The sequence below is a fragment of the Niveispirillum sp. FG156 genome (assembly GCF_057809555.1).
The window spans coordinates 1-56,289 of the sequence record NZ_JBMDKE010000039.1; the positions used below are offsets into that span (position 1 = coordinate 1).

Consider the following 56,289-nt stretch of genomic DNA (forward strand, 5'->3'; position numbering starts at 1 on the left):
AACCCATTGAAACTCATAGATTGCCTCCCCGGCGAAGGCCGGGGCCCAGGGGCCAAGCGCCCGACCTATCAGCAGCGTCGATCAACGCAGCTTCGAGGTTTGAGCCTGTGACCCCTAGGCCCCGGCCTTCGCCGGGGAGGCAGATTTTCTTAATCTCAACAGTCCATAGGCAAAAGAAAAAGGGCGCTCCCACCTGGGGAACGCCCTTTCTCCGTACTGAGCCCGGCGAACCGGGGCCAAGCGTGATTAGCGCTTGGAGAACTGGAAGCTGCGGCGGGCCTTGGCCTTACCGTACTTCTTACGCTCGACCACGCGGCTGTCGCGGGTCAGCAGGCCAGCGGCCTTCAGCGGCGGACGCAGGCCCGGCTCGAAGTAGGTCAGGGCCTTGGAGATGCCGTGACGCAGCGCACCGGCCTGGCCCGACAGACCACCACCGGAAACGGTGGCGACGATGTCGAACTGCTCAATGCGGCTGGTGATCTGGAACGGCTGGTTGATCATCATGCGCAGCACGGGGCGGGCGAAATAAACCGCCAGCTCACGGCCATTCACGGTGATCTTGCCGGTGCCGGGCTTCACCCAGACGCGGGCGACGGCGTTCTTGCGCTTGCCGGTGGCATAGGCGCGGCCGAAAGCGTCGAGCTTGGGCTCAACCGGACCGGCCGGGTCAGCGGCAACGGAGGCGGCGGCAGCGCCGGCCTTCAGGTCAGCGAGGCTGTTGATCGTGGCCATTTATCAGGCGCTCCGCTTGTTCTTGGCGTTCTTGGCGGCGAGGTCCAGCACCACCGGCGACTGCGCGGCGTGCGGATGCTCGGCACCAGCGTAAACGCGCAGGTTGCCCATCTGGCGGCGGCCCAGCGGGCTGCGCTTGATCATGCGTTCAACGGCCTTGATGACGACGCGCTCGGGGAAGCGGCCATCCAGGATCTGACCGGCGGAACGGCCCTTGATGCCGCCCGGGAAGCCGGTGTGCCAGTAGAACATGGCATCGTTCCGCTTGTTGCCGGTCAGGGCAACCTTGTCGGCATTGATGACGATGACATTGTCACCGCAATCCAGGAACGGGGTATAGGTGGGCTTGGTCTTGCCGCGCAGGATCAGGGCGATCTGGCTGGCGAGACGACCCAGGACAACGCCTTCCGCATCGATCAGAATCCAGTTCTTCTCGATCTCGGACGGCTTCAGGTTAAAGGTCTTCATCAGAGCACTCGGGCTTATACGGATGAAGGCGCCAACCACCGGGCTGGCACCGAAGCGAATGGTGATGTACCGCCCATCCCCCGCCGTCGCAAGCAAAAAATGCAGCAGATGCAAGGGTCTGTAAAACGGTATTATAATACCGTATCCACAAACACTTTGATTTTATTGAGAAAATTCCCACCGTTCGAAGGTGCCTTGTGCCCGGAAGTCGTTGCCATGACGCGGTGACATGGGGTGGATGCGTAGGAACAAGCGGGCGGGCGATGATGTTCATCCTTCATCCGCCACTTACGATGGAGAAGATTATGTCGATCGCCTATGCCAAGGCCGGAATTGCCGCCCTGACCCTGACCTTCACCCTGGCCGCGTGCGGCAGCAACATGCAGGAACGCGCCGCCAGTGGCGCCCTGATCGGTGCTGGTGCCGGTGCCGTGCTGGGAGGCAGCCTTGGCAGCGCCGCCTTGGGCGGGCTGGCCGGTGCGGGGGCCGGTGCCGTGGTGAACGAGGTGCAGAAGGACAAGCAGAAGAAGCGCAAGCCGTGACGTTGGTTGGCGGGCGCTTCTAATGCTCAAAGGCCGCCGGGATCGCTCCCGGCGGCCTTTTTACACAGGACGAAGCCCCCAGGCCCTTACTTCAGGCCCAGTTCCTTCACGATATGCTGTGCGCCATAAACATTGCGCAGCGCCTCGGACATGCCGCGCACATCGACCATGACGGTGCGGTTGCGCTTGGGCTCATAGCCGTAATCGCCCGACAGGCTGTGGATATTGCCGTCGAAGACCAGGCCGATCACCTCGCCCTTGGAATTGATGGCGGCGGAGCCGGAATTGCCGCCGATAATGTCGTTGGTGGAGACGGCATTATAGGGCGTCGCCATGTTGACCTTGCCCTTCGCCTCGTCCCAGCTCTTGGCCATGTCGAACGGGAAGGCGCCGGTGTTGCGCTCATACAGGCCACCGATGGTGGTGTAGGGCTTGACCTCGGTGCCATCCAGCTCCGTCCAGCCCTGCATCTTGCCATAGGACAGGCGCAGCGACAGGGTGGCGTCGGGATAGACGCTGTCGCCATACAGGGCGAAGCGGGCCTTGGCGATGCGGGCCTGGGCCTGTTCGACCACGGCGTCCACTTCCTCTTCCACCGACTTGCGGGCCGCGCGGGCGGCGGCGTCCACCACCTTCATCAGCTTGATCATCGGATCGTCAGAGGCATCGACGGCAGCCTTGCCACCCTCGAACAGGCGTAGGCGCTCCGCCGGATCACCCAGCTTGCTGCCCTTCACGGCGGCGGCTGCCACCTGATCGGGCGACTGCTTGCCCAGCACAGCCTTGACCAGCGCGTCATCGGGGCCGAACTGCTCGCGGAACTTGGTCAGCGAGAAGGTCAGCAGGGCAATCTCCAGGTCCGTATGGACCGGGGCCGGGTTGGACAGGCGCTGCTTCAGGCCCGGCAGGCGGCTGTCGCCATATTCGCGCAGACGCTGGCCCGACGGCAGCAGGCGTTCATCCCCGGCGCGCAGCACCAGACGGGCATTCATGGCCAGCACGCTGTCGAAGGCGCGCATGCGCTCCAGATGGATCAGGCGCTGATACAGTTGGACGTAGCGACCTTGCGCCTTTTCGACCTGTTCGAACGCGTCGCCGACCTGGGCGGCCAGCTTCGGGTCGGCGGATATCTTGGCGCGCAGCTCCTGCTCCGCCTTCACCTTGGCGCCGAAGAACTCCTTGTCGGCCAGCGCCATCTGGCGGCCCTTCCAGACCTTGATGGAATTCTCGATGCTGTTCAGGTCGTCAAAGGCCTCGCGGTTGCGGTCGGCATTCTCGCGACCGAACTCGATCAGGCGGCCACGGCGTTCCTGTGCCCAGAACAGGAAGGAGGGGGCGACATTGTCACGCACGAATTCCAGCTCGGCGATGGTGCGCAGACGGCTGGTGGAACCGGGATTGCCGATGACGAAGCTGGCATCGCCTTCCTTGCTGCCCTCGGTCGACCATTTGAAATGGTTGGGGCTCTTGATCGGCTTGCCATCCTCGTAAACGCGCAGCAGCGACATGTCGAGGGCATAGCGCGGGAAGTTGAAATTGTCGGGATCGCCGCCGAAGGAGGCCGCTGCGGCCTCCGGCGCGAAGGCCAGACGCACATCCTGATAGCGCTTGTACTTGTAAAGGTTATAGCGACCGCCCTGATACAAGGTCACGGCATCGCAGCGCAGCTTGGCATCGCCATTGGCGCAGTTCTTTTCGATATCGGCCAGAACGGTGCGGCGGGCATTGGCGAAGTCCTGGCCGGTCTTGCCGGCGGTGGCGGCTTCGACCTGGGCGGTGACGTCGGTGATCTCAACCAGCTGGTTGATCTCGATCCCGGCGCAGCTCTTTTCTTCGGGGCGGGTCTTGGCCAGGAAGCCGTCAGCCTGATAATCCTTGTCGGCGGAAGACAGTTCGGCGATGCAGTCGGCGACGCAATGATGATTGGTCATCACCATGCCTTCGCCCGACACGAAGCTGCCGGAGCAGCCGCCGGCCAGACGCACATAGGACAGCTGCGCCTTCTTCAGCCATTTCGCGTCCGGCGTGAAGCCGGTTGCCTTGGCGATGGCCGCCGTCGGCACATTGTCGATGGTCCACATGCCTTCATCGGCGTGGGCCGCACCCACCAGCAGGGCGATGGCCGCAGCGGTCGATACCGCCAGCTTCACCGTCTTCACCATGTTCGTTCCCGTCCTTCGTTCCGCTTAAGCGCGTTTGTGTCCTGGATGCTGTAACCCACGGGCGCAGGCGCGCGCGCAGGTCAGGGGCGGCACCATGCGCCCAAGCCAAGGGGCCGGTCAACGACCGGATGGGGCCAGTTTACAGCGGTGGCATGGTACCGCAGCCCAGCCTGCTTTATCCGCGCTGTGGTGACATAGGGCGCGGACGCGCGCATGGGGGCGATGGCTGGGGCATTGTCACGGCGAAACCGATTCTGATGGAGAATGCCTGTGACCGCCGATGCTGTTGACCGTCGCCAACTGCTGGCTGGGATGGCCGTCGCAGGATTGTCTGTCGCGGGGCAGGGCGCTTTGGCGCAGGAGATGGGGGCGGTCCCCGCAGCAACGGTCGCCGGGGTGCAGCAGGACATGGCCCCCTGCCGTTTCGGCGTGATCCATTACCATTTCGTCAAACCGGCAAAGCCGACGGGCAAACTGCCGGTTCTGTGCTTTCACGCCTCGCCCGGATCGGGCCTGGGTTTCACCCGTTTCCTGCCGTTTCTGGGCACTGACCGGATGGTGATTGCCGCTGATAATCCGGGTTTCGGCCTGTCGGACCGTCCGCCACAGCCATCCACCATCGCCGATTTCGCTGGCGCGATGGGCGATCTGATGGATGCGCTGAACCTGAAGCAGGTGGATCTGGTCGGCAGCCATACCGGCTCCGCCACGGCGGTGGAACTGACGCGGCAGCGGTCGGGCGCGGTTCGGCGGCTGGTCCTGCATTCGGCTCCGCTGTTCACGCCGCAGGAAATTGCCGATTACAAGGTCCGCCTGGCCAGCAGCCATCCGGAAAGCCTGGATCAGGCCGCCACCCAGCTGCCCGACCTCTGGTCGAAATTCGCTCGCATGCGCAATGAGTTGGGCGACGATCTGGCCTGGAAGGTGTTCTGGGAAATGAACCGCGACCCGCTGCATCGCGGGTGGGGGCATGATGCGGCCTTTGCCTATGATTATGCCGGCGGGCTGAAACAGGTGCGGCAGCCCACCTTGATCCTGAACCCGCAGGAAAGCATGTCACCGGTCACGGCGCGGGCGCGTGGTATGGCTCCCAATATCCAGGTCATGGACCTGCCCTGGACCGGTGGCCTGTTCAGCCTCCATGCCCAGGATGTGGCCCCCCTGGTCCGCGCCCATCTGGACGCCTGACCAGGGCCGGGATCAGGCATTGGCGGCGCGGCGGCGCATGAAATCATCCAGGGCGCCGTTCATTTCCTTCAGCAAGGCCGCCACCATCGGGTCATTCTGGGCGTGGCGCCAGACCGCACCCATGCGCGGATGGTCGGCAAACATGTCGATTCCGCCAAAGGCCGGCAGGAACTTTTCCAGGAAGAAGCAGGCCGGCACCATGGCGCAGTCGGCCAGGGTGAAACGGTCGCCCATGCACCAGGGGCCGTCGATGAAGGTTTCCAGCCCGTCACGCCCGCGCTTCAGTTCGGCCAGCTTTTCCCCCACCAGACGCGCATCGCGGGTGGCGGGGTTCATCTGACCCAGCAGGCCCAGAAGGGCAGGCAGGATATAAAGATCGGCGGCCCGGCTGATGATGCGGGCGCGGGCGCGTTCCAGATCACTACCGGGCAGGATGGGCTTGTCGGGGAAGCGTTCGTCCAGGAATTCGCAGATCACCTCGGACTCGATAATGGTGGTCCCGCCCGCATCCAGGGCCGGCATCTTGCCATAGGGGTTGATGGCCAGATATTCGGGCGACTTCAGCCCGCCGCCCGGCGGCGGCACCACCGGGATGTCCAGCCCCTTGTACCGGATCGCCAGCAGGACCCGGGTGACATAGGGGCTGAGCACGACACCATAAAGCTTCATCTTCTCAATCTCCGGTCGCTCGCCCGTTCGGCCATCCGCCCCCTACATAGCGCGATGCGGCACGGGGGGGTAGGGGGCAATGGCCCACGCATGGCCATCACCCGCCACCTAGATCGGGTTCCAGCCCCCGATATGGCCATAGATGGCATCGCGCAATTCCTTGACCTGGGTGTTCAGTGTCCCTAGGGCCGTGGCGGGCTGGCCTGACGCGGTCAGCAGGGCGGTGCCCAGGCAGCCGGCCCTGGCGCGCAGGGTCCATCCCTGTTCGGTCAGGGCCACGATCACCTGCCGCTCATTCTCCGGATTGCGGGTCCGCACTACCAGACCCGCCACTTCCAGCCGTTTCAGCAGCGGCGTCAGCGTGCTGCTTTCCAGCGCCAGCCGGTCGGCGATGCCGCCAACGGTCTGGGCATCACCCTGCCACAGAACATTGAGAACCAGATACTGCGGATAGGTCAGGCCCAGCCCGTCCAGCAGGGGCTTGTAGGCGCGCTGGATAGCGATGCCTGCTGAATAGATCGCGTAGCAGAGCTGGTCATCCAGTGGCACCGGGCCTTTGGAATCTGTTGTCATCGTCCCCTCGCAGATCGTCCGGAAAGCGGACTTTCTGCTAAAATATATATCGCGATAAATTTCTCTGGACAAGGGGCTGGGTCATTGCTAGATAACAGTTATTGCGATAACAAATATCGCGGTTAGTTAAATCCAACCCCACAAACCCAACCCACGAACAAGGAGCAGACCGATGACCTTCAATATCCGCCGCCTCGCCGCCGCCCTCGCCATGGTCGCAAGCTTTACGGCTGCCGGGCACGCCACGGCGGCAGAGCCCGTCCGCAATGTCGTGCTGGTACATGGCGCCTTTGCCGATGGCTCTGGCTGGCGTGGCGTTTACGACCTGCTGACCGCCCGTGGTTACAAGGTCAGCGTCGTGCAGAACCCGTTGACGTCCTTTTCCGATGATGTCGCGGCGACGCGCCGTGTCCTGGCACGGCAGGATGGTCCCACGATCCTGGTCGGTCATTCCTATGGCGGTGCCGTCATCACCGAAGCGGGGGAGGACCCGAAGGTGGCGGGTCTGGTCTATGTCGCGGCGGTAGCGCCGGATGTAGGGCAGTCCACCGTCGATCAGCTGTCGCAAACGGCCCCCATGCCGGAATTCATTATTGAACCGCAGGCCGACGGCTTTGCCTTCGTCAATGGGCCGAAGTTCAAGGCCGGCTTCTCCGGTGATGTCAGCGATGCCGATGCCGCCTTCCTGCGCGATAGTCAGGTGCCGATTGCCATGGCCGCACTGAATGCCAAGGTGACCCAGGCTGCCTGGAAGAACCGGCCGAGCTGGGCCGTCATCCCCAACCAGGACGGCGCCATCAATCCGACCCTGCTGCGCTCCATTGCCAGGCGTATCGGTGCCACCGCACGGGAACTGGACGGTAGCCATGTGGTCTTCATTACGCAGCCGAAGGCGGTGGCCGACGTGATCGACAGCGCCGCCCAGTCCATCAAGCGCTGAACGGCAAGGAGGGGCGGGGCTCGCACGGCTCTGCCCCTTCCGTATGCTTGACCCCGGCCATGGCTTGCGGCCATCAAGGGATGGACCGTAACGCCGGGACATGATGCATGCGCGCCGCCACCGCCTTTTTCCTTGCCATCTTATCGGTGCTGTTGCCCGGTCTGGCCCAGGCCGCGTCGGTTCCGCCGGGCCTTTCCGCCGGTATTGCGGGTCCGGTCCTCACCTATGTGCATCTGTTCGGCCTGCTGGGTTTGGGCCTGTGGCTGGATATGCAGGGACGGGGAACGCCGGGGGCGGGGGCGGGATTGGCGCTGGCCGCCGGGATCATTGCGGGTCTGTTGACGCGGGCAGGCTTGCACCTGCCCTTCGCCGGGCTGGCGCTGGAGGCCTCGCTGATCGTGCTGGGCGGGTTGCTGGCGGCGACCTTTACCTTGCCGGCGGTGGTCGGTCTGGTGATGGCGGCGGCGGTGGGGGCCCTGCATGGGATCAGCCTGTCGCAATGGGGCGGGCCCGTTACGGGGAGCACCCTGTTCTGGCCCGGCATGTTGATGGGCTGTGTTCTGGTCCTGTCGTCGGGCGTGGGCCTGTCGGCCACCTTGTACCAGATCGGTGGGGGCAAGGCGTCGCGTGTGGCGGGTGGCGGCATCGCCCTGCTGGGCCTTTTGATGCTGTTGAATGTTTTGTGACAAAAACCGTTGGATATCGGCCACAGGACCCCGACTTTTGTCCTGGCCTATACCATTTCGTCCCCGTTCCGGTTGCGAACATTGTTCGGCAGGCGCACCATGGTATGGTCTTAAGCCACAAGGGAAAGGGCGCTTAGGCCATGCCCAATCCAGCCGAACCCCCGCAAGCCGTCCCGCCCGAAGCTGATACCAATCCTGGTTTCCTGCGACGACGCGACCTGTTGGCCGGTGGCTTGGCCCTGGCGGCGGTATCCGCCCTGCCGGGTCTGGCCCGCGCCGCATCCGAACAGGTGCGGTTTTTCCAGATCGGCACCGGCACCACCGGCGGCACCTATTTCCTGATCGGCGGCCTGCTGGCGAATGCCGTATCAAATCCGCCCGGTTCACGTCCCTGTGACCGGGGTGGTGCCTGTGGTGTGCCGGGACTGATCGTGGTGGCACAGGCGACATCGGGTGCGGTGGACAATATCGGCCTGATGCGTTCGCGCCGGCTGGAATCGGCACTGGTCCAGGCCGATATCGCGCATCTGGCCATGACCGGACAGGATCCGTTCCAGAAAACGGCCTATCCCGACCTGCGCGCCATCGCCAATCTTTACACCGAAACCATCCATCTGGTGACGCGTGCCGGCAGTGGGATCAAAAGCCCGGCCGACCTGAAGGGCAAGCGGGTGGCATTGGGAGAACAAGGGTCGGGCACGCTGGTGACGGCGCGCGCCCTGCTGGCCACCTATGGTCTGTCGGAAAAGACGGTGAAACCCTTCTATCTCAGCCCCGCCGCCGGCGGTGACCGGCTGGAGGCGGGGGAACTGGACGCCTTCCTGATCGTCGGCGGCTATCCGTTGCCGGCGGTTGCCGATCTGGCGCGGCGCCTGCCCATCGCCCTGGTGCCTTTCGATGATGCCCGCGCGGCGCAGTTGATGAAGCGCATGCCGCATTTCACGGAAACCCGCATCGATGCCGATACCTATGACGGCGTGCCTGCGACGCGCACGCTGGGCGTCGGGGGTGTCTGGGTGGTGCGCGGCGATCTGAAGCCGGAACTGGTGCATGATATCACGGCGGCACTCTGGAACGAACAGACGCGGTCGATGCTGGATAATGGGCACCCGCGCGGGAAGTCCATCCAACTGGCCACGGCCCTGTCGGCACTGCCCATTCCGCTGCATCCCGGTGCTGAACGGTTTTATCGGGCCAAGGGCATGATCAAGGGTGATGAACCTGCGCCTAAGATGCCGGCCACGCATTGAGGGCACGCGCGTCGTAAATTGTCCCGTCTGTCCATAGTTCGCTTTCCTGGGTTGACCGGAGGAAACATACAAAGATAACCTTCGTCCTGTTGGGTGCGGCGGGACAGGTGGCACATGGGACGGGTGATGGCAGGATGGCGGTGGCCGGCAGCCTTGTCCGGTACCTTGCTGGGCCGTTTTGTCGTGCGGCTTGCCGGATGGTCCATGCTGATCGTGCTGGCCCTGACGGCAATCGGCTATTCAACCATTTACGACCGGGAAGAACGGGAGGCGCTGGACAGCCTGAAGGCGCATCTGCTGGAACGTGGGCGCACGGAAAGCGCCATTTTTCAGCTTGCCGCCTCCAATATGGAGCTGTTTCGCGACCGTTTCCTGGCGCTCTATGCCGATCCTGCGATTCTGGCCGACCCGGACTTTGATACCTTCTTTGAACGCGGGGCCGATGGCGCCACGCGTCTGCGTCAGCAATATTTCGACGGTATGGTGGGGCCTGATGGTATCCGCCGGGCCGGCATGTCAGGTTTCATTGGTGCCAACCAGAAGGTTATTTCCGACGAACTGAAGCGTCGTCTTGTCCTGTCCTATCATCTTTCGGCGGATTATGGGGCGGCGTGGCAGAATCGCTTTATCAACACGACGATCAGTATGCCGGAAAACGCCATGATCATGTTCTGGCCTGCCTTCGCCTGGGGACGGGAGGTGGAGGCTGATCTGGATATGACGGCCTTCTCCGTCGTGCGGTCCACCATGTTCGCGGAGAACCCCGACCGTCATCCCGTCTGGACGCCGCTATATCATGACCATACCGCCAAGGCCTGGATGGTCAGCTATCAGTTGCCCATCGACTATCAGGGGAGGCATCTGATCAATGCCGGCCATGATGTGCTGGTCAATGATCTGATGGACCGGCTGATCACAGACCATCTGCCCGGATCGTACAATTTCGTCATGGCGGCGGACGGCCATCTGGTGGCGCATCCGCTGTGGATGGATCGGCTGCGCAAGGAATTGGCCACCATCAATCTGCAAAAGCTGGGGGATGAGGGCCTGCTGCGCACCCATGCCCTGATCCGCGACAGTGTGGAGCGGCGTAAAAGCGATCCTGGCCCCGATGAGAATGTCTGGATCGTCGATGATGTGGCCGACGATGCCTATCTGGCCGTCACGCGCCTGGATGGTCCCGACTGGTGGTTCGTGGCCCGTTATCCCAAGGCGCTGGTGGCGGCCAAGGCGCATCAGGCGGCCAGTGCCATCATGGCCATGGGCACCGCCTATTTCCTGGCCATGCTGGTTCTGGTCTTCGTCCTGCTGCGCCGGCAGGTGGCCGACCCGATCCTGCAATTGAAGAACGCGTCGGAGAAAGTGGCGGCGGGCGATTATGCCGCCGTCGCCGATGGCGAAACCCCGTTGCCGACGGCGACGCAGGACGAGATCGGCCTGCTGGCCCGCTCATTCCAGGACATGGCGGTGCGCGTGCGGGAGGCCAGCGACAGCCTGGCCGAACAGGTGGCGCTGCGTACCGAGGCGCTGGACGCCGCCAACAAGCAGCTGGAGGAATGGAGCCTGCACGACGCGTTGACAGGCGCCCATAACCGCCGCGCCTTCGATGCCGACCTGCGCAGCGTGTTCGATCTGGCGCAGCGTCAGGGTAAGGCCAGTTTCGCGTTGCTTATGGCCGATATTGACCATTTCCAGGCCTATAACAGCGCCTATGGCGAGGCGGCGGGCGACCAGATCCTGCGCACCCTGTTCCGGGTGCTGGCCCGGCAGGTGGGGCAGGGGGACCGGGTCTATCGCCATGGCGGCGCACGGGTGGCCATCATCCTGACCGAAACCGATCCGGTGGCGCTGGAGGCGCGGGTACGGGCCTTGCTGGACGATGTAGCTTCGCTGGCCTTGCCGCACCAGAAAAGTCCACACGGCATCGTGACCTTGTCGGCGGGATTGGCCCGTTTCAAGCCGGACATGGCAGGTCCCGCCGACATGGCGCGCCTGGCCGATGACCGGCTGGCGGCGGCGCGGGCCGGGGGCCATAACCGGCTAGTGGCGTAGGATCAGGCCTCCTGCGCCGCCGTCTTCTCCACCGCCGCCTCTTCGCTGCGGCGGCGGGTCAGTCGGGATAGAGACAGGCTGAAGATCGTCATCAGGATGGCGCAGAAGATGGCGGACCAGATGACCTTTGCCAGCGATGGGTTGTTGAGGTTGAAATAGGCCAGCTGCCCGATATTCAGCAGAACAACGCCACGCAGCATCCATTCGACATTGATTCTGGACAGGATATAGGCTCCGAACGGCGCCATGAACAACACCACCGGATAGGCGCAAAGCCAGGTACGTACCTGATATTCCGTCAGGCCGGCATCATGGAAATGTCGGTAGGCATAACCAAGGATGGATATTGCGGCCATCAGGATGATGGACATATGCGTAGCCACCTTTTCCTTCATGCGGAACCGGGTGACCAGCAGGGTATAGATCACGATATCGGCGCCGGTGCCGAACAGGCTGGCGCATAGGCCACCCACGATCAGCACCAGACCCAGCAGCGCATGATCCCGCCAGCCCGCCGTTTCCAGGCGGGGCCGGTCACCGCGATGGTCGCTCCAGACATAGGCGATGGCGAAGGTGGTGATCAGGCTGAGGAACAGGGCCTGGATGATATAGACGGGCAGCGACTGCAACAGCAGCATGCCGGCCATAAAACCCACAAAACAGACCGGGATGAAGGCCAGCAGGGGCTTGTAGTCCCTGATAACGTTGTCTTTATGGGACAGGATGAAGATGCTGGCGCTGGTCATGCCGATGCTCTGGATCATCAGGCTGAAATCGCGCGCCATGGTGCGGTCGACGGACAGGAAGATGTTCAGAACGGGAAAGGCCACGGCTCCGCCGCCTTCTGGCGTCAGCCCAGCCACAAAGGCACCCAGCACCATGATGGCCGGGTAGTACCAGTGTCCGGCAAGGAAACCCAGGTCATTGAAGGTGGTAAACAGGATCAGCCACAGGCCGAGCATGCCGACGAACCAGCCGGTGAAGATACGGCTTTGAAACAAGGGTCCCTCCCAGGGCGCATTCTTGATATTTATCAAGAATGGACACGGATCGCGGCGCGGGTCAACGGCAGCCCGCTTCCTTTCCGGGCGCAGGCTTCGTATTCTTGAGGCCTGTGGTTGAAAGGATGATTGAATGAGCGCGCAGATCCCCCTGGTCCTGGACGGCGATCCCGGCACCGATGATCTTCTGGCCTGGATGTGGGTGCTGGCTCTGCCGCAGCGGGCGCGGGTACTGGGGGTCAGTGCCGTGAACGGCAATGTCACGCTGGACCGGACGACGGCCAATGCGCTGGCCTTCCTGGACCATGTCGGCGCGCCCGATATCCCCGTGCATGCCGGTGCCAAGGCGCCGTTGGGCAAGGATGAGCCGCCGCCGGGCGATGGGGCCTTTGCCGAATCCGGCCTGGGTGATCTGGTGCTGGCCCCGTCCGCACGACAGGCCGCGTCGCATGATGCGGTCGGCTGGATGGCGCAGACCCTGCGCTCCATGCCGGTGCGGACCGTGACGATCCTGGCGACCGGGCCGCTGACCAATCTGGCGCTGCTGCGCACGACGGCACCCGATGCCTATGCCCGTATCGGGCGGATCGTCGCCATGGGCGGATCATTCGGGCCGTTGCCGCCCAATTTCGTCCGCCGTGGCAATGTCACCCCCTTTGCCGAGTTCAATTTCTGGATGGATGCGGTGGCGGCGCAATCGGTGCTGAATGGCGGGGTGCCGGTGCTGCTGGCCCCGGCGGATGTCACGCATCAGCTGATCTCCACGCCTGCCCGGCTGGCCGCCGCCCGCGCCCTGCCCAAGTTTGGGGAGGAGGTGGCGCGCATGCTGCACGCGCCCTATCACCTGGATAAGCCAAAATTCCATACCGAGGGGGCGTTCCTGCATGATCCCACGGCGGTGGCCGGCCTATTCCATCCCGACCTGTTCGAAACGGTCCGCGCCCAGACGCATATCGTGACGGAAGGGACCGGGATCGGCGCCGGCCTTCTGCTGCCCGACGGGGCCGGGAATGTGGAGGTGATGGTGCGGGTGAAGGACACCGACGCCTATTACACGCGCCTGTTCACCGAACTGGCCGCGCATTACCGGTAGGCGTCAGGCCAGCCGCAGCGTCGCGATCCCCGCCAGAACCAGAAGGGCGGCCCCTGTGCGCCAGCGGCCCACCGGTTCCTTCAGCCACAGCCGCGCGATCAACAGCGCGAAGATAACGCTGGTTTCGCGCAGGGCGGCGACCAGGGCGATGGGGGCATGGGTCATGGCCCAGATGGCGATGCCATAGCCGGACATGGCCATGATCCCGCCCACCAGATCGCGCCGCCAGCCGGCCTTCGTCGCCTGCCAAAGCCCCGCACCGCCCCGCCTTGCCCAGGCCAGGGCCACCATGGGTGGGGCATTCAGGATGAACAGCCAGACCGTATAGGCCACGGCATGGCCGCCGGCACGCGCGCCCAGACCATCCACGGTCGTATAGCCGGCGATGAAACAGGCCGTCGCCAGAGCCATCAGCACCGGTCGCGGATCGGCACGCAGGGCTGTGCCACCGCGCAGGGCCAGGGTGGCGATGCCGCCCGCGATCAGGGCGATGGCCAGCCCCTCCACTGGCTTCAGCAGATCGGTGCCCAGCATCAACCCGGCCAGCGCCACCAGGGGCGGGGCCGCCCCACGCGCCACGGGATAGACCTGTGACAGGTCACCCAGCCGATAGGTGCGGACCAGGAACAGCTGATATCCCGTATGAAAGGCCAGCGACGCCGCCAGATAGGGCCAGGCCGCCGCCGGCAGGGCCGGCACGAAGGGCAGCAGGGCGATGCCCGCCACGGCGCACCAGACATTCAGCATGGTGATCCCCACCAGCCGGTCGCCCCCGCCCTTCAGCAGACTGTTCCATCCCGCATGCATCAGGGCCGCGCACAGGACCAGCGGCACCACCCATTCCGTCATCATTCCCCCAGCAACCGGCCTCAGAGCGCATTTCCGATGACCGGAAACACGCTCTGAGGTTTGCTTATCCCTCAATCACCGGCGCTGCGTCCGCAGCTCGGGCACGCCGCACGAGCGGCGCGGCGGCAGTCGCCGCCGAAGCTGTTTACGGTTAACCGTAAACAGCTTCAATGTCGGCATCCCCAACCGGTTCGCCCCCGGAACGATACAAGCATTGGTGCCATGCGGCGCTTGACGAACATAATCGGCTGATCAGGCGAATTTCGCTGTTGCCAACCTCAAATCCCTTGGCTATAACCCCGCCCACTTCACCGCGACGGCGCCCCGATAGCTCAGCGGTAGAGCAACCGCTTCGTAAGCGGTAGGCCGTTGGTTCAAATCCGACTCGGGGCACCATCTCCTCCCAATCTTGATTGGGTGTGACAGACCGGAAGCTGGTGACAACTTTCAAATCTTCTTGTGAAGAACTTGCTGGGCTTTCCAGCAAGGTGAAGGTTGTCCTGGGCTGTCCGGCTTTTTTCGTTTTCGCCACCAAATCATCAACATCGTTCGTAGCGCGGATTAGCGAAGCATAATCCGCGGGGCGATGCTCGGAGGTTCCCGCGGATTACGCTTCGCTAATCCGCGCTACGACGACATATTCTATCGACCTTGCCAAATCGCTATGGTTAGCGGTAACAATACCGCCGATTGGCCCCGGTTGACCGGGGACCCCGGAGGAAACACCGACAAAGCGGGAGTGTTTGATGTCTTTGCATGGCAATTTGCTGATCGGTCGCAGCCGTATCGCCACCGAGGCTGGGTTCAAGGCCGTTGATCCGGCAGCGGATGCGCAGATCGAACCGGCCTTCGCACAGGCCACGCCCGCCCATGTCGATCAGGCCTGCGCGCTGGCCTGGGCCGCCTTTGACGGGTTCCGGGAGGCGGCACCAGAGGATCGCGCACGCCTGCTGGAAAAGATCGCTGAGAATATTATCGCCATTGGCGACGAATTGCTGGACCGCGCCGGGGCCGAAACCGGCCTGCCGCGCGCCCGGCTGGAGGGGGAGCGGGGTCGTACGGTCGGCCAGCTACGCCTGTTCGCGTCGGTACTGCGCAATGGCGACTGGCTGGGTGCCCGCATCGATCCCGCCCTGCCGGAACGCAAGCCTATGGCCCGCGCCGACCTGCGCCTGCGCAACATTCCCGTCGGCCCCGTCGCGGTGTTCGGTGCCTCCAACTTCCCGCTGGCCTTCTCCGTCGCCGGCGGCGACACGGCCTCGGCCCTGGCTGCCGGCTGCCCCGTGGTGGTGAAGGTGCATTCGGCCCATCCCGGCACGTCCGAACTGGTGGGGGAGGCGATTGCCGCCGCCGTGGCTGAACTGGGCTTCCATGAGGGTGTCTTCTCCATGCTGTCGGGCACGCAGCGGGAGTTCGGTCAGGCGCTGGTCGCCGACTGGCGCATCAAGGCCGTGGGCTTCACCGGGTCGCGTGGCGGTGGTCAGGCCCTGATCCGCATCGCGCAGTCGCGCCCCGAACCCATCCCCGTCTATGCGGAGATGAGCAGCATCAACCCCGTGGTCCTGCTGCCTGCCGCCCTGTCGGCGCGCGCCGAGGCGCTGGGCACGGCGTTTGTCGGGTCGCTGACCATGGGGGCGGGGCAGTTCTGCACCAATCCCGGTCTGATCCTGGCCGTTGATGGCCCGGACCTGGAGCGGTTCATTGCCGCCGCCTCTGCGACCCTGGCGAATGTCGCCCCCATCACCATGCTGACGCCCGGCATCTGTCAGGCCTACCGCACCGGCGTAGCCGCTCTGGCGGGAAATGAAAAGGTGACGACGGTGGCGCGCGTGGCTGAGGTCGGGGGCAACAAGGGGGCGGGCGCCCTGTTCGCCGTCACCGCCGCCGACTTCCTGTCCGATCATGCGCTGGGGGCGGAAGTGTTCGGCTCCTCCTCCGTCATCATCCACTGCCCGGACCTGGGCGTGCTGAAGGATGTGCTGGAGCATCTGGAGGGTCAGTTGACGGCCACGGTGCATCTGGACGAAGGCGACCATGGCGCCGCCGCCACCCTGCTGCCGACCTTGGAGCGTCGGGCGGGCCGTATCCTGGCCAATGGCTGGCCCACGGGTGTGGAGGTCTGTCACGCCATGGTGCATGGCGGCCCGTTCCCGGCCACCAGCGATCCGCGCAGCACGTCGGTCGGATCGCTGGCTATCGACCGCTTCCTGCGCCCCGTCTGCTATCAGGACATCCCCGATGCCCTGTTGCCGGCGGCGCTGAAGCGTGACAATCCGCTGGGCCTGAACCGCCGGGTGGATGGTGTCGTGCAGAAGGCCTGACGGTTACCGCCTGCGGTGGAGCCGCACGGGGATCGGCACCAGCCGACCCCCGTGTCCGCCGCCGGGACCATCCCGATCATCACCGGTCCCTTGCAGCATGACGGCAAAGCCGATTTGCAGGGAACCAATGGTCAGTCCCGTCAGAAAGCAGAAGACGCCCAGACCCAGCCAGCCCATCTGGGTGGCCATGGCAAGGCTGCGTAGATGCAGCGCATCGGTGGCGACAATGATGGCGGCAACCATCAGCCCCAGAACAAAGCCAAGGGCAGCGTGGCGCAGCATGAAACGGACCAGGGGCGGCATGATCGGCCCTCCGTTTGGGGTTGATGACACAAACATGTCACCAACACCGCAGAACGCCAATCGGACGCATGGCCGCAGAGGGATAGGGTGGAAAGCGGGGCGAAGCTTGTCGCCCTCACCCTCCCAAACGCTGGCGCGTTCGGGCCCCTCCCTCTCCCGCCACAAGCGGGCGAGGGGCGGAACTTGCTGCTGTGCCTCATTTTCCCCTCGCCCACGAACGTGGGAGAGGGAGGGGCCCAAGCCCGTCAGGGCTTGGGAGGGTGAGGGTCAAACAGTCCCGTAAAACTTCAGGCGTGCTTTTCCAGCGCCGCGACGCCCGGCAGTTCCTTGCCTTCCAGCCATTCCAGGAAGGCACCGCCCGCCGTGGAGACATAGGAGAAGCCGGACGCCACGCCGGCATGTTCCAATGCGGCGACGGTATCACCACCACCGGCCACCGACAGCAGCTTACCCTGTGCCGTCAGGTTGGCGGCGATGGCGGCGACGGCGTTGGTGGCGCTGTCGAACGGCACCAGCTCAAACGCGCCGAACGGGCCGTTCCAGACCAGGGTCTTTGCGCCTTCCAGCTTGCGGCCCACCAGTTCAACCGTGGCAGGACCCGCATCCAGCATCATCTCGCCATCGCGGATATCGGTCACGGCGGTGACGCGGTGATCGGCATTGGCCTTGAACTCCCGCGACATCAGACCATCCACGGGCAGCACGATCTCGCAGCCACCAGCGGCGGCCTTTTCCATGATGGCGCGGGCCTGGTCGGCCATGTCACGCTCACACAGCGAAGACCCGACCGACACGCCCTGCGCGAACAGGAAGGTGTTGGCCATGCCACCGCCCAGGATCAGGATGTCGACCTTCGACACCATGTTCAGCAGCAGGTCCAGCTTGGTCGAAATCTTGGCCCCACCGACCACGGCGGCCACGGGACGTTCCGGGGCGGCCAGCGCCTTGCCCAGGGCTTCCAGTTCCGCCTGCATCAGACGGCCCGCCGCGCTGGGCAGCAGGTGGGCGATGCCTTCGGTGGAGGCATGCGCGCGGTGGGCCGACGAGAAGGCGTCGTTCACATAGACATCGCCCAGTGCCGCCAGACCCTTGGCCAGATCGGCATCGTTCTTTTCCTCGCCGGCATGGAAGCGGGTGTTTTCCAGGATCAGCACGCCGCCGGCGGGCAGGGCGGCGATGGCGGATGCGGCCTTCTCACCCACGCAATCCTCGGCAAAGGCGACCGGGGCGCCCAGCGCCTTTTCCACGGCGGGCACCACCTGACGCAGGCTGTTCTTCGTGTCGGGGCCGTTCTTGGGACGACCGAAATGCGACATGACGACGACCTTGGCGCCCTTGGCCGCGATCTCCTTCAGCGTGGGGACCAGACGGTCGATGCGGGTCGTGTCGGTCACCTGCCCATCGGCGACAGGCACGTTCAGGTCGGCGCGGACAAGCACCGTCTTACCGGTGACATCGATGGTATCGAGGGTCTGGAAGCGCATGGAAGAAGTCCCCGTCAGGATGCGTTGGGTATGAAATACCGGGCGGCAGGAAACACCATTGCGCGCGGCCTTTCAACACACAGGCAAGGCGGGGACATGTGCAAAAAAATCGGCTGCTGCGATAGACAGCGTTTCACGGAATTGTCATCGTCGGCATGAAACGACCGGAATCCGGGGCGAATCAGCCCGCCGGCCGTGTTTTGCCATGTGTGCGGTGTATGATGTTCGGGTTGGAGATTGAACTGAAACTGGCGGTGGCGCCGTCCGACATGGACCGGCTGCGGGGGCTTGGCTGCCTCTCCGACACCATTGCCAAGCCGAAGGTCAAGTCGCTCGACAGCATTTACTTCGATACCGAGGACCGGCGGTTTCTGGCCAACGGCCTGTCGCTGCGGGTCCGGCGTGTGGGCCGCAAGCTGATCCAGACCCTGAAATCCGCCCCACAGACGGGTGCCGGCGCCCTGGTGCGGGGCGAGTGGGAGGTGGAGGTGGCGCATCCGCGCCCCGACCTGTCGCTGCTGCCCGATGCCAGCGTGCTGGATGGTCTGGACGGGGTTGGCAATGACGATCTGGTGCCGGTGTTCGAGACCCGCATCCGACGGCAGATCCGGCACCTGTCGCCCCGCCCCGGCATCACCATTGAGGTGGCGTTGGACCAGGGGGAGATCGTGGCTCCGGGCGGCCTGACCCTGCCGGTGCATGAGCTGGAACTGGAACTGTCGGAAGGCACTGACACGGCTGCCCTGTACGATCTGGCACGCGCCATCCATGCCGATGTGCCCGTGCGGCTGGAGATGCAGACCAAGTCGGCGCGCGGCTATGCCCTGTCGTCGGGTGCTACGCCGGTCAGCGTGAAGGCCGCCAAACTGACCCTGGACCCGGAAGCAACGGTGGAGGAGACGCTGTCCACCATCGTGCGCCACTGCCTGGGCCATCTGATGGCGAATGAGCCGGTGACGCGGCTGGGCCAGGACCCGGAGGGCGTGCATCAGATGCGCGTGGCCCTGCGCCGCCTGCGCTCCGCCCTGCAAATCTTCCGGCCCTTCATCCCGGCGGATCAACTGGATGATCTGGGGCCGCGCGTAAAGGCCCTGGCCGATGCCTTGGGATCGGCGCGGGAATGGGATGTGTTCCTGGGTGACCTGCTGCACCCCGTCGCCACGGCCCTGCCGGGCCATACGGGTCTGGCGGAACTGGAGATGGCGGCGCGCGCCGCACGGGAACGCGGGTACGCGCTGGTCCGCAACACCCTGGCCGATCCGGCCCATACGGCCCTGCTGCTGGATTTGGCGGCCTGGGTCGATGGCCGGCAATGGCGCAACCAGCCGGTCAGTGAGCAATCGACCCTGCTTCTGTCCCCCGTCACCGAAATGGCGGGCGCACTGCTGGGCAAGCGGCACAAACAGGCGCGCAAGCGGGGACGGGGCTTTGCCAAGCTGGCTGCCGCCCCCCGGCATGAGCTGCGCATCTCCTTGAAAAAGCTGCGCTATGCGGCGGATTTCTTCCGTTCACTGTATGAGGGCAAGGCGCTTCGCCGGTTCCTGGAGGAACTGTCCACCTTGCAGGACCATCTGGGCCATTTGCAGGATGTGGCCACCGTTGACAAGCTGGTGGCGGAGTTGGAGCGGACGGGAGGCGAGGCGCTGCCGCCGTCCTGGCGGCTGGGGGCCGGTCTGGTCACAGGCTGGCATGCGCGCGGCCTGCATGATCTGGAAGACCATATCGTCGCCGACTGGCACCGGTTCACGGATGCCAAGCCGTTCTGGCAGGATGCGGAAGGAGAGGCGGAGGATCGCTGACGCGCTCCGCCCGCTGTTGCAAGGGAAAGACATGCGCACCATCCTGGTTTCCAATATCAAGGGCGGCGTCGGTAAGACGACCATTGCCACGCATCTGGCCGCCTTCTTCGCCGGTCATGGGCACAAGACGGCCCTGGCCGATCTGGACCGGCAGAAATCATCCCTGGGCTGGCTGAAAACCCGGCCGGAGACGGCAGCCCCCATCCAGGGGCTGGATTGGGTGAAGGAGATCGGCAAGCCGCCATCGGGCACGGGCCGGCTGGTCATCGACGCGCCGGCGGCCATGCGGCCCAAGGATGTGGAAGACCTGATCCGCCTGTCCGACATCGTGGTGCTGCCCGTCCTGCCCGGCGCCTTTGACGAGGCGGCGACGGCCCGTTTCCTGGACAAGCTGGAAGAGGTGAAGGCCATCGCCAAGGCGAAGGTGCCCGTCGCCATCGTCGGCAACCGCCTGCGCGCCCGCACCAAGGCGGCGGATCGCCTGGATACGTTCCTGGCCGCGGCTGGGCATCAGGTGGTGGCCCGCCTGCGCGACAGCCAGATGTATACCGACCTTGCCGCCGACGGCCTGACCCTGTTCGACCAGAAGGCCAAGCGCGCGGCGGATCTGCGCGCGGACTGGGAGCCGCTGCTGGCGTTTGTGGGGTAGGTGTGGGGGGTGGGTTCTGATGGAATCGTGTTGGCCTCGCCTTATCCGTCATCCCGGCGGAAGCCGGGACCCAGCGTAGAGCGGCGTCCGCCGCGACATGAATCATATCGGCGCTAACCACGCCTCGCGCTGGGTCCCGGCTTTCGCCGGGATGACGATGAAAACGCGTTTCCAGTCGAAAGAATTCCGCTCGAAGCTCACAAGCCCCCGGAGAAGGTCCGCCGTCACGTTCACCGGGTGCCGCAAACAACAGCCCCTCATCGTGCGGGCCGGGTGGGATTGCTGACTTCCGGCCCTCTCTTTGCTATGATGGCACCATCACCGCCATACCTGCGTCTGGAGCCAAACCGAGGCATCGGTTTCTAGCGCGGCGAGACCCAGGGGGCATGGAACACACCCCTTTTTTTTCTGTTTCATCTGGTTGCATGAACGCGATTGCGGTCGGAGAGCACCCATCACCGTCTCCGAATTAGACGGGGGCGGCGACCGCCTTTCAAGCCGACAGAATTACTCCACCACCTCAACGCTCATCTTCATCTTGGGATGGATGTTGCAGACGGCCCGGAAGCGGCCCTGATGGTCGAACAGGACCTCAACCGACTGTCCGGGGTCCTGCACGCCGCTGTCATAATCCATGTCGGCGGCGAAGACGCGGATATTGTGGACGCGCGTATCCTCGTTATGGATGACCAGGGTGCCGCCCTTGCGCAGGCGCACGGCGGCGGCGCTGAACGCCGTGTCGCGCTGCGTCACCTCCAGCCGGGCGGGTGCGGGGCCGGCGGTGACGGGGCCGGGATCGGTGGTGGCCACGGCGTTCACCTGCACCGGCAGGGCGGCGGGATCGGCGTTCAGCGTGCCCAGGAAGGCCAGGATGTCGGCCTGTTCGGCATCGGTCAGGTCCAGATGCGGCGGCAGATCGCGTGACAGGGTGGGGCGGTGCACTACGCCGGTCACGTAATGACGCAGCACATCCTTCAGATCGGGGATGGAGCCGTCATGCATGTAGGGCGCGGTGCGACCGATTTCCCGCAGGGTCGGGGTTTTCCAGCTATTGGCCAGTTCGGCATGCCCCACCACACCGCCACGGCCCGGACCCGTGGCCGGCAGGCCGATATCGTGAAAGGCACCATCGGTAAAGGCCCAACCCTTGTGACAGTTGCTGCACGCCGCCTTGCCATCAAACAGGGCGAAACCGCGCTTTGCGGCGTCGGGAATGGCCGCTTCATCCCCCGCCACCCACCGGTCAAAGGGCGTGATGGGCGAAACCAGGGTCCGTTCGAAGATCGCCAGCGACCGGGCGATATTATCCAGGCTGATCACCGGGTCCTGCGGGAAGGCACGGGCGAAGGCGGCCTCCAGATCCCGGTCGCCGTTCAACTCCGCTGGCAGGGCGGCAAGGTCCTGGTTCATCTCGATGGGGTTGGCGATGGGGCCAAGTGCCTGCTTTTCCAGGCTGCCCGCCCGACCGTCCCAGAATAGCTGTTCCGCCCAGGCCAGGTTCCACAGGGTCGGCGTATGCATGGGACCGGCCTGCCCGCCCTCACCCACCGCGCGCGGGCGGGCGTCGGAGAAGCCCTTGGCCGGGTCATGGCAACTGGCGCAGGACATCGAATTGCCGCCGGACAAGCGCGTGTCGTTGAACAGGCGCCGGCCCAGTTCCAGCTTCGCGTCGGAGAACGGGTTGTCCGCAGGGTAGGGCGCACTGTCGGGCCGGGTCCAGGCAGCCAGATTGCCGGGCCGGTCGGCCTGTGCCTGCGGCCCGGCCAGCCCCAGGGTGAAGGCCAGCATGACGGCTGCCAATGCCGAAAGGGAACGCCGCGCCTTACCCATGATGACACCGTGTTGTGATTTACCGCAGCCGGCTCAACGCCAGTTCGACATTGGAGACAAGGGCCGACACCTCACCCGGCGGGGTGGCCTTGCCCTTGGGCGGCTGCAGGGTTGCCCAGACGGGGGCCAGCTTATCCATGGCCTTCACGGCATTGCCGGACGGGTCGCTGGCCGCCGTGGAGGCGGACAGACGGGCCAGATAGACCTTGGCGATGGCATAGAAGCCGCGCCCATCCTGATATTCGATAGGGCTGGTGATCACCCCATCCTCCACCGCCGCCGCATATTCCGACGCCGCCGTGCGCAGCAGGGTGGCGATGACGGGGGTCAGGAAGCCGGGCTTGGCACGGTCGGCCGCCGGGATCGTGGCTTCGGCCTTGGTGATGGCCTGCTCCACCTTGTCCAGCGCCTTGGCCACATCGGCCGCCGGGGCCTTGGCGCGGGCCAGGGCGACCAGGGCGTCCAGATCAGCCTCGAACCCGACCTTGCGGGTGTCCAGCACGGGGCGGGCACCGTCATAAATTTCTTCTGCGGGGTGCAGGAAATGCGGAATGGCATCGCCGCCGCGTCCGGCCTGATAAAGCTCCCGGCCCACCGACAGGTGACCGCGGATCAGGCCCAGGGAGCCTTGCAGTTGCTGGTCTTCGGACAGGTTGTCAAAGGCGCCCAGCTCCCCGCCCTCACCACCCTCGGCGGCGGCGGGCACGGCGGTGCCATGGCCGGCGTGATGGTCCTGCGCCATTGCCATACCGGTCTGGCCCATCGCTACGCACAGGCCGACACCCACCCAAAGCTTCGCATTGATCCGCATTCGATCCTCCATTGGTTCTGGGTATATTGCAAATTACTCGCAAACGCGGAAGCTAAATTGACGCAGCAAGTGACAGGGCGCACTGTTCAGACTGGGCCCGGCGGCATATCTGTCTATCAGTACCTGTGTCCGACAGAGGAATGCCCCCGATGCTGCTGCGCCATGCCCCCGATCTGAGCGAGCGCGAGGTAACGCCGCGCGATCTGTATCTGAACCGCCGCCACCTTCTGGCCGGGTTCGGGGGGATGATGCTGGCAGGCGCGGGTGCCGCAGAGGCCGCGGTGAAAAGCCCGTTCAGCACGGATGAGGCGCCGACCAGCCTGAAAGACATCACCAGCTACAATAACTTCTACGAATTCGGCACCGACAAGTCGGACCCGGCCCGCAATGCCGGGCGCCTGACCGTGAAGCCGTGGAAGGTGAAGATCGACGGCATGGTGGGCAAGCCGGGCGAGTATGACCTGGATGACCTGCTGAAAGGCGTGACGATTGAGGAGCGCATCTACCGCATGCGCTGTGTCGAAGGCTGGTCCATGGTCATCCCTTGGAACGGCTTTCCGCTGGCCAGCCTTTTGAAGCGGGTCGAGCCGCAGTCGGGCGCCAAGTTCGTGGCCTTCGAAACCCTGGTGCGCCCGTCGGAAATGTCGGGCCAGGGTGGCTTCTTCAAGATCCTCGACTGGCCCTATGTGGAGGGGTTGCGCCTGGATGAGGCGATGAACCCCCTGACCCTGCTGGCCACCGGCCTTTATGGGGAGAGCCTGCCCAAACAGAACGGCGCGCCGCTGCGCCTTGTCGTGCCGTGGAAATACGGCTTCAAGGGCATCAAATCCATCGTCCGCATCAGCCTGACCGACAAGCAGCCGGCCACCAGCTGGAACATCCAGGCGCCGCAGGAATATGGCTTCTATTCCAACGTGAACCCCGAGGTGGACCATCCGCGCTGGAGCCAGGCGACGGAGCGGCGGATCGGGGATGGCGGGGGGCTGTTCGCCAAGCGTCGCCCGACCCTGCCGTTCAACGGCTATGCCGATCAGGTGGCGAGCCTTTATACTGGCATGGATTTGCGGAAATTCTATTGATGGCCATCGCCAATCTGCGCATTCAGCCGCGTTTTCCGACCTGGCCTGTCTATCTGGCGGGGCTGCTGCCGGCCCTGTTTTATATCTATCAGATATTCTATGGCGATCTGGGGGCCGACCCGGCCAAGACCCTGGAACATGCCATGGGCGAATGGGCCCTGCGGTTCCTGATCCTGGGGCTTGCCATCACGCCGCTGCGCCGGGAATTAGGCATCGGGCTGCTGAAATACCGGCGCGCAGTCGGGCTGATTGCGTTTCTGTATGTCGTGCTGCACCTGACCGTCTATCTGCTGCTGGATCAGGGGTTGGACTGGCCCGCCATCTGGGCCGATATCGTCAAGCGCCCCTATATCACCATCGGCATGGCGGGCTTTGTCCTGCTGCTGCCGCTGGCGGCGACCAGTTTCAATGCCGCCATCCGCTGGGTCGGGGGGCGCAACTGGAACCGGCTGCACAGGCTGGTTTACCCGGCTGTGCTGGCCGGGGCGGTGCATTATGTGATGCTGGTAAAAAGCTGGCCGGTGGAGCCGCTGGTCTATCTGGCGATCGTTGTGGCCCTGCTGGGCTGGCGCATCTGGCGGCGGGCGTGACCCTTAGCCTTCATCCCCGCCGTCACCGCCCGCCATCTTGAACCCGTCCAGCAGGGCCAGAAGGGCGGTGCGTCCGGCAACGCCCAGCGCCGTGGTCAGTTCCTGCTCATAGGCATCGTGTCGGGCCTGGATTTCCCGCATCCGTTCCTGGCCATGGTCGGTCAGGTGCAGACAATAGGAACGCCGATCAGCGGGGGAGGGGGAGCGGACCAGCAATCCACGGCCCTCCAGCCCATCCAGCAGCGGCACCAGATTGGCACGCTTCAGGCCCAGCGCGTCGCTGATCTGCGACTGGCTGAGGCCGGGATTGTCACGGATCACCGTCAGGATGGCGAACTGCGTCGGGCGGATATCGAATTCCGACATGAACTGCGTGAACAGGGTGAATGCCGCAATCTGGGCCCGCCGCAACCTGTACCCAACAGATCCCTGCAGGGCCGAAAGATCGATACCGCCGCGTTCATCCATACCGCTCACTCCACCTTTGCGCATTTGCCGGTGCAAACTATCGCCAAGTCAGGCGGATTTCGAGGGATTCGTGCTGTCCGCGGCCTGTTGGCGCAGAAGATGTTTCTGCACCTTGCCCGATCCGGTGCGCGGCAGGCTGCTGGTGATGAACACACGCTGTGGCCGCTTGTAACGGGCACAACGCCCGTCCAGGTGCGTCAGGACCTGTTCCGCCGTCACCGCGTGCCCCGCGCGGGGCACGACATAGGCCCAGCCCACTTCGCCCCAGCGTTCATCCGGCACGCCGATGACGGCGGCCTCCGCCACGCTGTCCAGTTCCAGGATGGCGGCCTCCACCTCTGCCGGGTACACATTCTCCCCGCCGGAGATGAACATGTCCTTCTTGCGGTCCACCAGATAGTAGAAGCCGTCGGCATCCCGCCGTGCGGCATCGCCGGTCCGCAGCCAGCCGCCCTGCTGTGCCAGAGTCGGCAGTTCGGGACGGTTCCAGTAGCCGGGCGACAGGTTGGGGCCATTGATCCAGATTTCCCCGACACCGCCATCCGGCACATCCCGTCCCTCATCATCGACCAGACGCAGACGCAGGGTGGGGCCGGGGATGCCGGCGGAACCGGCCTTGGTCACGATACGGGCGCGGTTGGTGATGGGCATGCCCAGAACGGTTCCTGCCTCGCTCATTCCATAGCCGTCGGCGATGGTGATGCCATCCTCGCTGAACCGCTGGATCAGGGCGGCGGGCATGGGCGCGCCGCCGGTGCAGAGCGCCACCAGGCGGCTCAGCCGTGTGGGGTTGTAATCGGGATGCTGACGCAGGGTCTGCGCCATCTGCGGCACGCACATGTAATGTGTGACACCCATATCGGGGTCCGCCAGACGGGACAGGGTCACCGCCGGGTCAAACCCGCGCGACAGCAGCAGCGTTCCACCCTGCGCCAGCGGGGTTCGCACCATGGTGACCAGCCCCACGACATGAAACAGCGGCATGTCGCACAACACGACGCTGTCGGCATTCAGGCGGTTCATCAGGCCGAAATTGATGTTCGTGAAGAACAGGTTGCTTTCAGTCAGCAACGCCCCCTTGGGCCGGCCCGATGTGCCCGACGTGTACAGCAAGGTGGAGGGCTGATCTACAGATGGCGGCACCGCCGGACGCGCCGGCTCCATAGCGGTCCAGGCCGCATCGGCCTGTGACAGTTCCAGGATTTCCGTGCCTGCGCAGCCTTCCGCCGCCAGTTTGGCAGTATCCAGGAACTCCGCATCGGCCAGCAGCAGGGCCGGGGATGCATCCGCGACCTGGAACGCCAGTTCCGGCACCGTCAGGCGCCAGTTCAAGGGCGCGAAGATCGCGCCCAGGCGCGCGGCGGCCAGATGCAGCACGGGCATGGCCGCGTCATTGCGCCCGATAACCGCAATACGCTGTCCCGCCGCATCACCCAGCCGGGCCGACAACCAGGCGCAGCAACGATTCACGGCAGCATCCAGCCCGGCATAGGTGAACCGGCGCCCACCGACCAGATCGATCATGGCGATCTTGTCCGGCTGCGCTGCCGCCTGAAAGGCCAGCGGATCGGGGGCGGGAAGATGGGGGGTAACCATGGAACAGCCCTCAAACAATACCGACCTGACAGGTGCCGGGTCCCCTCTATGGGGGCGACCCGGCACAAGCAGCGTTCATCAGATTACCCGCGCTTGTACGCGCCAAGACCGGGCTTGTAGCTCTTCTCGTCGATGAACTGACGGATGCCTTCCTTGCGGCCGTCATTGTCATAGGAATTGGCGGCTTCCTGCGCGCGGACCAGGAAGTCCTCGGCATTGTCGTAGGTCATTTCCTTGACCCGGCGTACCGCATCCTTGGTGGCCTTCAGTGCCACCGGGTTCTTTTCCAACAGGACCTTGGCAACCTCGGTCACGCGGTCCTTCAACTGGGCCAGGGGCACCGCCTCATTCACCAGACGCCATTCGGCGGCCTTCTTGCCGTCGATGGCTTCACCCGTCATGGCGTGGTACATGGCGTCGCGCATCGGGATCAGGTCAACGACCACCTTGGTGGCGCCGCCGCCGGGCAGGATACCCCAATTGATCTCCGACAGGCCGAACTTTGCCTCTTCCGCCGCGATGGCCAGATCGCAGGAATAGAGCGGGCCGTAGCCGCCGCCGAAGCACCAGCCATTGACCATGGCGATGGTCGGCTTCTGATACCAGCGCAGGCGCCGCCACCAGCCATAGCTCTCCCGTTGCGCCTGACGCGTGGCGCCCAGGCCCTTGGCCTCCGTCTCGCGGAAATATTCCTTCAGGTCCATGCCGGCGGACCAGGCCGTGCCCTCGCCCGACAGGACCAGGACGCCCACATCCTCGCGGTATTCCAGTTCGTCCAGAACCTCCATCATCCGGCGGTTCAGGGTCGGGCTCATGCAATTGCGCTTTTCCGGGCGGTTGAAACGCACCCAGGCGATGCCGTCCACGACATCAAAGGCGACAGTGTCAGCGGTGCTCATCATGTTCATCCTGAATGGGGATATTCATCAGATCGGGAAATGGCCGGGCAGCGTTTCCAGCGTGATCCAGCGCAGTTCGGTGAAGGCATCGATGCCGGCCTTGCCGCCGAACCGGCCATAGCCGCTGTCCTTGACGCCGCCGAACGGCATCTGCGCCTCGTCATGGACGGTGGCGCCGTTGACATGGCAGATGCCGGACTGAACACGCCGGGCCAGACGCAGGCCACGGGCCGCATCGCGGGTGAAGATGGAGGCGGACAGGCCGTATTCGGTATCGTTGGCGGTGCGGATGGCCGCATCCTCCCCATCCACCCGCACGATGGTGGTGACGGGGCCAAAGCTTTCCTCGGCATAGATGCGCATGGCTGGCGTGACATGGTCCAGAATGGCCGCCGACATCAGCGTGCCCTTGGTCGGGTTCGGCTGATAAAGCTTGGCGCCCTTCGACACGGCGTCGTCGATCAGGGACTGGATGCTGGTCACGGCATGCGGATCGACCACGGAACCCAGCGGCGTCTTGCCTTCACGCGGGTCGCCGGCAACCAGGGTGGCGGCCTTGGCCGCAAACTTCTCAACGAACGCGTCTGCCACCTTGTTGTCCACCACGATGCGCTCGGTGGACATGCAGATCTGACCAGAATTGAAGAAGGCACCAAAGGCGGCGGCCTTCACCGCTTCGTCCAGGTCGGCATCATCCAGCACCACGAACGGCGCCTTGCCACCCAGTTCCAGCAGCACCGGCTTCAGATTGCGGCCCGCGCGTTCGGCGATGATGCGGCCCACGCGGGTGGACCCGGTGAAATTGATGCGGCGAACCGCCGGATGGTCGATCAGGGCGCCGACGATGCCACCGGCATCCTCCGGCGCGTTGGTCACGACATTGACCACGCCCGCCGGGAAGCCGGCATCGGCCAGGGCTGCCCCGATCAGGGCATGCGTGCGGGGGCACAGTTCGGACGCCTTCAGGATCACGGCATTGCCGCAGGCCAGCGCCGTGGCCACAGCGCGCACACCCAGGATGACCGGGGCATTCCAGGGCGCGATACCCAGGATCACGCCCACGGGCTGGCGCATCGCCATGGCGATACAGCCCGGCTTGTCGGACGGAATGACCTCACCATTAATCTGGGTGGTCATCGAAGCGGCTTCGCGCAGCATGGAGGCGGCCAGCGTGACGTTGAACCCGGCCCAGCCGGCGGTGGCACCGGTTTCGGCGGCCATGGCGGCGATGAAGTCCGGCATGCGGGCCGTCAGGGCCTCAGACGCCTTCAGCAGCAGGGCACGGCGGGCATTGGGGCCGGTTTCCGACCAGGCGGGAAAGGCGGCGGCGGCGGCATCGGCGGCTTCGCGTGCATCATCGATGCTGGCGGCGGCGGCGGTGCTGGCGACCTCCCCGGTCTGGGGATTGAGACGGGTGAAGCTGCGGCCCTCGGCGGCCGGACGGGTCTTGCCGCCGATCAGCAGGGCGGCGTCCAATTGCGTGCTCATGCGCCATTTCCTCCCATATGGGGCCATCGGCCCGTTATTAGTTATGTTGTATAATGAATTTTGCAGCGACGCAAGAGGGGGTGCGTAAGGAATGCGCTCGGTCGCTGTCGGGTGTTCTCCGCTCCACACTCAAGCCATTGATAAGCAGGACAGACAGGGGCGGATGCGTGACATGATTAAAAGCATCAACGCCAACCCTTGTCCAATAAAATGATTATGCATAATAACAAGATTCTGTATTATGTTGCCATCTGAATAGCCAAAGCCCCCGCCACGAGGGGCATAGACGGGAGGTTACCCATGGGCGCACCCGCCCAATCCGTGCCGCGTGGCGGCATCACCCTGCTTCTCTGCTTCCTGATCGCGCTGCTGGAAGGCTTTGATATTCAAGCCATTGGCGTTGCCGCCCCGTATCTTATCCCGCAACTGGGCCTGACGCCTGGACAGGCCGGCGTGGTGTTCGGGGCCGGCATGGCGGGTCTGGTTCTGGGCGCCTTCACGGGCGGCTGGCTGGCCGACCGGATGGGGCGCAAGGGCCTGCTGATGGTCTGCGTTGCCATTTTCGGCCTGTTCACCTTGGCCACGCTGGTCGCTGCCGGTCCGGTATCGCTTGGCGCCTTCCGGTTTTTCGCAGGTGCTGGCATGGGGGCGGCGATGCCCAGCCTTGTGGCGGTTGCCCTGGAAATCGCGCCACCGGAACGCCGTACCCGTACCATCACCCTGATGTTTTCCGGCATGCCGGCGGGCGGCGCCTTGGCCGCGCTGTTCGCGGCGGGTCTGTTGGAGCAGTATGGCTGGCACTCCATCTTCCTGGCCGGCGGCGTGTTGCCCCTGTTGCTGCTGCCCGCCATGTGGAAGCTGATGCCTGACAGCCGGGTGGTTCATGCTTCCCTGGCAGAGCGTCCGAGTGCCGCGACGGCATTGTTTGGTGAGGGGCGGTTGCTGATCACCCTGCTGGCCTGGTTCACCTTCGGCATGACGCTGCTGGTGCTGTATCTGCTGCTGAACTGGCTGCCGTCGCTGGTTGCGGCCAAAGGGCTGGGCGGTGTTGGTGGGGCAGGGGCTGCCTTTGCCTTCAATGCCGGCAGCATTGTCGGTGCCTTGGGAATCGGCTTTCTGGTCGACCGGCTGGGGCCGCGCATTCCCATCATCGCGGCCTATCCTTGCCTGGCGCTGGCCATGTTTGGGCTGGCGGGGGCTGAGAATCTGGTGCCGGTGCTGGTTCTGGCCGGGCTTGCGGGCTTCTTCCTGCTGGGCGCGCAATATTCGCTCTATGGCATCATCCCGCTCTATTATCCCGGCATCGTCCGTGGGTTGGCCACGGGTGCCTCCATTGCGGTTGGTCGTTTGGGCTCCATTGCCGGCCCGCTGGTGGCAGGTCATCTGCTGAGCCAGGGATGGGGACCGGCGGGCGTCGCCATGGCCATGGTGCCGGTCGTGCTGGCCGCAGGCGTGTCAGCGTCGGTGATGACCATTCGGGGCCGTTATGTAGACAACGGATAAATCATTATCCCTTGTAACGAGTCCAGGCCCGTGACGCCCCGTGTCACGGGCCTTTTTTGCGCCTGGACGGAGCGCGTTGAAAATTCGTTGTGCTTATAATTTGTTATATTGCATTACATGTTGTGCTATCGTATCGTTGCGTAATTCAACGAATCAAGAGCCCGCTTCGCCTTGCGCGTCCGGGCCACCCCAAGGGAGAAGCCCTATGAAGAAGCTGGCATCGCGCCCGGCAGTGCGTCTGCTTACCCTTTTGCTGGCCGGTAGCGCCATCGTTCCGGCGGCTTTGGCCCAGGCCGACAGCACCCCTGTTCTGGAAGAGATCGTGGTGACGGCAGAACGCCGGACACAGAGCCTGCAGGACGTGCCGATCAGCGCCACCGTCCTGTCGGGTGAGGACATCATCCGCAAGGGTGTGGCCAATCTGGCCGATATCCAGCAGGTCTCCCCCTCCATCGCCATCAATCAGGTGAACCGTTCCACCTATGTGAATATCCGTGGCGTCGGTATCGCGCAGACGGCGCCCAGCTCCAGCCCCGGCGTCGCCTATTATATCGACGGACAGCTTATCCCGCATGAACAGTTCATCAGCCAGTCCTTCTACGATATTGGCTCGCTGGAAGTGCTGCGCGGGCCGCAGGGCACGCTGACGGGCCAGAATTCCACGGGTGGCGCCATCTATGTGCGCACCCCGGACCCGGAATTCGGCGTCGTGAAGGGCTTTGTCGATCAGACCATCGCATCCTATGACTGGTATCGCACCACCGGTGCCTTGAATGTCGGGATGGGTGACAATGTCGCCGTGCGCGTTGCCGCCGTCCGTGACAAGCGCGACAGCTTTTCCAAGAATATCGGACCCAGCCCCAGCGATCCGGGCAATATCGATCTGGAGGGTGCGCGCCTGAATATCGCCCTGCGCAACGACGCCGAGACGTTGCGCATCAACTTGCGCGGTGAATATTTCAACAGCGACAGCGACAATAACGCCGTCAAGCGTCGCAACGATATTGTCAGCACCAACCCCTATATCATCCAGGAAGACGCTATCTCCTACCTGAAGCAGGAAGGTTATCGTCTGTCGGGTGAGCTGAAACTCGCCCTGTCGGACAGCGTCGATCTGCGCGCGCTCACCTCCTGGCAGGATGGCAGCACGACGGATCAGACCGATGGCGACCGCACATCCACGGCCCGCCCGCGTCCGCCGGCATCCAATGTCGGACGCGTCGGTTACACCGACACCACCATTGAGACGCTGATCAACGAGGTGAACCTACTCTCCACCGGTGATGGGCCGCTGACCTGGGTGGTCGGTGCCTTCCGCATGGACGAGGATATTCCCATCACCGTCCTGCGCGACAACAACAACACCGTCAATTTCGTCTCCTCCACTTCCACCATCATCTCCAAGGTGACGAACAAGTCGCAGTCGGTTTTCGGTCAGGCGAACTATTTCGCGACGGAGCAGTGGGAACTGATCGTTGGCGCCCGCCACTCCTGGGATGACCAGACCTATAACCGTATCGTTTCCGCCGGTGGCACGGGCATCAGCAAGCTCAGCTCCACCAAGCTGACGGGCAAGGTGGGGGCGAACTACCACGCGACCGACGACACGATGCTCTATGCCAGCCTCTCGCGCGGGTATAAGGCCGGTGGCGGCAACCTGCCGGCTTCCAGCCCGGCCTTTGGCCCGGAAACCAATCTGGTCTACGAGGCGGGATGGAAGACCACCTTGCTGGACCGCCGCCTGCGTTTGAATGGGTCGGTGTTCTATTCCGACTATAAGGACATGCAGTTGGCCAGCCTGGCCAATGGCCTGCCGCTGACCCAGAATGCTGCCGCCGGCAAGTCGATGGGCGGTGAGCTGGAGCTGGAGGGGCGGTTCGGCGCGTTGGGCTTCAATGCCGGTCTCGGGTATCTGGATGCCGAGTTCGCCAAGGATACGACGCTGCAGAACACGGTCGCCAACCGCAATGAGCTGGTGACCAAGGGCAGCACGCTGCCCTTCTCCCCGGAATGGACCATCAATGCCGGGGTCCAGTATGAAATCCTGGCGGGTGAAACGGCCATCACCCCGCGCCTGCAATGGAGCCACGTTGGCAAAAGCTACGCGACACCGTTCCCCAGCCTTGTCACCACCCTGCCGTCGCGCGATGTGGTTGATGCCCGTCTGTCCATTGAACCCACCGATGCCGTCCGCCTGGAACTGTTCGTAACGAACCTGTTTGACGAAACCTACATTGCCAGCCAGCTTCAGAACTCTTCCTCTGCTGATGGCGGCATCATCTATGGCGCGCGCCGGCAGTATGGCGGCCGCTTGACCTACCGGTTCTAAGGCGAGGGTGTCTTTATGAAGCGGTCCTTCGTTTCCGTCCTGGCCCTGCTGGCGGCCTTCACCCTGCCGGCGGGGGCCACTTGGTGGTCGCCCGGCGATGGTAAGCCCTTTCCGGCACAGTATGATGATGCCGACGCCGATGGTGTCACCCGCCTGCTGCTGGATGGCGGGCCGATGGAAACGAAGGGCCATCCCTTCTTCGAGCCCAAGGGCAAGTACGGTCGTGCCTGCGTCACCTGCCACCAGCCATCGGACGGGATGAGCCTGTCGGCTGAAACCGCCCGCATCCGGTGGCAGGAGACGGCTGGCAAGGACCCGCTTTTCGCGTCCATCGACGGGGCCAACTGTCCTGATCTGGCGCAGGGGGAGCGGGCATCGCATTCCCTGCTGCTGGATCACGGCCTGTTCCGTGTCGCCCGGCCCTGGCCGCCCGTCGATCATGACGGGCAGAAGATCGAACCCGACTTCACGCTGGAGGTTGTGCGCGACCCGACCGGATGCAATGCGTCCAAGGTCTGGGGCCTGTCATCGCCCAACCCGCAGGTTTCCGTCTTCCGCCGGCCCCGTCCGGTGGCGAACTTCAAATATATCCTGGCCATGGGGTTCGCGATCGACCCCAAGGTCGGCAAACCCCTGCCCATTGATCCCGAAACCGGAAAGATGGTCAGCGGCAATCTGATGGCCGACCGCCGTGCCCTGTCGCTGGAAGCGCAGATGCGCGACGCCGCCCATTCCCATCTGGGCTTCGATGCACTGACCCCGGACGATATCAAACGCATCCGTGATTTCGAGGATCGTATCTTCGTGGCCCGGCAGCGGGATCGCGTCGGCGGCGATCTGGACGCGATGGGTGCCCGTGGCGGCCCGGAAACCCTGGCCAAGTCTGAACCTGGCCGCCTGGGCAGCCAGGGTGCGGCGGTATGGAGCGAGTTTGCGGCGTGGGAGAAAATCCCTGCCGATGCCGATATCACGCCGGAACAGCGGGCATGGCGGGAATCCGTTGCCCGTGGGGCGCGTGTCTTCCGGGAGAAGATGTTCCTGATCACTGACAGTGCCGGGATCAACTCCCCCGTCGGTTTCGGCAATCCGGTCCGCAATTCCTGCGTCTTCTGCCATAATATGAGCCAGATGGGCATGGATGTGGCCCCTGGTCAGGTCGATCTGGGCACCACCACCATGCCCTTTGCCGACCCGCAGCCGCATCTACCCCTGTTCCGCCTCACCTGCAAGGGGCCGGCGCATCCGCATTATGGCCGCGTCATCCATACCCACGATCCGGGATACGCCCTGACCACGGGTCGGTGTGAGGATGTGGGCAAGATCACCTTGCAGACCCTGCGCGGCCTGACGGGCAGGGCACCCTATTTCGCCAGCGGTTCCGCCCCTGACCTGCGGGCCGTGATCGACTATTACGACCGGCGCTATAATATCGGCTACACGGAGCAGGAAAAGCGCGATCTGGTCAATTTGATGGGGGCGCTCTGACATGCGGCGGATCATGACGGCGCTGCTGGCGCTTCTGTCGTTCAATAGTGTTGCGCAGGCGGCAGACGCCGTGCGCTTCATCTCTTGCCCTATCTATCGCGACACCGACGCGGGCCGCAAATCCGGCTGCTGGCTGGCCGAGGAGTGGGAGACGGGCCGGCGTTTCGATATCACCCAGTCGGCGACCAAGCCCGACTGGTCCATGGCCGTACTGGTCGAAGGGCGGATTGCGGAAAAGCAGGACAATGCCTGCGGTGCCACGGTGCTGGAACCTGTGCGGGTATCGATCCTGCCCGCACAGGCCTGTACGCGGGCGATGATCCCGGCGGAGGGCTTTCCGGGCCGGCGCTTCGTTCTGCCGGCCCGCAACATCCGTCCGCTCTACGCGCCAGAACCAGCCCCGCCCCCGCCCTACACCGCCCAACTGTTCCCCATCCCCTTCGATTTCGGCCGCGATTTTGTGGTCTATCAGCAAAGCGACTGGATGCTGGTGAGGGCTGCCACCTATGCCAAGGCATCGGGCGGCAATGTCGTCATCACAGGCTATGCGGAGACCGAGCCCGTGCATGTTTCAGGGCAAAGCCTTGCCGAGCCGGCGGCCCTCGGCAAGACGCGGGCGGAGATGGCGCGGCTCTGGCTGGTGAGCCTGGGCGTGCCGGCGGACAAGGTGCGTGTTGAATGGAAACAGAACCCGGCCCCCCTGGCGGACCCGGCCTTTGACGGGTTGACGGAGACATCGCGTCGGCGGGTTGATATCCAGGTGGTGCCGTAATGCCAATCCGCCGAAGGTTTGACCTTCGGTGGATTGGAGGCCGCCGACTGGCGGCCCGGCGCTCGTGCGCCGCAAGCCAAGCGCGCGGATGCGCGCGCCCGGCGTTTGAGGGCTGCCTTGATGCTGACCATCGGTCAGCTTCAAGGCGGATTGGTATAAGTTAAAAGTTCTAAAAGCCGGACTTTCGCGCAAGCAACGGCGGGGTGTTGGTGGTTAGGATTGGCGCTGAACGGGAAACACCCGTCGCCATCCATACCGCCTTTTCCATGAATTCAGGACGGCAGGGTTCTTGAACACAAGACCCGTCCCGTGCCCTGGCAGAAGGAACGCCCCCATGTCCATCGTCGCCACACCGACCCCCGGTCCGCTGCTGCTGTCGCCCGCTGATCACACCCTGATCATGATCGACTTCCAGTCGCAGATGGCTTTTGCCACCAAGTCCATCGACGCGGTGCAGCTGCGCAACAATGCCGCCCTGGTGGCCAATGCCGCCAAGGGCTTTGGCGTTTCCACCATCCTGACGACGGTGGCGGAGAAGAGCTTCTCCGGCCCCATGTTCAACGAAATCACCGACGCTTTCCCCGGCGAAAAGCTGCTGGACCGCACCTCCATGAATACCTGGGAGGATGCGGGTGTCATTGAGGTGGTGAACAAGATCGGCAAGGACCGTCTGGTTTTCTGCGGCCTGTGGACCTCGGTCTGCATCGTCGGCCCCACCCTGTCGGCCCTGGCCCAGGGTTATGAGGTCTATATCATCACGGACGCCTGTGGCGACGTGTCGGACGAGGCGCATGAACGGGCGGTGGAGCGCATGGTGCAGGCCGGCGTGCGCCCCATGACCTCGCTTCAGTACATGCTGGAGCTGCAGCGCGACTGGGCGCGCGGTGAGACCTACGAGCTGACCACCGGTATCGCCAAGAAGTTCGGCGGCGCCTATGGCCTGGGCATCATCTATGCCAAGACCATGTTCGGGGCGTCTGAAGGGCACTGATTTTCCCGAAGACGACTGTTCGTTCCCTCACCCTCCCGTTGGCTGGCGCCAACGGGCCCCTCCCTCTCCCGCAAGCGGGCGAGGGTAGAGTTCCGCCCCTCGCCCACTCAGGTGGGAGAGTGGGGGGGGCAAGCCGGAAGGCTTGGGAGGGTGAGGGTAATCCCGCACTTTCTTTCCTCCACCCACCGGGAGCCATTCCCATGAAGCCCTATCTCCTGTCGCTGGGGGCTGGCCTGCTGGTCGGCGTCATCTACAGCCTGCTGAATGTGCGCTCCCCGGCGCCGCCGACCATTGCGCTGATCGGGCTTCTGGGCATTCTGTTGGGGGAACAGATCGTACCGTTGGCTAAGCGCCTTTATGCGGGGGAGGCGGTGACCGCCTATCTGCGCGACGATTGCGCCAAGCATGTGATGGGCCGCCTGCCCGGCGACCAGGACCGGAACGCATGACCGGGCCGACACGCCGCACCACCATGGCCGGGGCTGCGTCCCTGCTGATGACACCTTTTCTGGCCGACCCGGGGAACGCCGCCATGCCGACCAAAGACCTGATCCTGACCAATGCCAAGGTCACCACGCTGGACCGCGCCAATCCGCAGGCCCAGGCGGTTGCCATCCGCGACGGGCGTATCCTGGCCGTGGGCACGGAAGCAGACGTGCGGGCCGCGGCATCGCCGGATGCGAGCATCATCGACGTCAAGGGCCGCCGCGTCATCCCCGGCCTGATCGACAGCCATATGCATATCATCCGGGGCGGCCTGAACTATAATATGGAGCTGCGGTGGGACGGGGTGCCGACCCTGGCCGACGCCATGGCGATGCTGAAGAAACAGGCCGAGGTGACGCCGCCGCCGCAATGGGTGCGCATCGTCGGCGGCTTCACCGAACATCAGTTCGTGGAAAAGCGCCTGCCCACCCTGGATGAAATCAACCAGGCGGCCCCCGATACGCCGGTTTTCATTCTGCATCTCTATGACCGCGCCCTGCTGAACCGGGCGGCCCTGCGCGCAGTCGGCTACACCCGCGACACGCCCAACCCGCCGGGCGGTGAGATCCAACGCGACGTCAATGGGGAGCCGACTGGCTTGCTGCTGGCCAAGCCCAACGCTACCATCCTCTATGCGACGCTGGCCAAGGGTCCGAAGCTGCCGCAGGACTATCAGCTGAATTCGACCCGGCATTTCATGCGGGAAATGAACCGGCTGGGCGTCACCGGCGTCATTGATGCTGGCGGTGGCTTCCAGAATTATCCCGACGATTATGCCATCATCGAAAAGCTGCATGGCGATGGCGAGTTGACACTGCGCATCTCCTACAACCTGTTCACGCAGAAGCCGAAGCAGGAACTGGCCGATTTTTCCGGCTGGGCCAAACAGGTGACGCCGGGGCAGGGGGACGACACCTACCGCCATAATGGTGCCGGCGAGATGCTGGTCTATTCCGCCGCCGATTTTGAGGATTTCCGGGTGGAGCGGCCGGAAATGCCGCCCAACATGGAAGGTGACCTGGAACCGGTCGTCCGCCTGCTGGTGGAGAACCGCTGGCCCTGGCGTCTGCACGCCACCTATAATGAGACCATCACCCGCGCGCTGGACGTGTTCGAGAAGGTGAACCGTGATGTGCCCTTTGACGGGCTGCACTGGTTCTTCGACCATGCGGAGACCATCGATCAGCGCAATATCGACCGTATCGCGGCGCTGGGCGGTGGTATCGCGGTTCAGCACCGCATGGCCTATCAGGGCGAATATTTCGTCGAGCGCTATGGCGCCAAGGCCGCCGAGGCGACGCCGCCCATCGCGAAGATGATGGCGGCGGGTATCCCCGTTGGGGCCGGTACCGATGCCACCCGCGTTGCCAGCTATAACCCCTGGGTGTCGCTGTCCTGGCTGGTCACGGGCCGTACCGTTGGTGGTACCAGCCTGTACCCGCTTGCCAACCGGCTGGACCGCGAGACGGCCCTGCGCCTGTGGACGGAGGCCAATACCTGGTTCTCCAATGAGCAGGGTAAGAAGGGGCAGCTGCAGGCCGGGCAGTTGGCGGACCTCATCGTCCTGTCGGACGATTATTTCAGCGTGGCGGAGAGCGACATTCCCCACATCACCTCTGTCCTGACCCTGCTGGGCGGCAAGGTGGTGCATGGGGCCGGCGATTACCGCAATCTGGCTCCCGACCTGCCCAAGCCCATGCCCGACTGGTCGCCCGTACGCACCTTCGGTGGCTATTGGCAGCCGGCGCGGGACAAGGATGGAAAGCTGCTAAAGATGGGATCGCTCTGCGGTTGTGCCTCCTCCTGCGCGGTCCATGGCCATGACCATGCGGCTTCCTATGCCAACCCCGTGCCGGCAGCGGACGAGGCCGGGTTCTGGGGGGCGTTCGGTTGCGGCTGCTGGGCGGTGTAAATTCACCAATGCCCTCCTCATTCGTCATCCCGGCGGAAGCCGGGACCCAGGGGCCACATGCCCGACCCTTTCAGCAGCTTTATTGATGCAGCACCAACGCTTGATCCTGTGGCCCTGGGTCCCGGCTTCCGCCGGGATGACGAAAGTTGAGTGAAAGCCCTCATGCGCACCACACCCACCCCCATTGCCATCTTGCTGGAAAGCCCCGTCCTGAACCTGGGCGGGCGTGTCCTGCTGACCCTGCCCTTCTGGAGCAGCGGCATCGCCAAGCTGCTGGATATTGACGGTGCCCTGGCAGAGGCCGCGCATTTCGGGCTGGAGCCGGCCTGGGTGACGGTGATCGCCACCCTGATCGTACAGTTGGGCGGGTCGGCGGCGCTCATCACGGGGCGTTTTGCCTGGATCGGGGCAGGAGCGCTGGGTGTGTTCACGGCGCTGGCCACCCTGATTGCCCATCCGTTTTGGACCGTGGCCGATCCCATGGTCCGCTTTCATGAGCGCAATACCTTTCTGGAACATGTCGGGCTGGTTGGCGGGTTGATCCTGGCCGCCATCCTGACCCATCGCAAAGGCCGATCCTGATGGCGGATACCAACAGCCCGACGCAGAGCCCCTTGCGGCTGCCCCTGTTTCGGGCGCTGTGGATTGCCACCATCGTGTCGAATGTCGGCACCTGGATGCATGATGCTGGGGCCGGCTGGCTGATGACCGGCCTGTCGGATGCGCCCATCATGGTGGCCCTGGTCCAGGCGGCTACTACCTTGCCCATGTTCCTGTTCGCCCTGCCCGGCGGGGCGTTGGCCGATATTGTCGACCGTCGCCGGCTGCTGATCCTCGCGCAGTTCTGGGCGCTGATCTGCGCCGGGCTGCTGGCGCTGGCTACCTTTCAGGGGCTGACGGGGCCGGGCCTGCTGCTGGGCCTGACCTTCGCGCTTGCCACCGGGGCGGCCCTATCGGCCCCGGCCTTTCAGGCGATCGTGCCGGAACTGGTACCGAAAACGGCCCTGCCGGAAGCGATCTCGCTGAACAGTCTGGGTATCAATATCTCCCGCGCCATCGGCCCGGCGCTTGGCGGCTTCATCATCGCGGCGGCGGGGCCGGCGGCGGTGTTCGCGCTGAACGCCCTTTCGGTGCTGGGTGTCTGGATCGTGCTGATCGCGTGGAAGCGCGATGCGAAGCCTGCCACCCTGCCGGCGGAGCATTTTACCGGCGCTCTGCGGGCCGGCGCCCGCTATGTCCGCCATTCCCCGGCCCTGCGCACGGTTCTGATCCGGTCGGTCGGGTTCTTCGTGTTTGCCAGTGCGCTCTGGGCCTTTGTGCCGATCATCGCACGCCGCGAACTGGGCCTGGGGGCTGCCGAATATGGCGCGCTGCTGGGCAGCATGGGGGCGGGTGCCATTGTCGGGGCCGTGTTGCTGCCGCATGTGCGCAAGCTGCTGTCGGCCAATGGCCTGACCGTGGCCGCCACCCTGCTTTTCGCCGCCGTCAGCACTGCCCTGGCCTTCGCCCATAGTTTCGCGCAGGCGGCCTCCTGCATGGCCCTGGCCGGCATGGCCTGGATCACCATGCTGTCCAGCTTCAATGTCGCGGCACAGACGGCGGCCCCCAGCTGGGTGAAGGCCCGCGCGCTCGCCATCAATCTTCTGGTCTTCCAGGGATCGATGGCGGCGGGCAGTGCCGGTTGGGGCTTTGCCGCCGGGCTTCTGGGCATTCCCGACACATTGCTGATTGCCGCATCCGGCATGGTGCTGGCCCTGGGTCTGGCCCTGCGCTGGCAGATCAAGGGTGATATGGCCGGCAATATTGCCCCCTCCTCGCACTGGCCCTCACCCATCGTGGCGGTGGACAGCCCGACCGACCGGGGACCGGTGATGATCACGGTGGAATATTTGATCGACCCCGCCCGCAAGGCCGACTTCACTCGCGCCATGCGCACCCTGCGCCGCATCCGTCACCGGGACGGCGCCATCAGCTGGGCACTGTATGAGGATGCCGCCGAGCCGGGCCGCATGGTCGAAAGCTTCGTCCTGGAAAGCTGGCTGGAACATCTGCGTCAGCATGAACGCGTCACCCATGCCGACCGGGAGGATCAAGACGCGATGCGTGGCTTCCATCTTGGCACCGAACCACCACAGGTCCGCCATCTCATCGCGCCATGAAAAAACCCCCTTGACCTTCCCATTGTGGGAAGGTTCAGAACCCTGAGATATCGCCGGAGGGGCAGGGATTGCGGCTGGTCAATGACCGGCACTTTCCATCATGCTTGCTTGGTCCGGCCTGCTCTGGTTCGGGGGTATCATGTCTGCAATTCTGTCCCTGCCTGTGAAGGGCATGAACTGTGTTTCCTGCGTTGGCCGGGTGGAGAAGGCGGTCGGCAAACTTTCCGGCGTGGCCGGTGTCAGCATCAATCTGGCCAGCGGGCGCGTGATGGTGACCCCATCTGCCGACGCGGACGTAAAAATGCCGGCGGCTGTGGTCGCTGCCATCAGTGCCGCTGGCTATACCCCGCTGGTCGAACCGCTGCGCCTGAAACTGACAGGACTGCGTTGTGCCGGCTGTGTCGGGCGGGTGGAAAAGGCGCTGCGCGCTGTGCCCGGCGTCATCGACGTAAAAATCTCCCAGGCGACGGGTACCGCCCTGATCGATGCCGCGGACGTGGCCGAGGCTGACCTGATCGCGGCGGTTACGGCGGCGGGGTATGGCGCGGTGCCAGAGATGGCGGAGGATGCCACATCGCCGTCCGATGGGGCGCGGGAGCCGGTGATGGGGGAGGGGGCGCGGGCAGCACTGGCCCTGCTGCTGGCGGCCCCGCTGCTGCTGCCCATGCTGGGAGGGCCGGTGCTGCCGGTCTGGGCGCAGTTGCTGTTGGGTTCGCTGGTTCAGTTCGGGCTGGGTTGGCCCTTCTATGCCGGGGCGTGGAACGCCGTGCGGCATGGGGCGGCCAATATGGACGTGCTGGTGGTGCTGGGCACGCTGGCTGGGTGGGGGCTGTCGGGCTGGATGGCCCTGACCGCCCATGAAGGGCATGCGCCGCACCTGTACTATGAGGCGTCGGCCACCATTGTCGCCATGCTGCTGTTGGGCCGCTGGCTGGAGGCGCGGGCGAAGCGCAAGACGGGGGCGGCCATCGAGGCGCTGATGGAATTGCGCCCGCAGGTGGCACGGGTACGCCGCGATGGGGCGGAGGTGACGCTGCCCATGGCGGAACTGCGGCGCGGCGATGTGGCCATGGTGCGGGCTGGTGAGCAGGTGCCCGTGGACGGCACCATCCTGGAGGGCGCCACCCATCTGGATGAAAGCATGATTACGGGCGAAAGCCTGCCGGTTGCCAAGGGTGTGGGCGCGGCGGTGACGGGCGGGTCGATGAACCTGGACGGGTTCATTGCGGTGACGGCAGGCGCCCTGGGTGCCGACAGCACCCTGTCCCGCATCATCCGCATGGTGGAGGAGGCGGGGGCGGCCAAGGCCCCGATCCAGCGGATCGTGGATAAGGTCAGTGCCGTTTTCGTGCCCGTCATCCTGGCCCTGGCGCTGCTGACCCTTTTGGGCTGGCTGCTGGCGGGGGCCGGGGTGGAGGCGGCGATGATCAATGCCGTCTCCGTGCTGGTCATCGCCTGTCCTTGTGCACTGGGTCTGGCGACGCCGACGGCCCTGATGGTGGGGACGGGGGCTGCCGCGCGGGCAGGTATCCTGATCCGCGATGCAGAGGCGCTGGAACGGGCGCGGGATATCGGTGTCGTGGCCTTCGACAAGACCGGCACCCTGACCGAAGGCCGGCCCGCCATCGTGGCGGTGCAGCCGGTGACGGGCACGGACAAGGACACGGTCCTGCGCCTTGCCGCCGCCCTTCAGGCCGGCAGCAGCCATCCCCTGGCGCAGGCCATGCGTGAGGCTATGCCGGATGTCGCGGCGGCGGGGGCCATTCGTGCCCTGCCGGGCCTGGGGGTGGAGGGGATGCTGGACGGACGTGCCCTGCTGCTGGGTAATGGTCGTCTGATGGCGGAGCGTGGGGTGGAGATCACGGCGCTGGATACCGTGGCAAGGGGGCTGACCGCACGGGGGCACAGCTTGTCCTGGCTGGCCGCCGATGGACGGGCGCTGGGCCTGATCGCCTTTGGTGACAAGGTGAAACAGACAGCACCGGCAGCCATTGCCCGGCTGAAGGCGCTGGGCGTGCGCACCATCATGCTGACCGGCGACAATGCCGGGGCAGGGGGCGCGACGGCGGCGGCGCTGGGCCTGGATGAGGTGCTTGCCGAATTGCTGCCGCAGGACAAGGGCCAGGCGCTGGCCCGTTTGAAGGCGGGTGGCCGGGTGGTGGCCATGGTCGGTGACGGCATCAATGATGCCCCCGCCCTGGCCGCCGCCGATATCGGCATTGCCATGGGTACCGGCACCGATATCGCCATGCGGGCGGCGGGCATCACCCTGATGCGGGGCGACCCGGCCCTGGTGGCCGACGCCATCGCCGTGTCCCGCCGGACCGTCACGAAGATACGTCAGAACCTGTTCTGGGCCTTTATCTACAATATTGTCGGCGTGCCGCTGGCCATGGCCGGCCTGCTGAACCCCATACTGGCGGGGGCCGCCATGGCGGCGTCCAGCGTCTGCGTCGTGGGCAACGCTTTGCTGCTGCGCGGGTGGCGGGCGGGCGTGGTCGTTTGAAAATGGGGCCGGCTGAAGCGTGAATCACACGACAAAATAAAAGTTTGGAGCAAGCCGAAAGTCATCTCGTCTTGAGTAAATCTGCTTCCCCGGCGAAGGCCGGGGCCCAGGGGCCCCAAATAATCACTTTTCCACCTTCCTGGCTATCGCGGTACGGGCGTTGGGCATGTGGCCCCTGGGCCCCGGCCTTCGCCGGGGAGGCAAAAATTCTGCTGATGAAATGAAACTCAACCTGCCTTAAGGCAGCGGTTTGCCCAGGGCGGCCACCAGCACCGCGTACCATTCGGTACCCGTCATCTCTACCTTGAAGGCGTCAGTGGCCTCCCGGATGCGATCCGGGGTCTGGCTGCCGATAAGGGGGATAGGGCGGGACGGATGGGCCATGCCCCAGGCATAGGCGACAGCGGCGCGTGTCGTTCCCTGGCGGGTGGCAACCGCGTCCAGGGCCACTGCTACCGCTTGCGTGCGGGCATCATCGGCGGCACCCAGCAAACGTCCGCCGCCCAGGGGTGACCAGGACAGGACCGCCAGATTGCGTTCCAGCGCCTGATCCAACACCCCATCGAACAGCGGGGCGGTATGGAGGGGTGAGAATTCCGGCTGGATGGAGATCAGGGGGAAGGGCATGTGGGCGGCCAGGGCCGCGTACTGCGTCGGGGTATAGTTCGACACGCCCGCCGCCTTGATCTTGCCCTGCTGGCGCAATGTGTCCAAGGCGGCGGCCAGTTCGGCGGGATGGGCCAAAAGGTCGGGGCGATGGATCTGATACAGGTCGATGGTTTCCACCCCCAGCCGGCGCAGCGATGCCTCGCAGGTTTCGATCAGGCGGGACCCGCGCGACCAATAGGGGATGGGAGGCAGGATGCCGCCCTTTGTGGCCAGCACGATCCGGTCGCGCAGGCCCGGATTGGCGGCCAGCACCCGCCCGAACAACGCCTCTGCCGCGCCGAACCCGTGTTCATGGCCGAAACCATAGATGTCGGCAGTATCGAACAGGGTGATCCCGGTCTCCAGTGCGGCCATGGACCGCGCCGTGGCAGCGGCGACATCGTCATCATGGTACCGCCACATGCCCCAGCCCAGCGCAGAAATGGCGGGCACCCCATCGATCAGGGGGCGGGGCGAGGCGTCGATGGTCAGGCGGTCCATGATGGTCCCAGGCTGCAATGTGGATGGGCGGACTTTCTACAAGCAAATCACCCATGCCGCCACCGGACTTGCCAGCCAAGCCCCGCGACCGGGATAGTAATACGTATGTTTGAACATGGGGTAACCGCGATGGAAGCGGCAGAGACGGGTCCCGGCCCGGAAGAGATGGTGGAGCGGCTGGTCCGCCTGCTGACGGTTAGCGAACAGGGTCCGGACCTTTATCAAGGGTCGCGCCAGATCGGCGGCAAGGGCCGCGTGTTCGGCGGGCAGGTGGTGGCGCAGGCCCTGGCAGCGGCCATCCGCACCGTGGAGGGGGGCCGCATTGCGCATTCACTGCACGCCTATTTCATGCGCGGCGGGGATGAGAATTTTCCTATCGACCTGCGTGTCCACCGCGATTTCGATGGCCGCAGCTTTGCCACCCGTCGGGTGGAGGCGATCCAGGGCGGGGAACCGATCCTGACCCTGACCGCCTCCTTCCACCGGCCCGAAGAAGGGCTGGCCCATAGCGATTACCGCATGCCCGCCGTTCCCCGGCCCGAGGATCTGCCGCCCGAGGCGGAGATCGTGAAAAGCTTCATCGACAAGCTGCCGGCCCCGGCCCAGGCCTTTCTGCGCCGCCGCCGCGCGGTTGAGCTTCGCCATGTGAACCGGGTGGACCCGACGGATGGGCAGCCGCATGACCCGGTGCAGCATGTCTGGTTCCGCGTGGTCGCCCCGCTGCCCGACGATGCCGACCTGCACCGGGTGGCGTTGGCCTATGTTTCCGACATGGTGCTGCTGGGTTCCTCGCTGCTGCCGCACGGGCTGAACTGGCTGGCGGGGACCGCCAAGGGGGCCAGCCTGGACCATGCAGTCTGGCTTCATGAGCGGGAGTTCCGTGCCGATGACTGGCTGCTTTACACCACGCACAGCCCCTGGTCGGGCGGCGGGCGCGGCCTGAACCAGGGCCGTATTTATGACCGGACGGGCCGCCTGATCGCCAGTACGGCGCAGGAAGGCGTGATCCGGAAAATGAATTGAGAAGGAGTTCCCATGTCCCGTCCGACCGCCCCGACCCGCGCCGATTTCCGGCATTTCCGCCGGCTGGACACGCGCTGGATGGACAATGACGTCTATGGTCACGTCAACAACGTCACCTACTATTCCTATTTCGATACGGCGGTGAACGCCTATCTGATCGAAAGGGGCGTCCTGGACATCCATGGCGGCGGCACCATCGGGCTGGTGGTGGAGACGGGGTGCCGGTACTTCGCGTCGGTGGCCTTTCCCGACATTCTGGAGGCTGGTATCAAGGTCGCCCAACTGGGTAACAGCTCCGTCCGCTACGAAGTCGGTATCTTCCGGGAGGGGGCCGACAGTGCCGCCGCCGCCGGGCATTTCATCCATGTCTATGTCGACCGCGACAGCCGCCGGCCCGTCGCCCTGCCCGCCGATCTGCGGGGTGTGTTGGAGGGGTTGCTGTAGTGCCGTAGCGCGGATTAGGCGCAAGCCGTAATCTGCGGAGCGGCGCCGGGCTTTCCGCGGATTACGCTGCGCTAATCCGCGCTACGTTATCGCCCGTCGCAGCGCCGCTGCCACCCGTTCCGCCCCGCGCCCGTCGATGCCGCCGGCACTGATGCGGTGGGACAGGGTTGTGCGGGCGGGAAGGTCCGCCCAAAGCGAGAGGGCGCTGGCTGCAACCGCGTCTGCTGCCGCCGCCCGGTCGCCCTGCGCATCGATGACCGATGCCCAGCCCTTGGTCTGCGCATCCATGGCGGCGGGGGCCTGATTGTCGGCGACGACGACCAGCAGGGATGGCACGGCCAGGGCCGCCAGTTCGGCGACGGTGCCGCCGCCCGCCGTCACCGCCAAGCCCGCGCCGGCCATCAGCGCCCCCATCCGCCGGCTGTCCACATGCAGCCGTACCTGTCCCGCAAACCGGGCGCAGGCGGCGCGGATGCAGTCCAGCGACGGGTTGCTGCCCCCGGCCACCACGTCCAGATGGATGCCGTCGGGCAGGGCCGGGGCCAGACGCTTCACCACCGGCACCGTCAGGCCCGCCGGGTCGGAGCCGCCGAAGGTCAGCAGGATGCTGTCGCGGTCGGCCAGGGGCAGCCGTGACCCGGACGCCGCCCGCGCAATCTCCTGACGCAGCAGCAGGTGCGCATCCCCGAACAGCAGACCCGCGCCGGGCGCCAGCCGGTCATAGGGCAGGGTATGCGCGAGCGGGGAAGGGTTCCAGACCAGATCGGCATGCAGGGGCCGGTCGGCCAGATCATCCAGCGCCAGTATGACCCGGAACCCAGGCCGCACGGCGGCGCGCCAATCGGCATCCAGCCAGTAGCTGTCAACGACCAGGGCGTCGGCCTTCAGTCCACTGGACAGTTCAATAATAGCCGTCGGATCGTCACCGGTCACGCTGTAATGGCCCCATCCATCATCGGTCAGGCGATCAGCCAGCGATGGCGTGATCTCCGCCGTGACGAAGGCCACATGGTCACCCTGGTCCCGCAGCGCCTCTGCCAATGCCAGGCAGCGCATGATATGGCCGGTGCCCTTCGTCGGGCTGGCATCGGCGCGGATCAGGATCAGGGCCATGGCCGGACAAACCCCTGTGCAACATTGTGCAACACAAATGCAGACCCTGTTTCACAGGGTATAAGCGTTGGAAATTATTGGATTATTTGTATCATGTCGGGTGTGCAGGGCGCAAGAGTGGCCCCGATGGGCTATGCGCCCGCTTGGATCGTCCTATCGGTTTGTGGTCTATTGGAGGGACGACATGAAGGTCAGGACAGGGAAGCCATGAAGGCCACCATCGAAGGGGTGCGGATCGCCGGTGTGCGGGCCGTGGTGCCGCGTCAGCGCCATTCCTTTGTCGAGGAACCGGGCATCTTCACGCCGGAGGAGGCGCGCAAGCTGCATGCCGGCATCGGTGTCTATGAACGCCGCGTTCTGCCCCGGCCCTATTGCGCGTCCGACATGTGCCGGGCCGCGGCGGAAGGGCTGCTGGAACAGCTGGGCTGGGAACCGTCATCCGTCGACGTCCTGATCTTTGTCAGCCAGGATGTGGATTACGTGCTGCCGGTCACGGCCGCGGTGCTGCAACGCCATCTGGGCCTGCCGACATCCGCCGCGTGCTTCGATGTCACCCTGGGCTGTTCGGGCTTCGTCTATGGCGTATGGATGGCGGCGCGGCTGCTGGCGGGCACGGCCAAGCGCGCGTTGGTCCTGTGTGGGGATAATTCCACGCGCTGGCTGCATCCCGAAGACAAGGCGACCCTGCCGCTGTTTGGGGATGCGGGGTCGGCCACGGCGCTGGAGATCGATCCGGGGGCGTCCCCCATCCATGTCAGCCTGGGCACCGATGGCGGCGGGGCCAAGCATATTTTCGTGAAGGCCGGGGGCAAGCGCGATTGCCTGATCCCCACCGACCCGCCCCGGTCGGAGGCGGAGATGACGCGGCTTTACCGGGATGCCCGCCTGCATCTGAACGGGGCGGAGGTCTTCACCTTCACCCTGCGCGCGGTGCCGGGCCTGCTGAAAGAGGCGATGGCCGATGCGGGAGTGGGCGTGGGCGATCTGGATTATGTCGTCCCGCATCAGGCCAACAAGATGATGCTGGATCATATCCGCAAGAAGATCGGTTGTGACCCGGCCAAGTATGTCATCGACATGGAGAAATACGGCAATACCAGCAGCGCGTCGGTGCCGCTGGCCCTATGTTCCCGGTTGGGTGCGGAACTGGAGGGGGGGCGTAAAAAGCTGCTGCTGGCCGGGTTCGGCGTTGGCTGGTCCTGGGGCACGATCCTGACCGATATCGGGCCGATCCCGGCGCCGACGGTTGTCGACCTGCCGGACGGCTATCCGGTCATGGAGGTGTGAGCATCTGGTCCGATTGCTGCCAGACCGGGCTGCCAAGCCGATCTGTCATGAAATCGGCCAGGGCGGATATCTTGGCCGGGCGAGCGCGGGCCGTGGGCGTGACGAAATAAAGCCCGCCTTTGGGCAAGGTCCAGTCCGACAGGATCGGCACCAGACGACCATCCTCCAGATATTCCGCAGCGATGAATTCAGGCAGTTCGCCAATCGCCATCCCCGCCACCATCATCGGGATCAGGGCATCCACATTGGTGACGCGCAAGGGGCCGGTCGGCGTGATGGCGACTTCATTCCCGGCGGCGTTGGTGAAGCGCCAGACATCGCTGCGGGCGCGATAGGCATAACCAAGGCAATGATGGGCCGCCAGATCACGGGGATGCTCGGGGACGCCGTGCTGTTCCAGATAGGATGGAGCGGCCAGGATCAATGGGGCAATGGGACACAGCCGCCGTGCCACCAGGGAACTGTCTTCCAGCACGGCGATACGCAGCGCCGCATCAAAACCTTCCCCGATCAGGTCGACCTTTGAATCGCTCAAATGCAGATCAATGGCGATGTCAGGGTAAAGCCGAAAGAAATCCGGCATCAAGGGCGCCACCCAGCGCAGGCCGAAGGACATGGGCACAGCCAGACGGATCAGACCCCGTGGCTTTGTGGACGCCTCACGGGCGGCATTTTCCGCCGCTTCGGCTTCGGCATGGATGCGCATGGCGCGTTCGGACAGGGAATGGCCGAAATCAGTCAGGGCCAGTTGTCGTGATGTCCGGTTGAACAGCCGCGCGCCCAGTCGGTCTTCCAGGCGGGAGACGGCGCGCGACACTGTGGCAACGGACATGCCCAGCGCGCGGGCAGCGGCGGCGAAGGATCTTTCCTCCGCGACCTTGGCGAAGATCGCCAGCCCTTCAAAATCTGGCAGTTTTGACATCGACAATTCTGCAATGATAACTTTCAATCGTTTATATTTTAGAGAAACCGGACTGTCGATACCTTTCCTTCAACGACACCCGGCCGGCCCACCCGACGACACGGGGGCGGCCACTCTCGAAGGAAAACGACAATGTCCCGCAAGCTTGAAAACAAGATCGCCATCGTTACCGGTGGCACCAGCGGCATCGGCCTCGCTGCCGCCAAGCGCTTTGCTGATGAAGGCGCCAAGGTCTATGTCACCGGTCGCCGTCAGGCTGAACTGGATGCGGCTGTGGCGGCCATCGGCCACGACGCCACGGGTGTCCGTGCCGACAGCGCCAACTTGTCCGACCTGGACGGGCTCTATGCCGAGGTCGCAAAGAAAGCGGGCCGCATCGACGTGCTGTACGTCAATGCCGGCGGCGGTGACATGCTGCCGCTGGGGGCGATCACCGAAGAACATTATGACGGCATCTTTGACCGCAACGTGAAGGGTGTGCTGTTCACCGTTCAGAAGGCTCTGCCCCTTCTGTCGCAGGGCGCCTCCGTCATCCTGGCCGGGTCCACGGCAGGTGCCAAGGGCACACCGGCTTTTAGCGTCTACAGCGCATCCAAGGCCGCCGTCCGCAATTTCGCACGGTCCTGGATACTGGACCTGAAGGATCGCGCGATCCGCGTCAATACCTTGAGCCCCGGTCCGATCCACACGCCGGGCCTGGTGGAACTGGCCGGCAGTGACGCTGGCCAGCAGCAGGGCTTTGTCGATTACCTGTCCTCGCTGGTGCCGTTGGGCCGGGTGGGAACTCCCGATGAAATCGCCAAGGTCGCCCTGTTTCTGGCGTCCGACGACAGCAGCTTTGTGAACGGTGTCGAACTGTTCGCCGATGGCGGGATGGCACAGGTCTGACACCGGCCTCTGTTCTTTCAGCATTGGCATAGGTACATCAGCGGGCTGGTTGGGGTTCTTCCCAACCAGCCCGCGCCGGCATTGCCATGCTGTTGCGTCATCGGGTTGCGGCGCTTCGGCACCGAACTGGGGGTTGCGACATCGATATTGCGGCCTTATAACAATTGCGACTTAATCGCAATATCACATTTGGTGGTCCTCCTGATGTCCTCCCGGACGATCCGTGCCTGGTTCTGGGTCCATAAATGGTCCAGCCTGATCTGTACGGCATTCCTGCTGATGCTGTGCCTCACCGGCCTGCCCCTGATCTTCCATGATGAGATCGAGGCGATGGCGGGGGACAAGCAGGCCCTGACCATCACGGATGCGCCGAACCGGTCGCTGGACGAGATCATGGCCATCGCCCTGGCCGACCGGCCAGGCCATGCCGGTCTGTTCATGAGCTTTGATGAGGATAGGCCGGTTGTGAATGTCACGACGGCGCCCCGTCCGGATTCGCCGGAAGGGGAGATGAGCCTGCGGTCATACGATCTGCGAACCGGCGAATTGGTTGGTGTGATCACCGATGATGGGGTGATGCATTTCCTGTTGCAGCTTCATACCGACATGTTCCTGGGCCTGCCCGGCATGCTGTTTCTGGGCTTCATGGGTGTGCTGTTCTTCGTGGCCACCGTCTCCGGCGTCGTGCTGTATGCGCCCTTCATGCGCAAGCTGGCCTTCGGAACCGTGCGGGCCAGCCGGTCCAGGCGCGTCAGATGGCTGGATTATCACAATCTTCTGGGCATCGTGACCCTGGCCTGGGTCAGTGTGGTCGGCCTGACGGGCGTGATCAATACGCTGGCCACCCCCATCGTCCAGGTCTGGCAGCGGGGCGAGTTGGCCGAATTGACGGGTGCCTATAAGGGATTGGAGCCGATCCCGCACGACCGGCTGGCCTCCCTGCATGACGCGGTAGCGACGGCGCGGCGGGCGGCGCCCGGTAACTGGGTGCAGTTCGTGGCCTTTCCCGGTGGCGCCTTCAGCACCCAGCATCATTATGCCGTGTTCCTGCAAGGGGACACGCCCTTGACACAAAAGCTGCTGACGCCGGCCCTGGTCGATGCCCGGACGGGCGAATTGACGGCGATGCGCCCGTTGCCCTGGTACGTACAGACGCTGCTGATGTCGCAGCCGCTGCATTTTGGGGATTACGGTGGACTGCCGCTGAAGCTGCTGTGGGCCGTGCTGGACCTGTTCAGCATCATCATCCTGGGGTCGGGCCTGTATCTGTGGCTGGCCAAGCGCGGCATGGCGTCAGAGGCCCGCCTGCGGGAGATCGAGGCGTCGGTCGTCATGGGGGCGGCAGAATGAAACGGCAATCGCTCCGGGTCGTGTTCGCGGCGCCAATCGCCATCGCGCTGTTCAGCATCATCGGGCTTGTCGTGGCCCTGACGGGCGATGGCTGGCGCGATGCCCTGTCCTGGGCCGCGCTGGGCGTGCCGGTTCTGGCTGTGGCCTGGGCCATAAGGGCACGGCGTTCCTGACTTTTTTCGCCTTAAGAGCGCGACTGACTGTCGCTTGCATTTTCACACTTGTCCTTAAAGGGCGGCTGGGACGGCCGCATGGGGGTTTCGGATGCGTTTTCGTGCTTTGATCTTGGCCAGTGCTGCGGCGCTGGCACCGTTGCCGGCCCTGGCCCAGACGGCGGACAGCCTGTCGGAGATTGTGGTGACGGCCCAGCGGGGCAACCAGACACAGGTGATCCGGGGCGGGGCCGTCGGCGTGCTGGGCGACAAGGCGGCGGAGGATGTGCCGTTCGCCATCAAATCCTATGGTTCCGCCCTGATCTTGAACCAGCAGCCGCAGACCCTGGGTCAGGTGCTGGAGAATGATCCCTCCATCCGCACCGGCTATGCGTTTGGCAATGCGGCGGAACTGTTCATCCTGCGTGGCTTTCCGCTTTATGGCGACGACATCGCGCTCGATGGGCTTTATGGCCTGACGCCGCGTCAGTTGATCGCGCCGGAGCTATATGAGCAGGTGCAGGTGCTGAACGGCGCCAGCGCCTTCCTGAACGGGGCCGCCCCTGGCGGGTCGGGTATTGGCGGCAGCGTCAACCTGACGCCCAAGCGGGCCGGGGCCAAGCCGCTGACCCGTGCCACCCTGAACTACACGGGGGATGAGCATGTTGGCGGCAGCTTTGACATTGCCCGCCGCACGGGGCCGGATGACAGCGTCGGCATCCGCGTGAACGGTGCCGCCCGCCGGGGCGAGGTGGCGGTGGATGGGGAATTCCGTAGCGCCTATGTGCTGGGTGCCGGCATCGACTGGACAGGTGAGCGGGCGCGTCTGGGCCTGGATCTGGCCTATCAGCGCATGCATGTGCGGCAGTTGCGGCCCAAGGTGACGGTATCCACCGCCATTCCCAAGGTGCCGGATGCCGACGCCAATTATGGTCAGCCTTGGACCTACTCCACCCTGCGCGACCTGTACGGCATGGTGAAGGGCGAATATGACCTGACCGACGATGTCACCGCCTATGCCGCGTTCGGCGCGCGCGACGGGTCGGAGAACGGCATGTATGGCGGCATCACCGTCACCAATGTGGTGACCGGCGCCGCGACCGGCGACGCCATGTTCGTTCCGCGTACCGACAATAACGAGGCGGGGCAGGCCGGTATCCGGGCCAAGCTGAAAACTGGCAATATCAGCCATGAGGTGAATGCCGGCGGATCGGTGGTCTGGCAGACCAACCGCAACGCCTGGGACTTCCGCGCCGGCTATGCCACCAACCTGTACAACACGCCCGTAGCGGTGGAGCCGGTGACGCTGTTCACCGGCGGCGATCTGGACGATCCGTTCGCCATCAGCCGGTCGCGCCTGGGCAGCCTGTTCATCGCCGACACGATCGGTGCGTTTGATGATCGCGCGCTTCTGACGGTCGGCCTGCGCCATCAGGCAATCCGCGTCCGATCCTATTCCTATGCAGATGGATCGCGGACGGGCGAATATGACGAGAGCGCCAATACGCCCGTCATCGGTCTGGTCGTGAAGCCGGTGGACGGCCTCTCCCTCTATATCAACCGTATCCAGGGGCTGGCCCAGGGGTCGAGCGCGCCCATCGATCCCAAACTGGTCAATTCCGGCGAGGTGTTCGCGCCCTACAAGTCAACGCAGTATGAGATGGGCGGCAAGCTGGCCGTGGGCGGTGTCGGCCTGTCACTGGCCCTCTATCAGACCAAGCAGCCCAGCGCCTTTACCCGGCCCGTGGACCCGGCCAACCCGGCAGGGCAGCAAATCTATGTCCTGGATGGCGAGCAGCGCAACCGGGGCGTGGAGTTCAGCCTGGATGGGGAACCGGTGGAAGGCCTGCGCCTGATCGGTGGCCTGTCGGTTGGCAAGGCGGAACTGCGCCGTACCGGTGGTGGCGTGAACGAGGGCAACTGGGCGCCCGGCGTGCCATCCTACACCCTGAACGGCAATGTCGAATGGGATCTGCCTTTCCTGCCGGCGGCGACCCTGACGGGCCGTGTCGTGCGGACGGGGGAGCAGAAGGTGAATGCCGCCAACACCCTGGAAGTCGGGTCCTGGACCCGGTTTGATATCGGCGCGCGCTATGTGTTCGAGATGAATGACAGGCCGGTCAGCCTGCGCTTCAACATCGATAATGTCGCCAACAAGCGCTACTGGGCGTCGGCCTATGATAGTTTCAGTAGCACGCTTCTGCAGGGTGCGCCGCGCACCGTGAAACTGTCCACGACGGTCGATTTCTAAGGATGGTCGGGACTGGGATGGGGCATGATGCGCCATCCCAGTCCCGATATGTCCAATCGATGCCGACCCTGCCGCCTGAACCGTTTCCCTGGCCCTTCGATGGCGATGTCTGGCGCATGGCCATGGGGTTGCGGGCGCAGGAGATGGAGGGCTGGCTGGCGCCCGATGCCGGCTGGCCGGAGCAGTTGGCCGAACGCGCCCGCCTGATCCGCGAGCGCAAATGGGATGTGATGGCCCTGATGCCGGAGGCGCGGGCGGCGTCAGTGGAGGTGATGGGCCTGCTGTTCGCCCATCTGACGGTACGGTTTCCGGACTGGTTCTGCCGGGTGGGGCAGGGGGTGGAAAGCCGCGTGGATGGTGCCCGCCTGGACCCGGCGGATTTTGAGCATCCGCTGCATTTGCTGGCCCATCTGCTGCCCGATGATCTGTGCCTGATGACGCCATCGCCGGGTGGATGGCGGCTGACAGGCGGGGTGGTCTGTTTTCCGTCGCACTGGATGCTGCCGCATAAGCTGGGCAAGCCCTTGCCGGGCATCCACCGGCCCGTCGCGCGCTATGACGCGATGCTGGCGACACCGGTCGACCGGTTCTTTGACACACTGTCGCCGGGGCGGGTGGTATGGCGGGCCAACTGGACCCTGTCGGACGATCCCGCCCTGTTCCAGCCGGGAACCAAGGCGCACGCGCCACCCGACGCCGATATCGATGAGGGCAATGCGGGGGAGCGGCTATGGCTGCGGGTCGAGCGGCAGACGCTGACCAAGCTGCCCGACAGCGGCGCGGTCCTGTTCACCATCCGCACACACCAGCGCCCGCTATCCGCCCTGACAGTGGCGGAGCGGCGACAGTTCGCGTCGGTCCTGCGGTCGGTGCCGGACGATGTGGCGGCATACAAGGGGCTGCGGCGGACCGGCCCCCTGGCCGTGGGGTACTGCGAGAAGGTTTAGGTGAACGCCTTGAACGTGATGATGGTGAAGGTGTCCTTCACCCCATCCAGGGTCTGGATCTGGCCCGTCACGAAATGGCCGATATCCTCCCCATCCTCCAGAAAGCACTTCATCATCAGATCGTACTGACCGGAAACGGAATGCACTTCCGACACTTCCGCTACGCTCTGCACCGCGAGATCGGCCACGTCATAGGCGCGGCCGAGATCGCACTTGACCATGATGAAGATCGTCTGCATGGCTCAGTCTTCCGACGTTTCCGCCACGTCGACGGCGGGTGCCTTGGGCGGACGGGCGGCGCGCATGATGAAGGCGGGCACGTCATCGCCAAAGCCGACGACGGGCGGGCCACGGTCATCATCCTCGTCCCGGCGGGGACGACGGTCGCGGCGGTCATCGCGGTCACGGCGGAATTCGTCGCGGCGATGCTCATCGCGACGGAACTCACCCCGACCCTCATTGCGGACGTCGCCACGATTGTCAGCACGGGGCTCGCCCCGGTTGTCACCACGGCCCTCGCCGCGATTTTCACCGCGTGCTTCGCCACGGCCTTCACCACGCGCTTCGCCACGGCCTTCACCACGCGCTTCGCCACGATTCTCGTACCGGTCGCGATTGCGCTCACCGCGCGGCTCGCCACGGCTCTCGCCCCGGTTATCGGGACGTTCGCGCTTCTGCTGGTGTGCCTCGATGGCGGCTTCGGCGGCCTCCGGCTCGACATGGACATGGCGTTCGGGCTTGGGCCCGCGCTCCGTCCGTTCGCCGCGTTCCCGGCCACCACGGCGGCCATCTTCCTTCTTCGGGGCACCCCGGCCACGGCGGCGCGGATCGGCATCGAAGGACAGCTCGGCGGTCTCGACCCCCTCAACGTTAAAGCGGGGGATTTCCTTGCCGATCAGCTTTTCGATGGCCTGCACCAGCTTGCCATCTTCCGGTGTGGCGATGGTGAAGGCGCGGCCCGTCTTGCCCGCGCGACCCGTGCGGCCGATGCGGTGGACGTAATCTTCAGAATGGTGCGGCGTGTCAAAATTGAACACGTGGCTGACATTGGAAATGTCGATGCCGCGCGCCGCCACGTCGGAACAGACCAGCAGGTCG

General features: G+C 64.7%; 50 protein-coding genes and 1 tRNA gene (1 of these 51 only partly in view). 31 read left to right on the forward strand and 20 right to left on the reverse strand.

Annotation, left to right across the window (positions count from 1 at the left end; translation table 11 throughout):
- Positions 1–246 precede the first annotated feature (246 nt).
- On the reverse strand, positions 247–732 hold the full coding sequence (gene rpsI, locus ACODSP_RS21825) for a 30S ribosomal protein S9 (RefSeq protein ID WP_488967653.1): 486 nt from the start codon (positions 730–732) through the stop codon (positions 247–249).
- 3 nt (positions 733–735) lie between these two features.
- Positions 736–1,200: a 50S ribosomal protein L13 gene (gene rplM / locus ACODSP_RS21830; RefSeq protein ID WP_054166572.1), complete on the reverse strand. Its 465-nt coding sequence runs from the start codon at positions 1,198–1,200 to the stop codon at positions 736–738.
- 305 nt (positions 1,201–1,505) lie between these two features.
- Between rplM and ACODSP_RS21835 the strand changes: the two genes are divergently transcribed.
- A complete protein-coding gene (locus ACODSP_RS21835; RefSeq protein ID WP_488967654.1) occupies positions 1,506–1,742 on the forward strand; it encodes a YMGG-like glycine zipper-containing protein in 237 nt (78 codons plus the stop codon).
- A gap of 86 nt (positions 1,743–1,828) precedes the next feature.
- Here ACODSP_RS21835 and ACODSP_RS21840 read toward each other — a convergent pair whose 3' ends face one another.
- A complete protein-coding gene (locus ACODSP_RS21840) occupies positions 1,829–3,904 on the reverse strand; it encodes a S46 family peptidase (protein ID WP_488967655.1) in 2,076 nt (691 codons plus the stop codon).
- 270 nt (positions 3,905–4,174) lie between these two features.
- Between ACODSP_RS21840 and ACODSP_RS21845 the strand changes: the two genes are divergently transcribed.
- Positions 4,175–5,092 (forward strand): alpha/beta fold hydrolase, encoded by a 918-nt coding sequence (locus ACODSP_RS21845; protein ID WP_488967656.1) that lies wholly within the window; start codon positions 4,175–4,177, stop codon positions 5,090–5,092.
- A 12-nt stretch (positions 5,093–5,104) separates the two neighbouring features.
- Here the strand turns inward: ACODSP_RS21845 and ACODSP_RS21850 are convergent, their stop codons facing one another.
- The gene (locus ACODSP_RS21850; RefSeq protein ID WP_488967657.1) at positions 5,105–5,761 is read right to left on the reverse strand and encodes a glutathione S-transferase family protein; all 657 of its coding nucleotides are present in this window, start codon (positions 5,759–5,761) and stop codon (positions 5,105–5,107) included.
- 108 nt (positions 5,762–5,869) lie between these two features.
- Positions 5,870–6,334, reverse strand: a complete 465-nt coding sequence (locus tag ACODSP_RS21855) for a MarR family winged helix-turn-helix transcriptional regulator (RefSeq protein ID WP_488967658.1) — start codon at positions 6,332–6,334, stop codon at positions 5,870–5,872.
- Between the two features lie 172 nt (positions 6,335–6,506).
- Between ACODSP_RS21855 and ACODSP_RS21860 the strand changes: the two genes are divergently transcribed.
- The 4 genes from ACODSP_RS21860 (at position 6,507) to ACODSP_RS21875 (ending at position 11,262) form a co-directional block, all read left to right on the forward strand.
- Entirely contained in the window at positions 6,507–7,274 is a 768-nt protein-coding gene (locus tag ACODSP_RS21860; RefSeq protein WP_488967659.1) for an alpha/beta fold hydrolase, read from the forward strand.
- Positions 7,275–7,381: 107 nt separating this feature from the next.
- The gene (locus ACODSP_RS21865; RefSeq protein ID WP_488967660.1) at positions 7,382–7,960 is read left to right on the forward strand and encodes a HupE/UreJ family protein; all 579 of its coding nucleotides are present in this window, start codon (positions 7,382–7,384) and stop codon (positions 7,958–7,960) included.
- Between the two features lie 140 nt (positions 7,961–8,100).
- On the forward strand, positions 8,101–9,210 hold the full coding sequence (locus ACODSP_RS21870) for a TAXI family TRAP transporter solute-binding subunit (RefSeq protein ID WP_488967661.1): 1,110 nt from the start codon (positions 8,101–8,103) through the stop codon (positions 9,208–9,210).
- A 126-nt stretch (positions 9,211–9,336) separates the two neighbouring features.
- Positions 9,337–11,262, forward strand: coding sequence for a diguanylate cyclase domain-containing protein (locus ACODSP_RS21875; protein WP_488967662.1), 1,926 nt, complete (start codon positions 9,337–9,339; stop codon positions 11,260–11,262).
- Positions 11,263–11,264: 2 nt separating this feature from the next.
- On the opposite strand, the gene ACODSP_RS21880 is transcribed toward ACODSP_RS21875, so the two are convergent.
- Complete coding sequence (locus ACODSP_RS21880) at positions 11,265–12,263, reverse strand: sulfite exporter TauE/SafE family protein (RefSeq protein ID WP_488967663.1); 999 nt, start codon at positions 12,261–12,263, stop codon at positions 11,265–11,267.
- Positions 12,264–12,396: 133 nt separating this feature from the next.
- On the opposite strand from ACODSP_RS21880, the gene ACODSP_RS21885 reads away from it, so the two are divergent.
- Complete coding sequence (locus tag ACODSP_RS21885; protein WP_488967664.1) at positions 12,397–13,356, forward strand: nucleoside hydrolase; 960 nt, start codon at positions 12,397–12,399, stop codon at positions 13,354–13,356.
- A gap of 3 nt (positions 13,357–13,359) precedes the next feature.
- On the opposite strand, the gene ACODSP_RS21890 is transcribed toward ACODSP_RS21885, so the two are convergent.
- The gene (locus ACODSP_RS21890; protein WP_488967665.1) at positions 13,360–14,208 is read right to left on the reverse strand and encodes an EamA family transporter; all 849 of its coding nucleotides are present in this window, start codon (positions 14,206–14,208) and stop codon (positions 13,360–13,362) included.
- Positions 14,209–14,526: 318 nt separating this feature from the next.
- On the opposite strand from ACODSP_RS21890, the gene ACODSP_RS21895 reads away from it, so the two are divergent.
- A tRNA-Thr gene (locus ACODSP_RS21895) sits at positions 14,527–14,601 on the forward strand.
- Between the two features lie 350 nt (positions 14,602–14,951).
- Positions 14,952–16,526, forward strand: a complete 1,575-nt coding sequence (locus ACODSP_RS21900; protein WP_488967666.1) for an aldehyde dehydrogenase (NADP(+)) — start codon at positions 14,952–14,954, stop codon at positions 16,524–16,526.
- A gap of 3 nt (positions 16,527–16,529) precedes the next feature.
- Here the strand turns inward: ACODSP_RS21900 and ACODSP_RS21905 are convergent, their stop codons facing one another.
- Both ACODSP_RS21905 and ACODSP_RS21910 read right to left on the reverse strand, forming a co-directional pair.
- A complete protein-coding gene (locus ACODSP_RS21905; protein ID WP_488967667.1) occupies positions 16,530–16,829 on the reverse strand; it encodes a hypothetical protein in 300 nt (99 codons plus the stop codon).
- 287 nt (positions 16,830–17,116) lie between these two features.
- Positions 17,117–18,313: a phosphoglycerate kinase gene (locus tag ACODSP_RS21910; protein ID WP_488967668.1), complete on the reverse strand. Its 1,197-nt coding sequence runs from the start codon at positions 18,311–18,313 to the stop codon at positions 17,117–17,119.
- 218 nt (positions 18,314–18,531) lie between these two features.
- On the opposite strand from ACODSP_RS21910, the gene ACODSP_RS21915 reads away from it, so the two are divergent.
- Both ACODSP_RS21915 and ACODSP_RS21920 read left to right on the forward strand, forming a co-directional pair.
- On the forward strand, positions 18,532–20,112 hold the full coding sequence (locus ACODSP_RS21915; protein ID WP_488967669.1) for a CYTH and CHAD domain-containing protein: 1,581 nt from the start codon (positions 18,532–18,534) through the stop codon (positions 20,110–20,112).
- Between the two features lie 31 nt (positions 20,113–20,143).
- Positions 20,144–20,761, forward strand: coding sequence for a ParA family protein (locus ACODSP_RS21920; protein ID WP_488967670.1), 618 nt, complete (start codon positions 20,144–20,146; stop codon positions 20,759–20,761).
- Positions 20,762–21,268: 507 nt separating this feature from the next.
- On the opposite strand, the gene ACODSP_RS21925 is transcribed toward ACODSP_RS21920, so the two are convergent.
- Together ACODSP_RS21925 and ACODSP_RS21930 are read right to left on the reverse strand one after the other, a co-directional pair.
- On the reverse strand, positions 21,269–22,591 hold the full coding sequence (locus ACODSP_RS21925; RefSeq protein ID WP_488967671.1) for a cytochrome c peroxidase: 1,323 nt from the start codon (positions 22,589–22,591) through the stop codon (positions 21,269–21,271).
- Between the two features lie 19 nt (positions 22,592–22,610).
- Positions 22,611–23,402: a hypothetical protein gene (locus ACODSP_RS21930; protein ID WP_488967672.1), complete on the reverse strand. Its 792-nt coding sequence runs from the start codon at positions 23,400–23,402 to the stop codon at positions 22,611–22,613.
- A 149-nt stretch (positions 23,403–23,551) separates the two neighbouring features.
- Between ACODSP_RS21930 and msrP the strand changes: the two genes are divergently transcribed.
- Together msrP and msrQ are read left to right on the forward strand one after the other, a co-directional pair.
- On the forward strand, positions 23,552–24,481 hold the full coding sequence (msrP, locus tag ACODSP_RS21935) for a protein-methionine-sulfoxide reductase catalytic subunit MsrP (protein ID WP_488967673.1): 930 nt from the start codon (positions 23,552–23,554) through the stop codon (positions 24,479–24,481).
- Positions 24,481–25,071 (forward strand): protein-methionine-sulfoxide reductase heme-binding subunit MsrQ, encoded by a 591-nt coding sequence (gene msrQ / locus ACODSP_RS21940; protein ID WP_488967674.1) that lies wholly within the window; start codon positions 24,481–24,483, stop codon positions 25,069–25,071. Before msrP ends, msrQ begins: the two co-directional genes overlap by 1 nt.
- A gap of 3 nt (positions 25,072–25,074) precedes the next feature.
- Here msrQ and ACODSP_RS21945 read toward each other — a convergent pair whose 3' ends face one another.
- The 4 genes from ACODSP_RS21945 to ACODSP_RS21960 form a co-directional block, all read right to left on the reverse strand.
- Positions 25,075–25,539, reverse strand: coding sequence for a MarR family winged helix-turn-helix transcriptional regulator (locus ACODSP_RS21945; RefSeq protein ID WP_054166310.1), 465 nt, complete (start codon positions 25,537–25,539; stop codon positions 25,075–25,077).
- Positions 25,540–25,587: 48 nt separating this feature from the next.
- The gene (locus ACODSP_RS21950) at positions 25,588–27,135 is read right to left on the reverse strand and encodes an AMP-binding protein (RefSeq protein WP_488967675.1); all 1,548 of its coding nucleotides are present in this window, start codon (positions 27,133–27,135) and stop codon (positions 25,588–25,590) included.
- An 83-nt stretch (positions 27,136–27,218) separates the two neighbouring features.
- Positions 27,219–28,037, reverse strand: a complete 819-nt coding sequence (locus ACODSP_RS21955) for a p-hydroxycinnamoyl CoA hydratase/lyase (protein WP_488967676.1) — start codon at positions 28,035–28,037, stop codon at positions 27,219–27,221.
- A 24-nt stretch (positions 28,038–28,061) separates the two neighbouring features.
- Entirely contained in the window at positions 28,062–29,522 is a 1,461-nt protein-coding gene (locus tag ACODSP_RS21960; RefSeq protein WP_488967677.1) for an aldehyde dehydrogenase, read from the reverse strand.
- A gap of 300 nt (positions 29,523–29,822) precedes the next feature.
- On the opposite strand from ACODSP_RS21960, the gene ACODSP_RS21965 reads away from it, so the two are divergent.
- The 10 genes from ACODSP_RS21965 to ACODSP_RS22010 all read left to right on the forward strand — a co-directional run bounded on the left by ACODSP_RS21965 (position 29,823) and on the right by ACODSP_RS22010 (position 43,665).
- Positions 29,823–31,025: an MFS transporter gene (locus ACODSP_RS21965; RefSeq protein WP_488967678.1), complete on the forward strand. Its 1,203-nt coding sequence runs from the start codon at positions 29,823–29,825 to the stop codon at positions 31,023–31,025.
- A 205-nt stretch (positions 31,026–31,230) separates the two neighbouring features.
- On the forward strand, positions 31,231–33,354 hold the full coding sequence (locus tag ACODSP_RS21970) for a TonB-dependent receptor (RefSeq protein ID WP_488967679.1): 2,124 nt from the start codon (positions 31,231–31,233) through the stop codon (positions 33,352–33,354).
- Between the two features lie 15 nt (positions 33,355–33,369).
- On the forward strand, positions 33,370–34,839 hold the full coding sequence (locus ACODSP_RS21975) for a hypothetical protein (RefSeq protein ID WP_488967680.1): 1,470 nt from the start codon (positions 33,370–33,372) through the stop codon (positions 34,837–34,839).
- Between the two features lies 1 nt (position 34,840).
- The gene (locus tag ACODSP_RS21980; RefSeq protein ID WP_488967681.1) at positions 34,841–35,611 is read left to right on the forward strand and encodes an OmpA family protein; all 771 of its coding nucleotides are present in this window, start codon (positions 34,841–34,843) and stop codon (positions 35,609–35,611) included.
- 334 nt (positions 35,612–35,945) lie between these two features.
- On the forward strand, positions 35,946–36,602 hold the full coding sequence (locus ACODSP_RS21985) for a hydrolase (protein ID WP_488967682.1): 657 nt from the start codon (positions 35,946–35,948) through the stop codon (positions 36,600–36,602).
- A gap of 200 nt (positions 36,603–36,802) precedes the next feature.
- Positions 36,803–37,051: a DUF1427 family protein gene (locus tag ACODSP_RS21990; RefSeq protein WP_488967683.1), complete on the forward strand. Its 249-nt coding sequence runs from the start codon at positions 36,803–36,805 to the stop codon at positions 37,049–37,051.
- On the forward strand, positions 37,048–39,000 hold the full coding sequence (locus tag ACODSP_RS21995) for an amidohydrolase (RefSeq protein WP_488967684.1): 1,953 nt from the start codon (positions 37,048–37,050) through the stop codon (positions 38,998–39,000). Before ACODSP_RS21990 ends, ACODSP_RS21995 begins: the two co-directional genes overlap by 4 nt.
- Positions 39,001–39,162: 162 nt before the next feature.
- Complete coding sequence (locus tag ACODSP_RS22000) at positions 39,163–39,582, forward strand: DoxX family protein (protein WP_488967685.1); 420 nt, start codon at positions 39,163–39,165, stop codon at positions 39,580–39,582.
- The gene (locus ACODSP_RS22005) at positions 39,582–41,159 is read left to right on the forward strand and encodes an MFS transporter (protein WP_488967686.1); all 1,578 of its coding nucleotides are present in this window, start codon (positions 39,582–39,584) and stop codon (positions 41,157–41,159) included. The genes ACODSP_RS22000 and ACODSP_RS22005 overlap by 1 nt, the downstream gene beginning before the upstream one ends.
- Before the next feature lie 139 nt (positions 41,160–41,298).
- A complete protein-coding gene (locus ACODSP_RS22010; RefSeq protein WP_488967687.1) occupies positions 41,299–43,665 on the forward strand; it encodes a heavy metal translocating P-type ATPase in 2,367 nt (788 codons plus the stop codon).
- A gap of 237 nt (positions 43,666–43,902) precedes the next feature.
- Here ACODSP_RS22010 and ACODSP_RS22015 read toward each other — a convergent pair whose 3' ends face one another.
- On the reverse strand, positions 43,903–44,814 hold the full coding sequence (locus ACODSP_RS22015) for an aldo/keto reductase (protein WP_488967688.1): 912 nt from the start codon (positions 44,812–44,814) through the stop codon (positions 43,903–43,905).
- A 105-nt stretch (positions 44,815–44,919) separates the two neighbouring features.
- On the opposite strand from ACODSP_RS22015, the gene ACODSP_RS22020 reads away from it, so the two are divergent.
- Both ACODSP_RS22020 and ACODSP_RS22025 read left to right on the forward strand, forming a co-directional pair.
- The gene (locus ACODSP_RS22020) at positions 44,920–45,837 is read left to right on the forward strand and encodes an acyl-CoA thioesterase (RefSeq protein WP_488967689.1); all 918 of its coding nucleotides are present in this window, start codon (positions 44,920–44,922) and stop codon (positions 45,835–45,837) included.
- Positions 45,838–45,849: 12 nt separating this feature from the next.
- Positions 45,850–46,281 carry an acyl-CoA thioesterase gene (locus ACODSP_RS22025; RefSeq protein ID WP_488967690.1) on the forward strand — a complete coding sequence of 144 codons (432 nt, stop codon included), beginning with the start codon at positions 45,850–45,852 and terminating at the stop codon, positions 46,279–46,281.
- 81 nt (positions 46,282–46,362) lie between these two features.
- On the opposite strand, the gene pseG is transcribed toward ACODSP_RS22025, so the two are convergent.
- Complete coding sequence (gene pseG / locus ACODSP_RS22030) at positions 46,363–47,394, reverse strand: UDP-2,4-diacetamido-2,4,6-trideoxy-beta-L-altropyranose hydrolase (RefSeq protein WP_488967691.1); 1,032 nt, start codon at positions 47,392–47,394, stop codon at positions 46,363–46,365.
- A gap of 207 nt (positions 47,395–47,601) precedes the next feature.
- Between pseG and ACODSP_RS22035 the strand changes: the two genes are divergently transcribed.
- The gene (locus ACODSP_RS22035) at positions 47,602–48,681 is read left to right on the forward strand and encodes a 3-oxoacyl-ACP synthase III family protein (protein ID WP_488967692.1); all 1,080 of its coding nucleotides are present in this window, start codon (positions 47,602–47,604) and stop codon (positions 48,679–48,681) included.
- Here ACODSP_RS22035 and ACODSP_RS22040 read toward each other — a convergent pair.
- Positions 48,668–49,603, reverse strand: a complete 936-nt coding sequence (locus ACODSP_RS22040) for a LysR family transcriptional regulator (RefSeq protein ID WP_488967693.1) — start codon at positions 49,601–49,603, stop codon at positions 48,668–48,670. The genes ACODSP_RS22035 and ACODSP_RS22040 overlap by 14 nt on opposite strands.
- Positions 49,604–49,735: 132 nt before the next feature.
- Here ACODSP_RS22040 and ACODSP_RS22045 point away from each other — a divergent pair, with 132 nt between their 5' ends.
- From ACODSP_RS22045 to ACODSP_RS22065, 5 genes are all read left to right on the forward strand, one after another.
- Complete coding sequence (locus ACODSP_RS22045) at positions 49,736–50,491, forward strand: SDR family oxidoreductase (RefSeq protein ID WP_488967694.1); 756 nt, start codon at positions 49,736–49,738, stop codon at positions 50,489–50,491.
- 204 nt (positions 50,492–50,695) lie between these two features.
- A complete protein-coding gene (locus ACODSP_RS22050; protein ID WP_488967695.1) occupies positions 50,696–51,841 on the forward strand; it encodes a PepSY-associated TM helix domain-containing protein in 1,146 nt (381 codons plus the stop codon).
- The gene (locus tag ACODSP_RS22055) at positions 51,838–52,014 is read left to right on the forward strand and encodes a hypothetical protein (RefSeq protein ID WP_488967696.1); all 177 of its coding nucleotides are present in this window, start codon (positions 51,838–51,840) and stop codon (positions 52,012–52,014) included. The genes ACODSP_RS22050 and ACODSP_RS22055 overlap by 4 nt, the downstream gene beginning before the upstream one ends.
- A gap of 91 nt (positions 52,015–52,105) precedes the next feature.
- Positions 52,106–54,244: a TonB-dependent receptor gene (locus tag ACODSP_RS22060; RefSeq protein WP_488967697.1), complete on the forward strand. Its 2,139-nt coding sequence runs from the start codon at positions 52,106–52,108 to the stop codon at positions 54,242–54,244.
- Between the two features lie 59 nt (positions 54,245–54,303).
- The gene (locus ACODSP_RS22065; RefSeq protein ID WP_488967698.1) at positions 54,304–55,191 is read left to right on the forward strand and encodes a heme-dependent oxidative N-demethylase family protein; all 888 of its coding nucleotides are present in this window, start codon (positions 54,304–54,306) and stop codon (positions 55,189–55,191) included.
- On the opposite strand, the gene ACODSP_RS22070 is transcribed toward ACODSP_RS22065, so the two are convergent.
- Together ACODSP_RS22070 and ACODSP_RS22075 are read right to left on the reverse strand one after the other, a co-directional pair.
- Positions 55,188–55,430 (reverse strand): Lrp/AsnC ligand binding domain-containing protein, encoded by a 243-nt coding sequence (locus ACODSP_RS22070; protein ID WP_054166328.1) that lies wholly within the window; start codon positions 55,428–55,430, stop codon positions 55,188–55,190. The genes ACODSP_RS22065 and ACODSP_RS22070 overlap by 4 nt on opposite strands.
- A gap of 3 nt (positions 55,431–55,433) precedes the next feature.
- Positions 55,434–56,289 carry the end of a DEAD/DEAH box helicase gene (locus tag ACODSP_RS22075; RefSeq protein ID WP_488967699.1) on the reverse strand. Its footprint extends 878 nt past the window's final position, so the window shows 856 of its 1,734 coding nt (coding positions 879–1,734); the start codon falls outside the window, past its right edge; its stop codon occupies positions 55,434–55,436.

What these genes read in the sequence shown, in the direction of transcription:
- rpsI (WP_488967653.1), bottom strand. Translation starts at nt 732, where the DNA reads ATGGCCACGATCAACAGCCTCGCTGACCTGAAGGCCGGCGCTGCCGCC.
- rplM (WP_054166572.1), bottom strand. Translation starts at nt 1,200, where the DNA reads ATGAAGACCTTTAACCTGAAGCCGTCCGAGATCGAGAAGAACTGGATT.
- ACODSP_RS21835 (WP_488967654.1), top strand. Translation starts at nt 1,506, where the DNA reads ATGTCGATCGCCTATGCCAAGGCCGGAATTGCCGCCCTGACCCTGACC.
- ACODSP_RS21840 (WP_488967655.1), bottom strand. Translation starts at nt 3,904, where the DNA reads ATGGTGAAGACGGTGAAGCTGGCGGTATCGACCGCTGCGGCCATCGCC.
- ACODSP_RS21850 (WP_488967657.1), bottom strand. Translation starts at nt 5,761, where the DNA reads ATGAAGCTTTATGGTGTCGTGCTCAGCCCCTATGTCACCCGGGTCCTG.
- ACODSP_RS21855 (WP_488967658.1), bottom strand. Translation starts at nt 6,334, where the DNA reads ATGACAACAGATTCCAAAGGCCCGGTGCCACTGGATGACCAGCTCTGC.
- ACODSP_RS21860 (WP_488967659.1), top strand. Translation starts at nt 6,507, where the DNA reads ATGACCTTCAATATCCGCCGCCTCGCCGCCGCCCTCGCCATGGTCGCA.
- ACODSP_RS21865 (WP_488967660.1), top strand. Translation starts at nt 7,382, where the DNA reads ATGCGCGCCGCCACCGCCTTTTTCCTTGCCATCTTATCGGTGCTGTTG.
- ACODSP_RS21870 (WP_488967661.1), top strand. Translation starts at nt 8,101, where the DNA reads ATGCCCAATCCAGCCGAACCCCCGCAAGCCGTCCCGCCCGAAGCTGAT.
- ACODSP_RS21875 (WP_488967662.1), top strand. Translation starts at nt 9,337, where the DNA reads ATGGCAGGATGGCGGTGGCCGGCAGCCTTGTCCGGTACCTTGCTGGGC.
- ACODSP_RS21885 (WP_488967664.1), top strand. Translation starts at nt 12,397, where the DNA reads ATGAGCGCGCAGATCCCCCTGGTCCTGGACGGCGATCCCGGCACCGAT.
- ACODSP_RS21890 (WP_488967665.1), bottom strand. Translation starts at nt 14,208, where the DNA reads ATGATGACGGAATGGGTGGTGCCGCTGGTCCTGTGCGCGGCCCTGATG.
- ACODSP_RS21900 (WP_488967666.1), top strand. Translation starts at nt 14,952, where the DNA reads ATGTCTTTGCATGGCAATTTGCTGATCGGTCGCAGCCGTATCGCCACC.
- ACODSP_RS21905 (WP_488967667.1), bottom strand. Translation starts at nt 16,829, where the DNA reads ATGCCGCCCCTGGTCCGTTTCATGCTGCGCCACGCTGCCCTTGGCTTT.
- ACODSP_RS21910 (WP_488967668.1), bottom strand. Translation starts at nt 18,313, where the DNA reads ATGCGCTTCCAGACCCTCGATACCATCGATGTCACCGGTAAGACGGTG.
- ACODSP_RS21915 (WP_488967669.1), top strand. Translation starts at nt 18,532, where the DNA reads ATGATGTTCGGGTTGGAGATTGAACTGAAACTGGCGGTGGCGCCGTCC.
- ACODSP_RS21920 (WP_488967670.1), top strand. Translation starts at nt 20,144, where the DNA reads ATGCGCACCATCCTGGTTTCCAATATCAAGGGCGGCGTCGGTAAGACG.
- ACODSP_RS21925 (WP_488967671.1), bottom strand. Translation starts at nt 22,591, where the DNA reads ATGGGTAAGGCGCGGCGTTCCCTTTCGGCATTGGCAGCCGTCATGCTG.
- ACODSP_RS21930 (WP_488967672.1), bottom strand. Translation starts at nt 23,402, where the DNA reads ATGCGGATCAATGCGAAGCTTTGGGTGGGTGTCGGCCTGTGCGTAGCG.
- msrP (WP_488967673.1), top strand. Translation starts at nt 23,552, where the DNA reads ATGCTGCTGCGCCATGCCCCCGATCTGAGCGAGCGCGAGGTAACGCCG.
- msrQ (WP_488967674.1), top strand. Translation starts at nt 24,481, where the DNA reads ATGGCCATCGCCAATCTGCGCATTCAGCCGCGTTTTCCGACCTGGCCT.
- ACODSP_RS21945 (WP_054166310.1), bottom strand. Translation starts at nt 25,539, where the DNA reads ATGGATGAACGCGGCGGTATCGATCTTTCGGCCCTGCAGGGATCTGTT.
- ACODSP_RS21950 (WP_488967675.1), bottom strand. Translation starts at nt 27,135, where the DNA reads ATGGTTACCCCCCATCTTCCCGCCCCCGATCCGCTGGCCTTTCAGGCG.
- ACODSP_RS21955 (WP_488967676.1), bottom strand. Translation starts at nt 28,037, where the DNA reads ATGATGAGCACCGCTGACACTGTCGCCTTTGATGTCGTGGACGGCATC.
- ACODSP_RS21960 (WP_488967677.1), bottom strand. Translation starts at nt 29,522, where the DNA reads ATGAGCACGCAATTGGACGCCGCCCTGCTGATCGGCGGCAAGACCCGT.
- ACODSP_RS21965 (WP_488967678.1), top strand. Translation starts at nt 29,823, where the DNA reads ATGGGCGCACCCGCCCAATCCGTGCCGCGTGGCGGCATCACCCTGCTT.
- ACODSP_RS21970 (WP_488967679.1), top strand. Translation starts at nt 31,231, where the DNA reads ATGAAGAAGCTGGCATCGCGCCCGGCAGTGCGTCTGCTTACCCTTTTG.
- ACODSP_RS21975 (WP_488967680.1), top strand. Translation starts at nt 33,370, where the DNA reads ATGAAGCGGTCCTTCGTTTCCGTCCTGGCCCTGCTGGCGGCCTTCACC.
- ACODSP_RS21980 (WP_488967681.1), top strand. Translation starts at nt 34,841, where the DNA reads ATGCGGCGGATCATGACGGCGCTGCTGGCGCTTCTGTCGTTCAATAGT.
- ACODSP_RS21985 (WP_488967682.1), top strand. Translation starts at nt 35,946, where the DNA reads ATGTCCATCGTCGCCACACCGACCCCCGGTCCGCTGCTGCTGTCGCCC.
- ACODSP_RS21990 (WP_488967683.1), top strand. Translation starts at nt 36,803, where the DNA reads ATGAAGCCCTATCTCCTGTCGCTGGGGGCTGGCCTGCTGGTCGGCGTC.
- ACODSP_RS21995 (WP_488967684.1), top strand. Translation starts at nt 37,048, where the DNA reads ATGACCGGGCCGACACGCCGCACCACCATGGCCGGGGCTGCGTCCCTG.
- ACODSP_RS22000 (WP_488967685.1), top strand. Translation starts at nt 39,163, where the DNA reads ATGCGCACCACACCCACCCCCATTGCCATCTTGCTGGAAAGCCCCGTC.
- ACODSP_RS22005 (WP_488967686.1), top strand. Translation starts at nt 39,582, where the DNA reads ATGGCGGATACCAACAGCCCGACGCAGAGCCCCTTGCGGCTGCCCCTG.
- ACODSP_RS22010 (WP_488967687.1), top strand. Translation starts at nt 41,299, where the DNA reads ATGTCTGCAATTCTGTCCCTGCCTGTGAAGGGCATGAACTGTGTTTCC.
- ACODSP_RS22015 (WP_488967688.1), bottom strand. Translation starts at nt 44,814, where the DNA reads ATGGACCGCCTGACCATCGACGCCTCGCCCCGCCCCCTGATCGATGGG.
- ACODSP_RS22020 (WP_488967689.1), top strand. Translation starts at nt 44,920, where the DNA reads ATGTTTGAACATGGGGTAACCGCGATGGAAGCGGCAGAGACGGGTCCC.
- ACODSP_RS22025 (WP_488967690.1), top strand. Translation starts at nt 45,850, where the DNA reads ATGTCCCGTCCGACCGCCCCGACCCGCGCCGATTTCCGGCATTTCCGC.
- pseG (WP_488967691.1), bottom strand. Translation starts at nt 47,394, where the DNA reads ATGGCCCTGATCCTGATCCGCGCCGATGCCAGCCCGACGAAGGGCACC.
- ACODSP_RS22035 (WP_488967692.1), top strand. Translation starts at nt 47,602, where the DNA reads ATGAAGGCCACCATCGAAGGGGTGCGGATCGCCGGTGTGCGGGCCGTG.
- ACODSP_RS22040 (WP_488967693.1), bottom strand. Translation starts at nt 49,603, where the DNA reads ATGTCAAAACTGCCAGATTTTGAAGGGCTGGCGATCTTCGCCAAGGTC.
- ACODSP_RS22045 (WP_488967694.1), top strand. Translation starts at nt 49,736, where the DNA reads ATGTCCCGCAAGCTTGAAAACAAGATCGCCATCGTTACCGGTGGCACC.
- ACODSP_RS22050 (WP_488967695.1), top strand. Translation starts at nt 50,696, where the DNA reads ATGTCCTCCCGGACGATCCGTGCCTGGTTCTGGGTCCATAAATGGTCC.
- ACODSP_RS22055 (WP_488967696.1), top strand. Translation starts at nt 51,838, where the DNA reads ATGAAACGGCAATCGCTCCGGGTCGTGTTCGCGGCGCCAATCGCCATC.
- ACODSP_RS22060 (WP_488967697.1), top strand. Translation starts at nt 52,106, where the DNA reads ATGCGTTTTCGTGCTTTGATCTTGGCCAGTGCTGCGGCGCTGGCACCG.
- ACODSP_RS22065 (WP_488967698.1), top strand. Translation starts at nt 54,304, where the DNA reads ATGCCGACCCTGCCGCCTGAACCGTTTCCCTGGCCCTTCGATGGCGAT.
- ACODSP_RS22070 (WP_054166328.1), bottom strand. Translation starts at nt 55,430, where the DNA reads ATGCAGACGATCTTCATCATGGTCAAGTGCGATCTCGGCCGCGCCTAT.